At 55.6% G+C, this 56,746-nt stretch carries 53 protein-coding genes and 3 tRNA genes (2 of these 56 only partly in view); 34 read left to right on the top strand and 22 right to left on the bottom strand.

Translation table 11 applies throughout. From position 1 onward, the window contains the following. The 3 genes from mscM to rsgA form a co-directional block, all read right to left on the bottom strand. Positions 1–190 carry the 5' portion of a miniconductance mechanosensitive channel MscM gene (gene mscM, locus DFO52_RS20530; RefSeq protein ID WP_133551100.1) on the bottom strand. 3,134 nt of this gene lie to the left of the window's left edge, so 190 of the gene's 3,324 nt are visible here — the first part of the coding sequence; its start codon is at positions 188–190; its stop codon lies off the left edge, out of view. 19 nt (positions 191–209) lie between these two features. Beyond that, a complete protein-coding gene (asd, locus tag DFO52_RS20525) occupies positions 210–1,178 on the bottom strand; it encodes an archaetidylserine decarboxylase (protein WP_029739893.1) in 969 nt (322 codons plus the stop codon). Between the two features lie 97 nt (positions 1,179–1,275). Beyond that, positions 1,276–2,328, bottom strand: a complete 1,053-nt coding sequence (gene rsgA / locus DFO52_RS20520) for a small ribosomal subunit biogenesis GTPase RsgA (RefSeq protein WP_023334242.1) — start codon at positions 2,326–2,328, stop codon at positions 1,276–1,278. A gap of 107 nt (positions 2,329–2,435) precedes the next feature. On the opposite strand from rsgA, the gene orn reads away from it, so the two are divergent. The 4 genes from orn (at position 2,436) to DFO52_RS20500 (ending at position 3,478) form a co-directional block, all read left to right on the top strand. Next, positions 2,436–2,981 (top strand): oligoribonuclease, encoded by a 546-nt coding sequence (orn, locus tag DFO52_RS20515; protein WP_023310130.1) that lies wholly within the window; start codon positions 2,436–2,438, stop codon positions 2,979–2,981. A gap of 196 nt (positions 2,982–3,177) precedes the next feature. Then, positions 3,178–3,253: transfer RNA gene (locus DFO52_RS20510), tRNA-Gly, on the top strand. Between the two features lie 37 nt (positions 3,254–3,290). Then, positions 3,291–3,366, top strand: a tRNA-Gly gene (locus DFO52_RS20505). Between the two features lie 36 nt (positions 3,367–3,402). Beyond that, positions 3,403–3,478, top strand: a tRNA-Gly gene (locus tag DFO52_RS20500). A gap of 270 nt (positions 3,479–3,748) precedes the next feature. Here DFO52_RS20500 and queG read toward each other — a convergent pair. Then, a complete protein-coding gene (gene queG / locus DFO52_RS20495) occupies positions 3,749–4,888 on the bottom strand; it encodes a tRNA epoxyqueuosine(34) reductase QueG (RefSeq protein WP_133551099.1) in 1,140 nt (379 codons plus the stop codon). Between queG and nnr the strand changes: the two genes are divergently transcribed. From nnr to rlmB, 14 genes are all read left to right on the top strand, one after another. Next, positions 4,887–6,410, top strand: a complete 1,524-nt coding sequence (gene nnr, locus DFO52_RS20490) for a bifunctional ADP-dependent NAD(P)H-hydrate dehydratase/NAD(P)H-hydrate epimerase (RefSeq protein ID WP_133551098.1) — start codon at positions 4,887–4,889, stop codon at positions 6,408–6,410. The two genes, queG and nnr, sit on opposite strands and share 2 nt — an antisense overlap. Beyond that, on the top strand, positions 6,403–6,864 hold the full coding sequence (gene tsaE / locus DFO52_RS20485; RefSeq protein WP_013095283.1) for a tRNA (adenosine(37)-N6)-threonylcarbamoyltransferase complex ATPase subunit type 1 TsaE: 462 nt from the start codon (positions 6,403–6,405) through the stop codon (positions 6,862–6,864). Before nnr ends, tsaE begins: the two co-directional genes overlap by 8 nt. 16 nt (positions 6,865–6,880) lie before the next feature. Then, positions 6,881–8,221: an N-acetylmuramoyl-L-alanine amidase AmiB gene (amiB, locus tag DFO52_RS20480; RefSeq protein WP_047646477.1), complete on the top strand. Its 1,341-nt coding sequence runs from the start codon at positions 6,881–6,883 to the stop codon at positions 8,219–8,221. A gap of 9 nt (positions 8,222–8,230) precedes the next feature. Further along, on the top strand, positions 8,231–10,075 hold the full coding sequence (gene mutL, locus DFO52_RS20475) for a DNA mismatch repair endonuclease MutL (RefSeq protein ID WP_133551097.1): 1,845 nt from the start codon (positions 8,231–8,233) through the stop codon (positions 10,073–10,075). Continuing rightward, complete coding sequence (gene miaA / locus DFO52_RS20470; protein WP_023310135.1) at positions 10,068–11,018, top strand: tRNA (adenosine(37)-N6)-dimethylallyltransferase MiaA; 951 nt, start codon at positions 10,068–10,070, stop codon at positions 11,016–11,018. Before mutL ends, miaA begins: the two co-directional genes overlap by 8 nt. 85 nt (positions 11,019–11,103) lie before the next feature. Then, positions 11,104–11,415 carry an RNA chaperone Hfq gene (gene hfq / locus DFO52_RS20465; RefSeq protein WP_023334248.1) on the top strand — a complete coding sequence of 104 codons (312 nt, stop codon included), beginning with the start codon at positions 11,104–11,106 and terminating at the stop codon, positions 11,413–11,415. 74 nt (positions 11,416–11,489) lie between these two features. Continuing rightward, positions 11,490–12,770, top strand: a complete 1,281-nt coding sequence (gene hflX, locus DFO52_RS20460; RefSeq protein ID WP_023310136.1) for a ribosome rescue GTPase HflX — start codon at positions 11,490–11,492, stop codon at positions 12,768–12,770. A gap of 56 nt (positions 12,771–12,826) precedes the next feature. Next, entirely contained in the window at positions 12,827–14,086 is a 1,260-nt protein-coding gene (hflK, locus tag DFO52_RS20455; RefSeq protein ID WP_047646479.1) for an FtsH protease activity modulator HflK, read from the top strand. Positions 14,087–14,088: 2 nt separating this feature from the next. Further along, positions 14,089–15,093, top strand: coding sequence for a protease modulator HflC (gene hflC, locus DFO52_RS20450; RefSeq protein WP_133551096.1), 1,005 nt, complete (start codon positions 14,089–14,091; stop codon positions 15,091–15,093). Positions 15,094–15,164: 71 nt separating this feature from the next. Beyond that, the gene (locus DFO52_RS20445) at positions 15,165–15,362 is read left to right on the top strand and encodes a DUF2065 domain-containing protein (RefSeq protein ID WP_003855996.1); all 198 of its coding nucleotides are present in this window, start codon (positions 15,165–15,167) and stop codon (positions 15,360–15,362) included. A 104-nt stretch (positions 15,363–15,466) separates the two neighbouring features. Further along, positions 15,467–16,765, top strand: coding sequence for an adenylosuccinate synthase (locus tag DFO52_RS20440; RefSeq protein WP_024907332.1), 1,299 nt, complete (start codon positions 15,467–15,469; stop codon positions 16,763–16,765). Between the two features lie 192 nt (positions 16,766–16,957). Continuing rightward, positions 16,958–17,383: a nitric oxide-sensing transcriptional repressor NsrR gene (gene nsrR / locus DFO52_RS20435; RefSeq protein WP_023334253.1), complete on the top strand. Its 426-nt coding sequence runs from the start codon at positions 16,958–16,960 to the stop codon at positions 17,381–17,383. Positions 17,384–17,421: 38 nt separating this feature from the next. Next, a complete protein-coding gene (rnr, locus tag DFO52_RS20430) occupies positions 17,422–19,866 on the top strand; it encodes a ribonuclease R (protein ID WP_039261027.1) in 2,445 nt (814 codons plus the stop codon). 66 nt (positions 19,867–19,932) lie between these two features. Next, positions 19,933–20,667, top strand: a complete 735-nt coding sequence (gene rlmB, locus DFO52_RS20425; protein WP_028015258.1) for a 23S rRNA (guanosine(2251)-2'-O)-methyltransferase RlmB — start codon at positions 19,933–19,935, stop codon at positions 20,665–20,667. A 91-nt stretch (positions 20,668–20,758) separates the two neighbouring features. Here the strand turns inward: rlmB and DFO52_RS20420 are convergent, their stop codons facing one another. Continuing rightward, complete coding sequence (locus DFO52_RS20420) at positions 20,759–22,033, bottom strand: MFS transporter (protein ID WP_133551095.1); 1,275 nt, start codon at positions 22,031–22,033, stop codon at positions 20,759–20,761. Positions 22,034–22,226: 193 nt separating this feature from the next. Here DFO52_RS20420 and DFO52_RS20415 point away from each other — a divergent pair, with 193 nt between their 5' ends. Then, the gene (locus tag DFO52_RS20415) at positions 22,227–23,849 is read left to right on the top strand and encodes an isovaleryl-CoA dehydrogenase (RefSeq protein ID WP_133551094.1); all 1,623 of its coding nucleotides are present in this window, start codon (positions 22,227–22,229) and stop codon (positions 23,847–23,849) included. On the opposite strand, the gene DFO52_RS20410 is transcribed toward DFO52_RS20415, so the two are convergent. From DFO52_RS20410 to bsmA, 3 genes are all read right to left on the bottom strand, one after another. Then, positions 23,846–25,777 carry a methyl-accepting chemotaxis protein gene (locus tag DFO52_RS20410; protein WP_133551093.1) on the bottom strand — a complete coding sequence of 644 codons (1,932 nt, stop codon included), beginning with the start codon at positions 25,775–25,777 and terminating at the stop codon, positions 23,846–23,848. The genes DFO52_RS20415 and DFO52_RS20410 overlap by 4 nt on opposite strands. A gap of 172 nt (positions 25,778–25,949) precedes the next feature. After that, positions 25,950–26,225, bottom strand: coding sequence for a DUF1471 family protease activator YjfN (yjfN, locus tag DFO52_RS20405; protein ID WP_029740375.1), 276 nt, complete (start codon positions 26,223–26,225; stop codon positions 25,950–25,952). A gap of 148 nt (positions 26,226–26,373) precedes the next feature. After that, complete coding sequence (gene bsmA, locus DFO52_RS20400) at positions 26,374–26,703, bottom strand: biofilm peroxide resistance protein BsmA (RefSeq protein ID WP_029740376.1); 330 nt, start codon at positions 26,701–26,703, stop codon at positions 26,374–26,376. A 137-nt stretch (positions 26,704–26,840) separates the two neighbouring features. Here bsmA and yjfP point away from each other — a divergent pair, with 137 nt between their 5' ends. Then, positions 26,841–27,563, top strand: coding sequence for an esterase (gene yjfP / locus DFO52_RS20395; protein WP_133551092.1), 723 nt, complete (start codon positions 26,841–26,843; stop codon positions 27,561–27,563). 169 nt (positions 27,564–27,732) lie between these two features. Here yjfP and yjfY read toward each other — a convergent pair whose 3' ends face one another. After that, positions 27,733–28,008: a DUF1471 family protein YjfY gene (yjfY, locus tag DFO52_RS20390; RefSeq protein ID WP_133551091.1), complete on the bottom strand. Its 276-nt coding sequence runs from the start codon at positions 28,006–28,008 to the stop codon at positions 27,733–27,735. Positions 28,009–28,349: 341 nt separating this feature from the next. Between yjfY and rpsF the strand changes: the two genes are divergently transcribed. Genes rpsF through rplI form a run of 4 tightly spaced genes read left to right on the top strand, consistent with a single transcriptional unit; the run spans position 28,350 to position 29,789 of the window. Then, positions 28,350–28,745: a 30S ribosomal protein S6 gene (gene rpsF, locus DFO52_RS20385; protein WP_014068637.1), complete on the top strand. Its 396-nt coding sequence runs from the start codon at positions 28,350–28,352 to the stop codon at positions 28,743–28,745. 6 nt (positions 28,746–28,751) lie between these two features. Beyond that, the gene (gene priB, locus DFO52_RS20380) at positions 28,752–29,066 is read left to right on the top strand and encodes a primosomal replication protein N (RefSeq protein WP_008502895.1); all 315 of its coding nucleotides are present in this window, start codon (positions 28,752–28,754) and stop codon (positions 29,064–29,066) included. A 4-nt stretch (positions 29,067–29,070) separates the two neighbouring features. Beyond that, positions 29,071–29,298: a 30S ribosomal protein S18 gene (gene rpsR / locus DFO52_RS20375; protein WP_000135199.1), complete on the top strand. Its 228-nt coding sequence runs from the start codon at positions 29,071–29,073 to the stop codon at positions 29,296–29,298. Positions 29,299–29,339: 41 nt separating this feature from the next. Continuing rightward, complete coding sequence (gene rplI / locus DFO52_RS20370) at positions 29,340–29,789, top strand: 50S ribosomal protein L9 (protein ID WP_023310148.1); 450 nt, start codon at positions 29,340–29,342, stop codon at positions 29,787–29,789. Between the two features lie 67 nt (positions 29,790–29,856). Here rplI and DFO52_RS20365 read toward each other — a convergent pair whose 3' ends face one another. Then, positions 29,857–30,501, bottom strand: a complete 645-nt coding sequence (locus tag DFO52_RS20365) for an OapA family protein (RefSeq protein WP_133551090.1) — start codon at positions 30,499–30,501, stop codon at positions 29,857–29,859. Positions 30,502–30,734: 233 nt separating this feature from the next. Between DFO52_RS20365 and fklB the strand changes: the two genes are divergently transcribed. Further along, a complete protein-coding gene (gene fklB, locus DFO52_RS20360; protein WP_208110479.1) occupies positions 30,735–31,355 on the top strand; it encodes an FKBP-type peptidyl-prolyl cis-trans isomerase in 621 nt (206 codons plus the stop codon). Positions 31,356–31,665: 310 nt separating this feature from the next. Next, positions 31,666–33,075 (top strand): D-serine/D-alanine/glycine transporter, encoded by a 1,410-nt coding sequence (gene cycA, locus DFO52_RS20355; RefSeq protein ID WP_029740380.1) that lies wholly within the window; start codon positions 31,666–31,668, stop codon positions 33,073–33,075. Between the two features lie 96 nt (positions 33,076–33,171). On the opposite strand, the gene ytfE is transcribed toward cycA, so the two are convergent. After that, complete coding sequence (gene ytfE, locus DFO52_RS20350; RefSeq protein ID WP_054829815.1) at positions 33,172–33,834, bottom strand: iron-sulfur cluster repair protein YtfE; 663 nt, start codon at positions 33,832–33,834, stop codon at positions 33,172–33,174. 244 nt (positions 33,835–34,078) lie between these two features. Between ytfE and DFO52_RS20345 the strand changes: the two genes are divergently transcribed. Next, a complete protein-coding gene (locus DFO52_RS20345) occupies positions 34,079–35,728 on the top strand; it encodes a methyl-accepting chemotaxis protein (protein ID WP_133551089.1) in 1,650 nt (549 codons plus the stop codon). A gap of 79 nt (positions 35,729–35,807) precedes the next feature. Here the strand turns inward: DFO52_RS20345 and DFO52_RS20340 are convergent, their stop codons facing one another. From DFO52_RS20340 to DFO52_RS20330, 3 genes are all read right to left on the bottom strand, one after another. After that, entirely contained in the window at positions 35,808–36,773 is a 966-nt protein-coding gene (locus tag DFO52_RS20340; RefSeq protein WP_029741946.1) for a DMT family transporter, read from the bottom strand. 75 nt (positions 36,774–36,848) lie between these two features. Continuing rightward, positions 36,849–37,673 (bottom strand): AraC family transcriptional regulator, encoded by an 825-nt coding sequence (locus DFO52_RS20335; protein ID WP_023310154.1) that lies wholly within the window; start codon positions 37,671–37,673, stop codon positions 36,849–36,851. A gap of 48 nt (positions 37,674–37,721) precedes the next feature. Beyond that, complete coding sequence (locus DFO52_RS20330; RefSeq protein WP_230863526.1) at positions 37,722–38,765, bottom strand: helix-turn-helix domain-containing protein; 1,044 nt, start codon at positions 38,763–38,765, stop codon at positions 37,722–37,724. Between the two features lie 176 nt (positions 38,766–38,941). Here DFO52_RS20330 and DFO52_RS20325 point away from each other — a divergent pair, with 176 nt between their 5' ends. Next, on the top strand, positions 38,942–40,840 hold the full coding sequence (locus DFO52_RS20325) for a beta-ketoacyl synthase (protein ID WP_133551088.1): 1,899 nt from the start codon (positions 38,942–38,944) through the stop codon (positions 40,838–40,840). A gap of 85 nt (positions 40,841–40,925) precedes the next feature. On the opposite strand, the gene DFO52_RS20320 is transcribed toward DFO52_RS20325, so the two are convergent. Then, on the bottom strand, positions 40,926–41,774 hold the full coding sequence (locus tag DFO52_RS20320) for an SDR family oxidoreductase (protein WP_133551087.1): 849 nt from the start codon (positions 41,772–41,774) through the stop codon (positions 40,926–40,928). Between the two features lie 84 nt (positions 41,775–41,858). On the opposite strand from DFO52_RS20320, the gene DFO52_RS20315 reads away from it, so the two are divergent. Then, positions 41,859–42,245: a helix-turn-helix domain-containing protein gene (locus DFO52_RS20315; protein ID WP_029741950.1), complete on the top strand. Its 387-nt coding sequence runs from the start codon at positions 41,859–41,861 to the stop codon at positions 42,243–42,245. 97 nt (positions 42,246–42,342) lie between these two features. Here DFO52_RS20315 and DFO52_RS20310 read toward each other — a convergent pair whose 3' ends face one another. Then, the gene (locus DFO52_RS20310; protein WP_133551086.1) at positions 42,343–44,286 is read right to left on the bottom strand and encodes a bifunctional 2',3'-cyclic-nucleotide 2'-phosphodiesterase/3'-nucleotidase; all 1,944 of its coding nucleotides are present in this window, start codon (positions 44,284–44,286) and stop codon (positions 42,343–42,345) included. A gap of 190 nt (positions 44,287–44,476) precedes the next feature. Between DFO52_RS20310 and cysQ the strand changes: the two genes are divergently transcribed. After that, positions 44,477–45,217 carry a 3'(2'),5'-bisphosphate nucleotidase CysQ gene (cysQ, locus tag DFO52_RS20305; RefSeq protein ID WP_023310160.1) on the top strand — a complete coding sequence of 247 codons (741 nt, stop codon included), beginning with the start codon at positions 44,477–44,479 and terminating at the stop codon, positions 45,215–45,217. On the opposite strand, the gene DFO52_RS20300 is transcribed toward cysQ, so the two are convergent. Further along, complete coding sequence (locus DFO52_RS20300) at positions 45,211–45,768, bottom strand: YtfJ family protein (RefSeq protein ID WP_133551085.1); 558 nt, start codon at positions 45,766–45,768, stop codon at positions 45,211–45,213. The two genes, cysQ and DFO52_RS20300, sit on opposite strands and share 7 nt — an antisense overlap. A 324-nt stretch (positions 45,769–46,092) precedes the next feature. Between DFO52_RS20300 and DFO52_RS20295 the strand changes: the two genes are divergently transcribed. Continuing rightward, positions 46,093–46,299 carry a DUF1107 domain-containing protein gene (locus DFO52_RS20295; RefSeq protein ID WP_008501430.1) on the top strand — a complete coding sequence of 69 codons (207 nt, stop codon included), beginning with the start codon at positions 46,093–46,095 and terminating at the stop codon, positions 46,297–46,299. A gap of 71 nt (positions 46,300–46,370) precedes the next feature. Here the strand turns inward: DFO52_RS20295 and DFO52_RS20290 are convergent, their stop codons facing one another. Continuing rightward, positions 46,371–47,708 (bottom strand): hemolysin family protein, encoded by a 1,338-nt coding sequence (locus DFO52_RS20290; RefSeq protein WP_029741953.1) that lies wholly within the window; start codon positions 47,706–47,708, stop codon positions 46,371–46,373. 253 nt (positions 47,709–47,961) lie between these two features. Beyond that, positions 47,962–48,603 (bottom strand): peptide-methionine (S)-S-oxide reductase MsrA, encoded by a 642-nt coding sequence (gene msrA / locus DFO52_RS20285; protein ID WP_133551084.1) that lies wholly within the window; start codon positions 48,601–48,603, stop codon positions 47,962–47,964. Between the two features lie 224 nt (positions 48,604–48,827). On the opposite strand from msrA, the gene tamA reads away from it, so the two are divergent. From tamA to DFO52_RS20270, 3 genes are read left to right on the top strand one after another with little or no spacing between them, the layout of a single operon-like run. Next, the gene (tamA, locus tag DFO52_RS20280) at positions 48,828–50,561 is read left to right on the top strand and encodes an autotransporter assembly complex protein TamA (protein WP_029741955.1); all 1,734 of its coding nucleotides are present in this window, start codon (positions 48,828–48,830) and stop codon (positions 50,559–50,561) included. Continuing rightward, positions 50,558–54,334: an autotransporter assembly complex protein TamB gene (gene tamB, locus DFO52_RS20275; RefSeq protein ID WP_133551083.1), complete on the top strand. Its 3,777-nt coding sequence runs from the start codon at positions 50,558–50,560 to the stop codon at positions 54,332–54,334. The genes tamA and tamB overlap by 4 nt, the downstream gene beginning before the upstream one ends. A gap of 2 nt (positions 54,335–54,336) precedes the next feature. Continuing rightward, positions 54,337–54,681: a gamma-glutamylcyclotransferase gene (locus DFO52_RS20270; RefSeq protein WP_014830431.1), complete on the top strand. Its 345-nt coding sequence runs from the start codon at positions 54,337–54,339 to the stop codon at positions 54,679–54,681. Positions 54,682–54,996: 315 nt separating this feature from the next. On the opposite strand, the gene DFO52_RS20260 is transcribed toward DFO52_RS20270, so the two are convergent. From DFO52_RS20260 to ppa, 3 genes are all read right to left on the bottom strand, one after another. Further along, entirely contained in the window at positions 54,997–55,467 is a 471-nt protein-coding gene (locus DFO52_RS20260; RefSeq protein ID WP_133551082.1) for a hypothetical protein, read from the bottom strand. Further along, positions 55,464–56,048, bottom strand: coding sequence for a hypothetical protein (locus tag DFO52_RS20255; RefSeq protein ID WP_023334293.1), 585 nt, complete (start codon positions 56,046–56,048; stop codon positions 55,464–55,466). The genes DFO52_RS20260 and DFO52_RS20255 overlap by 4 nt, the downstream gene beginning before the upstream one ends. 224 nt (positions 56,049–56,272) lie before the next feature. Then, on the bottom strand, positions 56,273–56,746 hold the 3' portion of the coding sequence (gene ppa, locus DFO52_RS20250) for an inorganic diphosphatase (RefSeq protein WP_010427397.1). Its footprint extends 57 nt past the window's final position; the window shows 474 of its 531 coding nt (coding positions 58–531); its start codon lies beyond the right edge, outside the window; the stop codon is at positions 56,273–56,275.

Raw genomic sequence — 56,746 nt, 5'->3', positions numbered from 1 at the left:
CAAGAGAGCCTTTCCGCTCCTCAAGCGCGTTCAGGGCAGACTGGAGCGACTCGACGGTCTCTGGCTGAGCGGGTTTGGCCGCTTTTGCCTGCTCCAGTTCCTGGGCTATCTGTTTGGCGTCGGGGGCTGTCGCTGCGTACGCCCCCATGCTGAGGCACCAGGCCATCAGTAGAACGATAATCGGGCGCACGTCAGCGATCCTTCTGTTGTTAGCCTTCGTCTTTTTTGTCGTCAACCAGCGGGCTGGCGTCGTGCTCGGCGTTGATCTCTTCCTGTGACAGCGGAGCAGGTTCTGCATCCGGCGTCACGAAGGTTTCGGTAGAGACCGCCAGCGGCTGGCCCAGTTTGGTGACCGACAGGCTTTCGAGCTGTTCAGCCAGCTTCACTTTGCCCGGCGCAAACAGGTTGATTACGGTAGAGCCCAGCTTGAAGCGACCCATCTCCTGACCTTTCAGCAGGGCCACCGAGCCTTCCGCTTCACCGGCAGGCCAGGTCCAGCGTTTGATCACGCCTTCGCGCGGTGGAGTGATAGTGCCCGCCCAGACGGTTTCAATGCTGCCTACGATGGTTGCACCCACCAGAATCTGTGCCATAGGGCCAAATTCAGTATCGAACAGACAGATGACGCGCTCGTTACGGGCAAACAGGTTCGGCACGTTCTGCGCGGTCAGGTGGTTAACGGAGAACAGGTCGCCCGGGACGTAAATCATTTCACGCAGGATACCGTTACACGGCATGTGCACGCGGTGATAGTCGCGCGGTGACAGATAGGTAGTGGCAAACGTACCGTTGCGGAACAGATCCGCCATCAGGTAGTTACCTGCCAGCAGCGCTTCCAGACTGTAGTTATGGCCCTTCGCCTGCAGGATTTTGTCGTCTTCGATGTTACCCAACTGGCTAATCACGCCGTCTGCCGGCATCACCAGGACGTTAGGATCGGTGTTCAGCGGGCGCACTTCGTCACGCAGCGGGCGCACGAAGAACTCGTTGAAGGTGCGGTAGCTAGCGGTATCCGGCTTTTGCGCCTCTTTCATGTCGACCTTGTAATATTTTACGAAAAGGTCGATGACCAGTTTGGTCAGCCAGCCCGCGCGTTTGCTTGCGCCCCAGCCCGCCAGGCGAGTGAGCCACAGTTTTGGCAGAATGTATTGAAGCGAAAGTTTAAATGCGTTTAACAAGGTAGCCTCCAGGCCATTGTTTTGTCGTTCCTGATCCGGCGTTAAGCCGCCGGAACCTGAAAAAAGGGGACGATTTTAGCGATGCTTAGCTTAGTTGTCAGTTATCAGAATCAGAAAAGTTTTTACGCGTTTTTACGTCTTCCATGCTCTCAAGAATACGGTGGTAATTCTCGAAGCGGGTTTCCGCGATCTCGCCTTTCTCAACTGCTTCACGGATAGCGCAGCCAGGGTCGTTATCGTGTTTACAGTCGCGGTATTTACAAGCGCCTAAATAATCATGGAATTCGACAAATCCGTTAAAGATTTGTTCCGGCTCAAGGTGCCACAAACCGAACTCACGCACGCCCGGGGAGTCGATCACGTCGCCGCCGTGCGGGAAATGATACAGACGCGAGGCGGTAGTGGTGTGCTGGCCCAGGCCAGAGACGTTGGACACATCGTTGGTCAGGATCTCTTGCTGGAGGCCAAGCAGGTTGTTCAGCAGGCTCGATTTACCCACGCCGGACTGGCCCGCAAAGATGCTGATGCGGTCGGTCAGTGCCTCTTCCAGCGGTTTAAGACCATCTTTGGTGTGGCTGGAGACCATCAGCACGCGGTAACCAATCTTGCGGTAGATATCCATTTGCTCATTCACGAAGGCCATGCCGTCGTCATCCAGCAGATCGATTTTGTTCAACACGATAATCGGTTCAACCTGCAGCGTTTCGCAGGCGACGAGGTATCGGTCGATAATATTGAGCGAAAGCTCAGGTAAAATCGCCGAAACAATGACGATCTGGTTAATGTTGGCGGCAATAGGTTTGACCCCGTCGTAGAAATCGGGACGGGTTAACACGGACGTGCGCTCATGAACCGCTTCAACGATACCTTTTACCGTAACGCCTTCCGCCGCCTCTTTACCCGGACGCCAGACCACGCGATCGCCGGTAACCAGTGAACGGATGGTGCGACGGATATTGCAACGGTGAATATCCCCGTCGGCGGATTCGACATCGGCATGCATACCGAAACGGCTGATGACTACGCCTTCTGTCGCTTCACCAAACAGGTTGTCGTCATAATCCGGCTTCTCCGAAGTGGTTTTAAGACGGCGCTGGTGGTTGGCGTTTACGCGGCGCTGCTGCCCTTTGGAGAGTTTATTTTTACTCAATCGCGCTGGCTCCTGGTCGCCCGTAAGGGGCAAAACCTCTATGATACACTCTAATTAATACTAGTTAACCTGCTACTGCCGGTTATGCGAGAAGGGTGGAAAATAACATGAGCGCGGATGAAAACAACCTGATTTGGATCGATCTCGAAATGACCGGGCTGGATCCCGAGCGCGATCGCATCATTGAAATTGCAACGCTGGTGACGGACGCCAACCTGAATATCTTGGCTGAAGGGCCAACGATAGCGGTGCATCAGTCCGACGATCAGCTGGCTTTGATGGATGAATGGAACGTGCGCACCCACACCGGCAGTGGTCTGGTGGAGCGCGTGAAGGCGAGCACGTTTGGCGACCGTGAGGCGGAGCTGGCAACGCTTGAGTTCCTGAAACAGTGGGTTCCGGCAGGCAAATCGCCAATCTGTGGGAATAGCATCGGTCAGGATCGCCGTTTCCTGTTTAAGTACATGCCGGAGCTGGAGTCTTACTTCCACTACCGTTATCTGGATGTCAGCACCCTGAAAGAGCTGGCGCGTCGCTGGAAGCCTGAAATCCTCGACGGTTTTAAAAAGCAGGGGACCCACCAGGCGATGGACGATATCCGTGAGTCCGTGGCGGAGCTTTCCTACTACCGCGAAAACTTTATTAAGCTGTGATTTTGCGATCCGGCGCCTTGCGTGGCCGGGTTTTTGTCGTTAAATTGTTCAGCTTGCCGATTTAATAAGCATTTGAACTTAATTTCGAAAAAATCGCTTTAAGGGGGGTTGCAGCTAAAAGGATTTCTCGTATAATGCGCCTCCCGTAACGACAGAGAATTACACGTTACGACAGCAACAAAAGCAGTGCAGATTTGCGGGAATAGCTCAGTTGGTAGAGCACGACCTTGCCAAGGTCGGGGTCGCGAGTTCGAGTCTCGTTTCCCGCTCCAAAATTTGAAAAGTGCTTCCAAAGCACGGACCACCCAAGCGGGAATAGCTCAGTTGGTAGAGCACGACCTTGCCAAGGTCGGGGTCGCGAGTTCGAGTCTCGTTTCCCGCTCCAAAATTTGAAAGTGCTTTCAAAGCACGGACCACCCAAGCGGGAATAGCTCAGTTGGTAGAGCACGACCTTGCCAAGGTCGGGGTCGCGAGTTCGAGTCTCGTTTCCCGCTCCAAATTCTTCTTAATCTCTAAAATATCCACAGCGAAAAGAGTCGTTGGGGACGTTTTCTATTGTCTCTGAAATACTCTTGTGAACAGAGTTATCCACAGAAACTACGCTTAACCGTAACAGGGTTAAAACTTAGCAGGGTGAATAATATCTTTGCAATGCGCTGTATTTATTAAATAAATTTTCATTTCAAAATGTTATTGAGATCACTTGACCTCTTCTCCAGCCCAGATGGCGCTTGAGTTTGTAATTTTATTCACAGGCTGTGAATAGTTCAGGCATCCCGCGGAAGCCCTTTTTCAATCACCCTCACCAGACGCTGTTTCTTCGGTAGCTGTACCTCGATCGTGCAGGCATTACGCTTCTCTATTTGCTGCGCAATCGCCCATTCTATGTGCTCATCAAGAAGTGGGTGCTCACCTCTTCGGCTTTCAAGCGCCCGAATAATGGCTTCATCCCACGGGGCATTACCCAGCGCGACGGCAACATTACGCAGCCAGCGCAGATGACCGATACGGCGAATGGCCGAACCTTCCGTCACTTTCAGGAACCAGGCTTCGGTCCAGGCGAACAGCTCAACGAGCTGAGGCGCATGCAGCGCCTTACGCGGGCTGAAATCCTCTTCGTCCGTGAGCTGCGAATAGCGGTTCCACGGGCAGATCAGCTGGCAGTCGTCACAGCCGTAGATACGGTTGCCAATAAGCGGTCGAAACTCTTCGGGAATGGCCCCTTCCAGTTCGATAGTGAGGTAGGAGATGCAGCGGCGCGCATCAACGGTGTAAGGCTCGACGATGGCACCCGTCGGGCAGATGGTCATGCAGGCCACGCAGCGGCCGCAGCCTTCCTCTACCGGGCCGTCAACCGGCAGCGGTAAATCAATCAGCAGTTCACCGAGGAAGAAGAACGAACCGGCGTCGCGGCTGAGGATAAGTGAGTGCTTACCTGTCCAGCCAAGCCCGGCTTTTTCGGCGATCGGGCGCTCAAGAATAGGCGCAGAATCGACAAAGGGTCTAAAATTCAGCGAAACACAGTGCTGCTGAATAGTTTCCCCGAGTTTTTTTAAACGGTTACGCAAGAGCTTATGGTAATCACGTCCCAGGGCGTACCGGCTGACGTAACCCAAAGAGGGATTTTTTAGCGTGCGCGCAAAGGCCGCGTTGGCGGGCAGATAGTTCATGCGCACGCTGATGACGCGTAATGTGCCCGGCAAAAGCTCGTGAGGGCGGGCGCGCATCATGCCATGACGCGCCATCCACTCCATTTCGCCGTGGTATTGTTTGTCCAGCCAGGCCTGCAGTTTTGGCTCGCTGGTGGAAAGGTCGGTATCGGTAATGCCCACCTTCTGGAAGCCAAGCTCAGCACCCCACTGTTTTATTTTTTGCGCTAATTCATTGAGATCGAGGGGCTGTGACATGACGGACCATACGGTGAAGAAAAACCCCGCAAGTATACCACATTCCATCTGGCATGCGGATGACCTCCGGCGCGCCGAAAAAGAGGCTGCAGACAGCCTCGGGATTACCCTTTATGAACTGATGCTGCGCGCGGGGGAGGCGGCGTTTACCGTTGCCCGCAGCGCGTACCCTCAGGCCGCCCACTGGCTGATTCTGTGCGGTCACGGCAATAACGGCGGCGACGGCTACGTTGTCGCTCGTTTGGCGGTTGCGGCAGGTATCCGCGTGACGTTGCTGGCCCTGGAGAGTGATAAACCGCTGCCGGAAGAGGCCAGCGCGGCCCGGGAGGCGTGGCTTAACGCAGGCGGTGTGATTCATGCGCCTGATATCGTCTGGCCGGAAGAGGTGGATCTGATTGTTGATGGTCTGCTGGGTACCGGGCTACGCAGTGCGCCTCGTGAAAACATTGCCGCGCTGATTGAACACGCTAACAGACATTCCGCGCCGGTAGTCGCCCTGGATATTCCCTCTGGCCTGATTGCACAAACCGGCGCGACGCCGGGAGCTGTCATTGAGGCTGCCCATACGGTGACCTTCATCGCCCTCAAGCCGGGGTTACTGACCGGTAAAGCACGAGACGTCGTTGGCGTGCTGCACCACAATGCGCTGGGGCTGGAGAGCTGGCTGGCCGGGCAGGAAATGCGCATCGCGCGTTTTGATGCGTCGCAGCTTGCGGCGTGGCTCCCGCCGCGCCGGCCGACGTCTCATAAGGGCGATCACGGCAGGCTGGTGATTATTGGCGGCGACCATGGTACGGCAGGTGCGATTCGCATGACCGGCGAAGCGGCATTACGCAGCGGTGCCGGATTAGTGCGAGTACTCACTCGCATCGAGAATATTGCGCCGATCGTTACGGCCCGACCGGAGCTGATGGTGCACGAGCTTACGCCCCAGGCGCTTGAAGAAAGTCTGGAATGGGCGGACGTGGTAGTGATTGGCCCCGGGCTTGGGCAGCAGGCATGGGGTAAACAGGCCCTGCAAAAGGTCGAGAATTTTCGTAAACCGATGCTGTGGGATGCCGACGCGCTTAACCTTCTGGCAATAAACCCCGATAAGCGTCACAATCGCATTCTGACGCCACACCCCGGCGAAGCCGCGCGACTGCTTAACTGCAGCGTGGCAGAAATTGAAAGCGATCGCTTACTTTCTGCTCAGCGTCTGGTAAAACGTTACGGAGGTGTTGCTGTTTTGAAAGGGGCAGGAACCGTTGTCGCCAGTGACGAGACGCAGGGCATTATTGATGCTGGAAATGCGGGCATGGCAAGCGGCGGCATGGGCGATGTGCTTTCCGGCATCATTGGCGCATTGCTTGGACAGAAACTTCCCCTTTATGATGCAGCCTGCGCGGGCTGCGTGGCCCACGGTGTCGCGGCGGATAAACTCGCCGCGCGTTACGGTACACGCGGTATGCTGGCCACCGATCTTTTTTGCACGCTGCGGCGTGTTGTTAACCCGGATGTGATTGACGTAGAAAATGACTAATCGAGCGATTCCTTTACCTGATGAACAAGCCACTTTAGAACTCGGCAAGCGCGTGGCGCAGGCCTGTCAGGGGGCAACCGTCATTTATCTGTATGGTGATTTAGGTGCGGGTAAAACCACCTTCAGCCGGGGTTTTTTGCAGGCGTTAGGGCATAACGGGAATGTGAAAAGCCCAACCTACACGCTGGTCGAACCGTACACCCTTGAAAATCTCATGGTGTACCACTTTGATTTATACCGCCTTGCGGATCCTGAGGAGCTGGAATTTATGGGGATTCGTGATTATTTTGCCAACGACGCCATTTGCCTGGTGGAGTGGCCGCAACAAGGTGCGGGTGTGCTGCCTGACCCGGATGTCGAAATTCACTTAGATTACCAGGCACAAGGGCGTGAGGCACGCATCAGTGCTGTTTCCTCATCAGGCAGTTCCTTACTGGCGCGACTGGCCGGTTAAGCGTAGGGATGACGGGATGATAAATCGCGTTAAAGGTTGGTTGTTGGCTGCCACCGTGCTGCTGTGCGCGCAGGCCGGGGCGGCAAACCTCTCAGATATTCAGGTATCAAACGGCGAAAGCCAGGCCCGGATCACGTTCAGCTTTATGGGCGATCCTGAATATGCGTTCTCACAGCCAGACAGCCACAGCGTGGCGCTGGATATCAAACAAACAGGCGTGATCCAGGGGCTACCGCTGCGGTTCAGCGGTAATAATCTGGTGAAAAGTATCCGTTCGGGAACGCCTCAGGATAGCCAGTCGTTACGCCTGGTGGTCGATCTGACCGAAAAGGGCAAAACGAAGGCGGTGAAGCAGCAAAACGGGGCGAACTATACGGTGGTCTTTACCATCAATGCCGATGCACCGCCACCGCCTCCACCGCCGCCGGTCGTAGCGAAGCGCGTGGAAGAACCGGTATATACGCCGCGTCCTTCTGAACCTGCGCGTAATCCGTTTAAATCGCAGAACGACCGCATTACTGCGGCAACCAGCAGCAATACGGTGACGCGTCCGGCGGCCAGCGCGCGACGCGCGACGGTCAGCGGTGACAAAGTGATTATTGCCATTGATGCGGGCCACGGCGGGGAAGACCCGGGGGCGATTGGCCCTGGCGGCACGCGAGAAAAAAACGTGACCATCGCTATCGCGCGTAAGCTGCGTTCGTTACTCAATGACGACCCTATGTTTAAAGGCGTGTTGACCCGCGACGGGGACTACTTTATCTCCGTCATGGGACGCTCGGATGTGGCGCGTAAGCAAAACGCGAACTTCCTGGTCTCCATTCATGCGGACGCCGCACCGAATCGTAGCGCCACCGGCGCCTCGGTTTGGGTGCTGTCGAACCGTCGCGCTAACAGCGAAATGGCCAACTGGCTGGAAGAGCATGAGAAGCAGTCTGAACTGTTAGGCGGCGCGGGCGACGTGCTGGCGAACAGCCAGTCCGATCCGTACCTCAGCCAGGCGGTGCTGGATTTACAGTTCGGTCATTCTCAGCGCGTCGGGTATGATGTCGCCACTAACGTATTGAACCAGCTGCAAAGCGTTGGCGTGCTGCATAAACGCCGTCCGGAACATGCCAGCCTCGGCGTTCTCCGCTCGCCGGATATCCCGTCCATCCTTGTGGAGACGGGCTTTATCAGTAACAACGGTGAAGAGCGTCTGTTGGGAAGCGACAGCTACCAGCAGCAAATTGCCGAAGCAATTTATAACGGTTTACGCAAATATTTTGAGGCGCATCCTCTGCAGTCTGCGCCACAGAGCGGCGCTGCCCAGACGGCCAGCGCAGCGCTGCCGGGTGAGATGACCGCGACCAACTAAGGAGAATTCATGCCGATTCAGGTTCTACCGCCGCAGCTCGCGAACCAAATCGCCGCCGGTGAGGTGGTGGAACGCCCTGCGTCGGTGGTGAAGGAGCTGGTGGAAAACAGCCTCGATGCGGGCGCCACCCGCATCGATATTGATATCGAACGCGGTGGCGCGAAGCTTATCCGTATTCGCGACAACGGCTGTGGCATTAAAAAAGAGGAGCTGGCGCTGGCGCTGGCCCGTCACGCCACCAGTAAAATCGCCTCTCTGGACGATCTGGAAGCGATTATTAGCCTCGGTTTTCGCGGCGAAGCGCTGGCCAGTATCAGCTCCGTTTCGCGCTTAACGCTGACCTCCCGTACCGCTGAACAGCAGGAAGCCTGGCAGGCTTACGCCGAAGGGCGCGATATGGATGTGACGGTGAAACCCGCGGCGCACCCTGTCGGCACGACGCTGGAAGTCCTGGATCTGTTCTACAACACCCCCGCCCGACGCAAGTTTATGCGTACCGAGAAGACCGAGTTCGGCCATATCGACGAGATCATTCGCCGTATCGCGCTGGCCCGCTTCGATGTCACCATTAATCTCAGCCATAACGGCAAGGTGATGCGCCAGTATCGCGCGGTGACAGAAGGTGGACAGAAAGAGCGTCGTTTGGGGGCCATCTGCGGTACGCCGTTTCTGGAACAGGCGCTGGCCATTGAGTGGCAGCACGGCGATCTGGCGTTACGCGGCTGGGTTGCCGATCCAAACGCGAGCAGTGCTGTGTTCTCTGAAATTCAGTATTGCTACGTGAACGGCCGCATGATGCGCGACCGTCTCATCAATCACGCGATTCGCCAGGCCTGCGAAGACAAACTCGGGGCCGATCAGCAGCCAGCTTTCGTCCTTTATCTGGAAATCGACCCCCATCAGGTAGATGTAAACGTTCATCCTGCCAAGCATGAGGTGCGGTTCCACCAGTCGCGTCTGGTTCACGACTTCATTTATCAGGGCGTGGCCGCTGTGTTGCAGCAGCAGGCAGAACCAACGCTGCCGCTGGAGAATGACGCCCCTGCACCGCGTCCGCTGCCGGAAAACCGTGTCGCGGCAGGGCGCAACCATTTTGCGGAGCCTGCCGTCGCGCGTGAACCGGAGGCCCAGCGTTTCTCCCCGGCAGGGAGCGCACCGCGTCCAACGGGCGCGAACTACCCGAATGCCCAGCCCGGCTATCAGAAGCAGCAGGGCGCGTTATACCGCAAGCTGCTGGAAACGCCAGCCGTGGAGCGTAAAGAGCACATTCCGCCCGCTCAGCCTTCTCTGGACGGTCATAGCCAGAGTTTTGGCCGGGTGCTGACGATTATCGCGCCGGATATGGCACTGCTTGAGCGTGACGGCAAATTGATGCTTCTGGCACTGCCGGTCGCCGAACGCTGGCTCAAGCAGGTGCAGCTCACGCCAGGCGAAAATGCAGCCTGCGCGCAGCCGCTCTTAATTCCGGTTCGCCTGAAAATATCCCCTGAAGAAACAAGGGTATTGCAGCGCGCAGAGCCGCAGCTGGCGCAAATGGGTATTGAAATTGTGCTCGAACCACAACATGTGACAATTCGTGCAGTGCCTTTACCCTTACGCCAACAAAATTTACAAAACTTGATTCCTGAACTGATAGGCTACCTGGCGCAGCAAACATCGTTTGATGCCGCCAACACCGCGCAGTGGATCGCCCGCCATCTGGCAAGCGAACACGCGCCGTGGAGTATGGCGCAGGCCATTAGCGTGCTGGCGGAGGTGGAACGCCTCTGTCCGCATCTGGTGAAGACGCCGCCGGGTGGGTTATTACAACCTGTTGATTTACAAACGGCGATGAATGCCCTGAAACATGATTGACGCAAGTAAGGCGAGCCTGCCTAAGGCAATTTTTTTAATGGGCCCAACGGCCTCCGGCAAAACGGCGCTAGCCATTGAGTTGCGTAAAGTTTTGCCTGTAGAGTTGATTAGCGTCGACTCCGCCCTCATCTACCGAGGGATGGACATCGGCACGGCGAAGCCTGACGCAGAAGAGTTGCGTGCGGCACCGCACCGTTTGCTGGATATTCTCGACCCGGCTCAGGCCTATTCCGCAGCGGATTTCCGCCGGGATGCCTTAGCCGAAATGGCCGAGATAACGGCGGCGGGACGTATACCGCTGTTGGTTGGCGGAACCATGCTCTATTTCAAGGCGTTGCTGGAGGGGTTGTCACCTCTGCCATCCGCGGATCCGGAAATAAGAGCGAAAATTGAGCAGCAGGCGGCAGAGCAGGGTTGGGACGTTCTGCATCAGCAACTGGCGGAGATTGACCCGGTTGCAGCAGCACGGATCCATCCAAATGATCCGCAAAGGCTTTCCCGGGCACTGGAAGTTTTTTTCATTTCGGGTAAAACTTTAACGGAACTGACGCAAACGTCAGGAGACGCTCTGCCGTATCAGGTGCATCAGTTCGCCATCGCCCCGGCGAGCCGTGAACTGCTCCATCAGCGAATTGAGCAGCGTTTTCATCAGATGTTAGCTTCAGATTTTGAAGCAGAAGTGCGGGCGCTATTTGCCCGTGGAGATTTGCATACGGACATGCCTTCCATTCGTTGTGTGGGATACCGCCAGATGTGGTCGTATCTTGAAGGTGAGATTTCATACGATGAAATGGTTTATAGAGGTGTTTGCGCCACGAGACAGTTAGCGAAGCGCCAGATCACCTGGTTGCGCGGTTGGGAGGGGGTTCACTGGTTAGACAGTGAAAAACCGCAACAGGCGTTAAACGAAGTGATTGAGGTTGTTGGTGATATCGCTCACTGAATGTGTACAATTGAGACGTATCGTGCGCAATTTTTCAGAATCGCAAGGTTCTAAGTACAAAACAAGCATATAAGGAAAAGATAGAATGGCTAAGGGGCAATCTTTACAAGATCCGTTCCTGAACGCATTGCGTCGGGAACGTGTTCCAGTTTCTATTTATTTGGTGAATGGTATTAAGCTGCAAGGTCAGATTGAGTCTTTCGATCAGTTTGTGATTCTGTTGAAAAACACGGTCAGTCAGATGGTCTACAAGCACGCTATTTCTACTGTTGTTCCGTCCCGTCCGGTATCTCATCACAGCAATAACGCTGGCGGCGGCACTGGTAGTAACTACCATCATGGCAGCAGCGCGCAGGGTTCTTCAACGCCGGCGCAGGACAGCGACGAAACCGAATAAGGTTTCGCACTGTTATCCACACGGGGAGCCAGGGATCCTGCGTTCCCCGCTGATCTTTTTAGAGAGGTTTACGCTTGTTTGACCGTTATGATGCCGGTGAGCAGGCGGTGCTGGTACACATCTATTTTTCGCAAGACAAAGATATGGAAGACCTCCAGGAGTTTGAATCTCTGGTCTCTTCCGCCGGTGTCGAAGCAATGCAGGTGATTACCGGTAGCCGTAAAGCGCCGCACCCAAAGTATTTTGTTGGTGAAGGTAAAGCAGTCGAAATTGCGGATGCCGTAAAAGCAACCGGCGCGTCAGTCGTGTTGTTTGATCATGCGCTGTCTCCAGCCCAGGAGCGCAACCTGGAAGCCCTTTGCGAATGCCGTGTTATCGATCGCACGGGTTTGATTTTAGATATTTTTGCTCAGCGTGCACGTACCCACGAAGGGAAACTGCAGGTTGAGCTGGCGCAGCTGCGCCATCTGGCAACGCGTCTGGTGCGTGGCTGGACACACCTTGAAAGACAAAAAGGCGGGATTGGTTTGCGCGGCCCGGGTGAAACCCAGCTCGAAACCGACCGTCGTTTGCTGCGTGGCCGAATTACCCAGATCCTCTCACGTCTGGAACGTGTAGAGAAACAGCGCGAACAGGGGCGTCGGGCGCGAACCAAAGCCGATATCCCGACGGTGTCGCTGGTGGGCTATACCAACGCCGGTAAATCCACCCTGTTTAACCAGATAACCGAGGCCCAGGTTTATGCCGCAGACCAGCTGTTTGCGACCCTGGACCCTACGCTGCGCCGTATTGACGTTGCAGACGTCGGTGAAACGGTGCTGGCGGATACCGTAGGGTTTATTCGCCATCTGCCGCATGACCTGGTGGCGGCGTTTAAAGCCACCCTGCAGGAGACGCGACAGGCGACTCTGCTGCTGCACGTGATTGATGCAGCAGACGTGCGCGTGCAGGAGAATATCGACGCGGTGAACGTGGTGCTCGAAGAGATCGACGCCCATGAGATCCCAACGCTGTTGGTCATGAACAAGATCGATATGCTGGACGATTTCGAACCGCGTATCGACAGAGATGAAGAAAACAAACCGATTCGGGTCTGGCTTTCTGCCCAGACCGGTATTGGTGTGCCACTGCTTTTCCAGGCTTTGACAGAACGTCTTTCCGGTGAGGTAGCTCAGCACACGCTGCGACTGCCGCCACAGGAAGGCAGGCTGCGCAGCCGGTTTTATCAGCTTCAGGCGATAGAAAAAGAGTGGATGGAGGATGACGGCAGCGTGGGGATGCAGGTGCGTATGCCGATCGTTGACTGGCGTCGCCTCTGTAAACAAGAACCTGCGCTGGTCGACTATATCGTCTGATCAGAAAGGGGATGCCTGAATAATTCGCCCTTGCATAACAAATATGGAGCATATACATGGCGTGGAATCAGCCCGGTAATAACGGACAAGACCGCGACCCGTGGGGAAGCAGCAAACCTGGCGGCAACTCTGAGGGAAATGGCAACAAAGGTGGTCGCGAGCAGGGGCCGCCGGATCTGGATGATATCTTCCGCAAACTGAGCAAGAAGCTTGGCGGCCTTGGCGGAGGAAAAGGTTCTGGCTCGGGTGGCAATTCCACTCAGAGTTCGCGCCCGCCAATGGGTGGCCGCGTAGTCGGCATCGTGGCCGCTGCGGTAGTCATCATCTGGGCAGCCAGCGGGTTCTACACCATTAAAGAAGCAGAACGCGGCGTGGTCACCCGTTTCGGTAAGTTCAGCCATCTGGTTGAGCCGGGTCTGAACTGGAAGCCGACCTTCATTGACGATGTGACCGCGGTAAACGTGGAATCCGTCCGTGAACTGGCCGCCTCTGGCGTGATGCTGACCTCTGACGAAAACGTGGTGCGCGTTGAGATGAACGTGCAGTACCGCGTGACCGATCCTGAGCGTTATCTGTTTAGCGTGACCAGCGCCGATGACAGCCTGCGCCAGGCGACCGACAGCGCCCTGCGCGGTGTGATCGGTAAATACACCATGGACCGTATTCTGACCGAAGGTCGTACCGTTATTCGTAGCGATACCCAGCGCGAGCTGGAAGAGACCATTCGTCCGTACAACATGGGTATTACCCTGCTGGACGTCAACTTCCAGGCTGCGCGTCCGCCGGAAGAGGTGAAAGCCGCATTTGACGATGCGATTGCTGCCCGTGAAAACGAACAGCAGTACATCCGTGAAGCAGAAGCGTACACCAACGAAGTTCAGCCACGCGCTAACGGTCAGGCGCAGCGTATTCTGGAAGAAGCGCGCGCGTATAAGACGCAGACCATCCTGGAAGCTCAGGGTGAAGTGGCCCGCTTCGCGAAGATCCTGCCGGAATATAAAGCGGCACCGGAAATTACCCGTGAGCGTCTCTATATCGAGACCATGGAAAAAGTGCTGAGCCACACCCGCAAAGTGTTGGTTAACGACAGTAAAGGCGGAAACCTGATGGTTCTGCCGCTGGATCAGATGCTGAAAGGCGGTTCTGCACCAGCAGCGAAAGGCGACACCAGCGGCGCGAACAACCTGCTGCGTCTGCCGCCAGCCTCATCAGGCAGCGCCAGCACGAACACAACGCCTTCTTCGAACGATGGTGACATTATGGACCAACGCCGTGCTAACGCGCAGCGTAACGACTACCAGCGTCAGGGGGAATAAGGATGCGTAAGTCAGTTATTGCGATCATCATCATCGTACTGGTCGCGCTTTATACCTCGATTTTTGTGGTGAAAGAAGGCGAGCGTGGGATTAAGTTCCAGTTCAGCAGCGTCGTGCGTGATGGCGACAAACGCCCGGTGATTTACGAGCCGGGTCTGCACTTCAAGGTGCCGTTCATTCAGTCAGTGAAAACGCTTGATGCGCGTATCCAGACCATGGATAACCAGGCCGACCGTTTCGTGACCAAAGAGAAGAAAGACCTGATCGTTGATTCCTATATCAAATGGCGCATCAGCGACTTCAGCCGTTACTTCCTGGCAACGGGCGGCGGTGACGTTTCTCAGGCAGAAGTGCTGCTGAAACGTAAGTTCTCTGACCGTCTGCGTTCCGAGATTGGTCGTCTGGATGTGAAAGACATCGTGACCGACTCCCGCGGTCGTCTGACCCTGGAAGTTCGCGATGCGCTGAACTCCGGTACAGCGGGCACTGAAGATGAAGTTTCAACGCCGGCAGCAGATGATGCGATTGCCAAAGCGGCTGAACGCGTTCAGGCGGAGACCAACGGTAAAGTGCCGGTGATCAACCCGAACAGTATGGCTGCGCTGGGTATCGAAGTGGTTGACGTGCGTATCAAGCAGATCAACCTGCCAGCGGAAGTGTCCGAGGCGATTTACAACCGTATGCGCGCCGAGCGTGAGGCGGTAGCCCGTCGTCACCGTTCACAGGGCCAGGAAGAGGCTGAGAAGCTGCGTGCAGCAGCGGACTATGAAGTCACCAAGACGCTGGCGGAATCTGAGCGTCAGGGCCGTATCCTGCGCGGTGAAGGCGATGCCGAAGCGGCGAAGCTGTTTGCTGATGCTTTCAGCCAGGATCCTGACTTCTACGCCTTTATCCGTAGCCTGCGCGCTTACGAGAATAGCTTCCAGAGCAACCAGGATGTGATGGTGCTCAGCCCGGACAGCGATTTCTTCCGTTATATGAAGACGCCGACTAACGCAACGCGATAAACTCAGGCTCGTTTGAGTATTCAAACCACCGCTCTCAACGGAGCGGTGGTTTTCTTTTATAAGGAATAAAAATGAATTCAACGATCTGGCTCGCACTGGCTTTGGTCCTGGTGCTGGAAGGTCTTGGACCGATGCTTTATCCGCGCGCCTGGCGCCGAATGATCGCCACGATGAGCCAGCTGCCGGATAATATTTTGCGTCGTTTTGGCGGCGGTCTTGTGGTTGCGGGCATCGTGATCTACTACATGTTGAGGAAAACGATTGGCTGATCAAAAAGTAGGCGCAATCGGCGTATTTTGAGGTCAAAAAGTGCTGTATATCTGAAAAAGCGATGGTAGAATCCATTTTTAAGCAAACGGTGATTTTGAAAAAAATGGGTAACAACGTCGTCGTACTGGGCACCCAATGGGGTGACGAAGGTAAAGGGAAGATTGTTGATCTTCTGACTGAACGGGCTAAATATGTTGTACGCTACCAGGGCGGTCACAACGCAGGCCATACTCTCGTAATCAACGGTGAAAAAACCGTCCTCCATCTTATTCCATCAGGCATTCTTCGTGATAACGTCACCAGCATCATCGGTAACGGCGTTGTGCTGTCTCCTGCTGCGCTGATGAAAGAGATGAAAGGTCTGGAAGACCGTGGTATCCCTGTTCGTGAGCGTCTGCTGCTCTCCGAAGCCTGCCCGCTGATCCTGGATTATCACGTGGCGCTGGACGTAGCGCGTGAGAAAGCGCGCGGCGCGAAAGCGATCGGCACCACCGGTCGTGGTATCGGTCCGGCTTACGAAGATAAAGTTGCACGTCGCGGTCTGCGCGTGGGCGACCTCTTCGACAAAGCAACCTTCGCTGAAAAACTGAAAGAAGTGATGGAATATCACAACTTCCAGCTGGTGAACTTCTACAAAGCTGACGCTGTTGACTACCAGAAAGTGCTGGATGACGTCATGGCGATCGCTGACATTCTGACCGGTATGGTTGTTGATGTGTCCGATCTGCTGGACCAGGCGCGCAAGCGTGGCGATTTCGTCATGTTCGAAGGTGCGCAGGGTACGCTGCTGGACATCGACCACGGTACCTATCCGTACGTTACCTCCTCTAACACCACTGCAGGTGGCGTGGCGACCGGCTCTGGCCTGGGTCCACGTTATGTGGATTACGTGCTGGGCATCATCAAAGCGTACTCCACTCGCGTGGGTGCGGGTCCATTCCCGACCGAGCTGTTTGATGAAACCGGCGAGTTCCTCTGCAAGCAGGGTAACGAGTTTGGCGCGACCACCGGTCGTCGTCGTCGTACCGGCTGGCTGGATGCGGTTGCAGTGCGTCGCGCAGTGCAGATCAACTCCCTGTCTGGCTTCTGCCTGACCAAGCTGGACGTACTGGACGGCCTGAAAGAAGTGAAAATCTGCGTAGGCTACCGTATGCCAGATGGCCGCGAAGTGACCACCACTCCGCTGGCTGCTGACGACTGGGAAGGCATTGAGCCAATCTACGAAACCATGCCGGGCTGGTCTGAGACCACTTTCGGTGTGAAAGAGCGTAGCGGCCTGCCGCAGGCGGCGCTGGATTACATCAAGCGTATTGAAGAACTGACCGAAGTGCCGATCGATATTATTTCTACCGGCCCGGATCGTACTGAAACGATGATCCTGCGCGACCCGTTCGACGCATAATCTTCGTGAATGCTGGCCTGCGGGGTGACCCGTAGGCCGGATAAGCGTAGCGCCATCCGGCGACCGCTCCTGGATCTCTGCTTTTTCGCCCCGTCTGTCAAATAAATTAGCCGCTCACTATCTGGCTGGTTTATCATCATTAATGAATATCTCTGCGGTTTGACCGCGTTTTCCCTTTTTCCTGAGGTTGATGTGCAGTTAACAAGTTTCACCGATTACGGCTTACGTGCGCTGATTTACATGGCGTCGTTACCCGAGGGGAAGATGACCAGTATCTCTGAAGTCACAGAGGTTTACGGCGTATCCCGTAATCATATGGTCAAAATAATCAATCAACTTAGTCGTGCCGGATACGTTGCTGCCGTCCGCGGGAAGAATGGTGGGATCCGTCTCGGTAAACCGGCACAGAGTATTCGTGTGGGCGATGTGGTACGTGAACTGGAGCCGCTGTCTCTGGTGAACTGTAGCAGCGAGTTCTGCCACATCACGCCCGCTTGCCGCCTGAAAAAGGCGCTTTCAAAGGCCGTGCAAAGTTTTCTTATGGAACTGGATAACTACACGCTGGCCGATTTGGTTGAAGAGAATCAACCGCTTTATAAATTATTGCTGGTGGAATGAAGAAAATTTCCACCGGAGCTGACAACGGAGGAACCGACATGTCACATGATCCTTTCCAGGAACGCGAAGCCGAAAAATACGCGAATCCTATTCCCAGCCGCGAGTTCATCATTGAACACTTAACAAAACGCGAAAAACCCGCCAATCGTGAAGAACTTGCCGTTGAATTAAACATTGAAGGTGAAGAGCAAATTGAAGCCCTTCGCCGCCGTCTGCGCGCAATGGAGCGTGACGGGCAGCTGGTCTTTACCCGCCGCCAGTGCTACGCGCTGCCAGAACGCCTCGATCTGCTGAAAGGGACCGTCATTGGTCACCGCGATGGCTTCGGCTTCCTGCGCGTGGAAGGCCGTAAAGACGATCTGTACCTCTCATCTGAACAGATGAAGATGTGTATCCACGGCGACCAGATCCTGGCGCAGCCGCTGGGCGCTGACCGTAAAGGCCGCCGCGAAGCGCGCGTCGTGCGCGTTCTGGTGCCAAAAACCAGCCAGATCGTCGGCCGCTACTTTACCGACGCTGGCGTGGGCTTCGTGGTGCCGGACGACAGCCGCCTGAGCTTCGACATTCTGATCCCACCTGAAGAGGTGATGGGCGCCCGCATGGGCTTTGTGGTGGTGGTCGAACTCACCCAGCGCCCAACCCGTCGCACCAAAGCGGTAGGTAAAATCGTCGAAGTGCTTGGCGACAACATGGGCACAACCATGGCCGTTGATATGGCGCTGCGTACCCATGAAATTCCGTACATCTGGCCGAAAGCGGTTGAAGAGCAGATCGAAAGCCTGCGCGAAGAAGTGCCGGAAGAGTCCAAAGTGGGCCGCGTGGATCTGCGCTCCCTGCCGCTGGTCACTATCGACGGTGAAGACGCCCGCGACTTCGATGACGCCGTCTACTGCGAGAAAAAACGCGGCGGCGGCTGGCGTCTGTGGGTTGCTATCGCTGACGTAAGCTATTACGTCCGTCCGCACACCCCGCTGGATAACGAAGCCCGCAGCCGCGGTACGTCGGTCTACTTCCCGTCCCAGGTCGTGCCGATGCTGCCGGAAGTGCTGTCTAACGGCCTGTGTTCCCTGAACCCGCAGGTTGACCGCCTCTGTATGGTTTGCGAGATGACCATCTCCACCAAAGGGCGCTTAACCGGCTACAAGTTCTACGAAGCGGTGATGAGCTCGCACGCGCGTCTGACCTATACCAAGGTCTGGCATATGCTGCAGGGCGACCAGGATCTGCGCGAACAGTACGCGCCGCTGGTCAAACATATCGAAGAGCTGCATAACCTCTACAAAACGCTGGATCAGGCGCGTGAAGAGCGCGGCGGGATCTCGTTTGAGAGTGAAGAGGCGAAATTCATTTTCAACGCCGAACGCCGTATTGAGCGTATCGAGCAGACCCAGCGTAACGACGCGCACAAGCTGATCGAAGAGTGTATGATTCTGGCGAACATCTCGGCGGCACGTTTCGTCGAGAAAGCCAAAGAGCCTGCGCTGTTCCGTATTCACGATAAGCCGACCACGGAAGCCATTACGTCGTTCCGCTCCGTGCTGGCTGAACTGGGTCTGGAACTGCCTGGAGGCAACAAGCCAGAGCCGCGCGATTACGCCGAGCTGCTGGAGTCTATTGGTGACCGTCCTGACGCAGAAATGCTGCAGACGATGCTGCTGCGCTCTATGAAGCAGGCGATTTACGATCCGGAAAACCGCGGGCACTTCGGCCTGGCGCTGCAGTCTTACGCCCACTTTACCTCGCCGATCCGTCGTTATCCTGACCTCTCTCTGCACCGTGCGATCAAGTATCTGCTGGCGCAGGAGCAGGGCCATAAAGGGAACACCACCGAAACCGGTGGCTACCATTATTCGATGGAAGAGATGCTGCAGCTGGGTCAGCACTGCTCCATGGCCGAACGTCGTGCCGATGAAGCAACCCGCGACGTGGCGGACTGGCTGAAGTGTGACTTTATGCTCGATCAGGTAGGTAACGTCTTTAAAGGCGTGATTGCCAGCGTGACCGGCTTTGGTTTCTTCGTTCGTCTGGACGAGCTGTTCATCGACGGTCTGGTGCATGTCTCCAGCCTGGATAACGACTACTACCGCTTCGACCAGGTCGGCCAGCGCCTGATTGGCGAATCTGGCGGCCAGACCTACCGTCTGGGCGACCGTGTGGAAGTGAAGGTCGAAGCCGTGAATATGGACGACCGTAAGATCGACTTCAGCCTGATTTCCAGCGAGCGCGCGCCGCGTAACGTCGGTAAAACCGAGCGTGAAAGGGCGAAAAAAACCGGTAACGGTAAACCGGGCGGCGGTAAACGTCGTCAGGCGGGCAAGAAGGTAAACTTCGAACCGGACAGCGCGTTCCGCGGCGAGAAGAAACAGAAGCCGAAGGCTGCGAAGAAAGAAGCTCGTTCAGCGAAAAAACCTTCCGCGAAAACGCAGAAAATCGCTGCCGCCACCAAAGCGAAGCGCGCGGCCAAGAAAAAGCAGGCGGAGTAAATTCTCCCCTCACCCTGACCCTCTCCCCAACGGGGGGAGGGGAAATACTTATTACGAGAACCATCAATGAGTGAAATGATTTACGGCATCCACGCGGTGCAGGCCCTTCTCGAGCGCGCACCGGAGCGTTTTCAGGAAGTGTTTATTCTGAAAGGGCGTGAAGATAAGCGTCTGATGCCGCTGATCCACGCGCTGGAAGCGCAGGGCGTGGTGATTCAGCTGGCGAACCGCCAGTTCCTGGATGAGAAAAGCGAAGGCGCGGTGCACCAGGGGATCATTGCCCGAGTGAAGCCGGGTCGACAGTATCAGGAAAACGATCTGCCGGATCTGATTGCCGAGCTCGAGAATCCGTTCTTCCTGATCCTCGATGGCGTAACCGATCCGCACAACCTCGGCGCGTGCCTGCGTAGCGCCGATGCGGCGGGCGTGCACGCGGTGATCGTGCCGAAAGATCGCTCCGCGCAGCTGAACGCGACGGCGAAGAAGGTGGCCTGCGGCGCGGCGGAAAACGTTCCGCTGATCCGTGTGACCAACCTCGCGCGCACCATGCGTCTGCTGCAGGAAGAGAATATCTGGATCGTCGGTACCGCCGGTGAAGCGGATCATACTCTGTACCAGAGCAAAATGACCGGCCGTCTGGCGCTGGTGATGGGTGCGGAAGGCGAAGGCATGCGTCGTCTCACCCGCGAGCACTGCGACGAGCTGATCAGCATCCCGATGGCGGGCAGCGTGTCGTCCCTGAACGTTTCCGTTGCGACGGGCATCTGCCTGTTTGAAGCGGTGCGTCAGCGCGGAGAATAAACAGCAAGGCCGTCCACAGGACGGCCTTTTGTGTTTTTTCCCTCTCCCTTGTGGGAAATGGGCGGGGTGAGGGCACCAGACGGTGAAAAACTCACTCCTCCAGCGACCGCAAATGGTCATCCTTCCTCAGCGTCATCAGCGCGAAAATACTTACTACCGCCGTCGCCATCACGTAATACGCCGGAATATCCAGGTTGCCCGTCTGCTTAATCAGCCCGGTAATGATTAGCCCTGCGCATCCCGAGAAAATCGCGTTCGACAACGAGTAGGCCAGCCCCAGCCCCGTATAGCGCACGCGCGTCGGGAACATCTCAGACAGCATCGCCGGGCCCGGCCCCGCCAGCATTCCTACCAGACCGCCCGCAATCAGTACCACACCAGCCTTCACCGCCAGCGTGCTCGACTCCGCCTGCAGGATTTTCAGCAGCGGCAGGGCGAGGATCAGCAGCAGCGCGGTGGCGATAATCATTACCGTGCGGCGCCCGATCCGGTCGCTCAGGATCCCCGACGGAATGATGGTGAGTGCAAAACCAATATTCGAAATCACCGCTATCAGCAGCGCCTGGTTAAACCCGGTGTGCAGCGCCGACTGCAGATAGGTCGGCATAATCACCAGGTAGGTGTACCCCGCCGCAGACCAGACCATGACGCGCCCAATCCCCATCACGATGGCCCGGAGCGTGGCGGCAGTATCCGCCTCAGCGACAGCCGGTTTATCCTGCTGCTGCACGAAGCTGGGCGTTTCCTCCATGCTGACCCGAAGCCACAGCGCAACGATGCCCATGGGCAGCGCCAGGAAGAAAGGAATGCGCCAGCCCCAGTCGTGCAGGGCTTCAGGCGTGAGAAGGGCGGAGAGCAGCGCCACGATGCCTGCGCCTGCTAAAAGCCCCAGCGCCACGGTAAAGGACTGCCACGCGCCATAGAGCCCACGCTTGCCGCGCGGGGCGAACTCCGTCATCAGCGAGACCGCACCGCCGTACTCGCCGCCCGCGAACAGCCCCTGCAGGATGCGCAGCAGCGTAATAATGAGCGGCGCGGCAATCCCGATGCTGGCATAGACCGGCACAACGCCGATGGCGGCGGTAGCGAGCGTCATCAATACCAGCACAATGATTAGCGTCGGCTTACGGCCAATCCGGTCGCCGATGCGGCCAAACACCACCGCACCCAGCGGGCGGAAGAAGAAGGCGATGGCAAACGAGGCGTAGGTGAGGATCAGGCTGGTCAGCCCCGCTTCTCCTTCAAGCTGGAAGAAGTTTTTCGCAATGACGGTCGCCAGAAAACCGTAGACCGCAAACTCATACCACTCGATAAAGTTACCAATGGAGCCTGCAATTAATGCTCGCTTGTGCGCATCCGGTTGCATAACGATCCTCACTGAAAAGGGTAAGAATAAATTATTCAACAAAAGCGAAGTCATGAAATAGTTTATTCTTATGTTCTGTGAGCTATTTCACGAATGATATCAGCGGGATCGTGAACGTGTGACTCCCCTCCCATGCAGCGTGCGCGCGGTCTGTCCATACTTATCGTCATTGCCACTGAAGGAGGGAGACAGCATGCACTGGCAGACCCATACCGTTTTCAATCAACCTGCACCGCTTTCCAACAGCAACCTTTTCCTCTCGGACTGCGCCCTGCGCGATGCGGTCGCGCGTGAAGGGGCCGAGTGGGATATTGAGCTGCTCGCCAGCATCGGACAGCAGTTAGGCACCGCGGAGTCGCTGGAGCTGGGCCGGTTGGCAAACGTCAACCCGCCCGAGCTGTTACGCTATGACGCCACCGGAGAGCGGCTGGACGACGTGCGTTTTCATCCGGCATGGCATCTGCTGATGCAGGGGCTTTGCGCCAACCGCGTGCATAACCTGGCGTGGGAAGAGGAGGCGCGTAAAGGGTCGTTTGTCGCTCGGGCCGCACGCTTTGTGCTTCATGCTCAGGTGGAGGCGGGCACGCTTTGCCCGGTCACCATGACGTTCGCCGCCACGCCGCTGCTGCAGCAGGCGCTCCCCAAAGCATTTCACGACTGGCTGACGCCGCTGCTCAGCGATCGCTACGATCCGCATCTGGCCCCCGGTGCGCAAAAGCGCGGCCTGCTGATTGGCATGGGGATGACGGAAAAGCAGGGCGGCTCGGACGTGCTCAGCAACACCACCAAAGCGGAAAAATGCAGCGACGGCAGCTACAGGCTGGTGGGGCATAAATGGTTTTTCTCCGTCCCGCAAAGCGATGCGCATCTGGTGCTGGCCCAGGCGAAGGGCGGGCTATCCTGCTTTTTTGTGCCGCGCTTTTTGCCTGACGGACAGCGCAACGCCGTGCGTCTTGAGCGCCTCAAGGACAAGCTCGGGAACCGCTCCAACGCCAGCAGCGAGGCGGAGTTTCTTGATGCCTCTGGCTGGCTGCTGGGGGAAGAGGGCGAAGGGGTACGGCAGATCCTCAAAATGGGCGGTCTGACGCGCTTTGACTGCGCGCTGGGCAGCCACGGACTGATGCGTCGGGCGCTTTCGGTGGCGCTGTACCATGCCCATCAGCGTCAAACCTTCGGCAAAAATCTCATCGATCAGCCGTTAATGCGCGAAGTGCTAAGCCGGATGGCGCTGGTGCTGGAGGGGCACACGGCGCTGCTGTTCCGCCTGGCCCGCGCGTGGGACAAGCGTGCCGATCCGCAGGAGGCCGCCTGGGCGCGGCTGTTTACCCCGGCGGCGAAATTTAGCGTCTGTAAAGCGGGCATCCCGTTTGTCGCGGAGGCGATGGAGGTGCTGGGCGGGATCGGATATTGCGAAGAGAGCGAACTTCCCCGCCTGTACCGCGAGATGCCGGTGAACAGTATTTGGGAAGGATCGGGAAATATCATGTGCCTGGACGTGCTGCGCGTGCTGGCGAAGCAGCCGGGTATTCACGATCTGCTTGCCGACGAGTTTGCGCAGGTGAAAGGGCAGGACAGACACTTCGACCGCAGCTGGCGACAGCTTCAGCAAAAACTGCGTAAACCTCAGGAGGCGCAGGGCCGGGAGATCGCGCAGCAGCTTTTCTTGCTGGGTACCGGAAGCCAGATGCTGCGGCACGCATCGCCCCCGGTGGCGCAGGCGTGGTGCCGCATGATGCTGGACACCCGTGGCGGTACGCTGATGAGCGAGCAGGTGCAAAGCGACCTGCTGCTGCGTGCGACGGGCAGAGTTGGCTAGCCTTTTAACTGGAACAGACTCACCAGCTGAGTCAGGTGTGAACCCTTCTCGCGCAGCGTTTGAGCGGTTTGTTCGCTGCGTGAGATGCGATCGGCATTGATATGCGACGCTTCGCCAATATGGGTCATGGCGAGGTTCACCTGGCCGATCCCGGCGGACTGCTCGCGTGAGGCATGGTTAATCTCGGTGACCAGCTGGCTGATGTTATCGATATGAATGATGATGTCATCCATCGCCAGGCGCGTCTGTTCAGACAGCGCATGACCCTCACTCACTTTTCTGAGCGTATCGCCAATTAGCTGTTCAATCTCCTTCACCGCGTTAGCGCTGCGTCCCGCCAGCGCGCGAACTTCCTGCGCGACAACCGCAAACCCTTTTCCGTGCTCGCCTGCGCGGGCCGCTTCCACTGCCGCATTCAGCGCCAGAATATTGGTCTGGAAGGCAATGGACTCGATCACGCGCGTGATGTCTTCGATGCGTTTTGACGCTTCGCGAATGTCGTCCATGGTCGACACCGCGTGGGTGACCGTTTCACCGCCCTGATGGACCGCGAGCGAGGTTTCACCCACCAGCTGCTGCGTTTGCTCCATATTGGCGGCATTTTGCTGAACGGTGGCGGCCAGCTGCTCCATGCTGGCAGACGTCTCTTCCACGCTGCTGGCCTGCTTGTTGATCTGCTCTGAAATCTCGCCAGTGTCGGCTGCCAGCGCGTTGGTGCCCAAATGGATCTCGCCTGCTGCCTCACGAACCTGCAGGACAATTTTTTGCAGGCCGCCGCCGATGCCGTTGATAGCATCGATCAGCTGGCCGACTTCGTCCTGGCGGGTCACGGGCAGGCTGGAACGGAGATCCCCTGCGGCATATTGTCGGGCAAGATGGATAACGTTGCGCAGTGGACGGGTCAGCACGCGGCGAATAATGACCACGAACAGGCCAGCAAAAAGGATGGATAAGACCACGCCGGCCAGCAGGAAGCGATCGCGCATGGCGGTAACGCTTGAGAGCAGCACCGATTTATCCACTTCGCCCACGATCGTCCAGTTCCAGCCCGGCAGCGGGGTATACGCCATTTTCAGCGTCCGGCCGTCGTCGCTTGTACGCTCCAGCGTGCCGGGTTTGTCACCCAGAAGCTGCTGCTGCGTCGCGCCGTCCCACTTCGGCAGTTTTCCCTCTTCGCTGGCATGGAACAGGTATTGCCCGCGCGTTTTGCCGTTGCTGCGATCCAGAACGAAGAAGTGACCGCTCTCGCCCAGGCGGCGGTTGAGGATTTTCTCGCGCATGACGTCCCAGGAGTGGGTGATGTCCACCCCGACAAAGACAATCGCAATGACCTGCCCTTCGGCATTTTTAACGGGCTGGTACTGGGTGATGTAGCGTTTGCCGAACAGCAGCGCCAGGCCGCGGTAGACTTCACCTTTGTTGACGGCAGCAAAGGCCGGGCTGGCGTTATCCAGAACGGTGCCCATTGCCCGATCGCCGTTCTCTTTGCGCAGGGAAGTGGCTACGCGAACAAAGTCGTTACCGCTGCGTACAAACAGCGTCGAAATGGCTCCCGTACGGTTCAGGAACTCGTCCGAAAGGGTGTTATTTTCATGCAGCCCGGTGTCTCCGCCTTTCAGAAGCGGAACGCTGAGCCCGTTAATCGTCTGGGTTTGGGAAGTATCAATGTTCAGGGGCTGCGGTAAAAAGGTGGTAAACAGACGGGTATAGCTCTCAACCTCTTCACTCAGGCTGGTATTAAACATCTGCACCATGTCGACCATGCCGGTGGACTGATTATGCAGATCTTCGACCGCAAGGGCTTCAAGCTGCTGGCTGGCTTTTTGGCTGAGCAGAAAAGTGAATAGCAGAAACAGCGTGGCGACACTGACGCCAGTTAGCAGCGAGAGTTTCGACCCCAGGCCCGCACGGCGGAAAAAGTTGATCATAAATTGCTCATCATTGAAAAGTTATGGTTCTTCAACGGCAGAGCGGGGATTACGTTTACTGTTTTAATGTAACAAAATGTTATTTAATTGTTCTTTATTGGTTTTATATAAGATAAAAAATTTGCAAAAACGAAAAGCCACTAAAAGTAAGTGGCTTTTATCAGAAGGGAGATTACACGTAGAGAATGGCCTGTACCCGCCAGCGATCGATATGGTTATCTTCCTGCATCTGGATGATGCGATACCATGAAGCACCCTGCTCATCGGCCTTTAATGCCACGACACGTTCAACGTCTTGCGGGCTCCCCGAGATATTATTCACGGAGATCTGGCCAATTTCATTCAGGCCAGTCACGCAATCAGCACTGGCGAATTCTGCTGACTGCGCGGTGGTGCTCAGCAGGCCTGCTGAGAGCAACAGTGAGGTCAAAGCAAGAGTTCGTTTCATCGTCAGCTCCATTTCACATATATCCGGTATCCGCCGGGCAATCCTTCGCTAATAAACTCCCTTCCATTGATGCGGGCGTGGAGTTTATTGTGGACAGGAAAATGTCTATGGACGCAAAGCAGTGTAAATCTCGTTCAAAGGAAAACCATTATTTACGGTACAAAATGGCCTGTGAATACCACTGTCCCGTTATGATGGTTTCGTCGATCATAATGATGACGTAATAATCTGCTTTGGCGGCGACGGCCTGTGCTTTTATTGCCGATTCTGCGTCATCCGGAGAGCCGCGAACCAGCGCGGAGATGGTGCCCATTCGTTGTAATCCTTCCGTCTGATTACGACGAATCTCCTGTGGATGATCGGCGACCGGTGGAGCGGGTTGCGGCGTTCCCTGCAGCGCGCTACAGCCACTCAGCAGAAACACCAGCAATAAAGCAGCAAACCTGCGCATAACCATATCTCGTTTCCTGATAGCCATAGTGTAGTTGTCTGTGAATTTAGTTTTGGGGGAATGTTCCCGAAGTGTTATCTGGTACGTATATTTCGAATGAAAATGACGCGAAAGCGTAATCCAGTTCTCAACATTATGAATCATAGATTCGCACAGGGTCGACAATGATTGAAATTGAAATACGCCACCTCGGCGACCATGAAATTTTACACGCGATGCCAGCGGGTAAACGTGATAAACCGCTGCCTGTTGTGGTTTTTTATCATGGGTTTACCTCATCGAAGCTGGTTTACAGTTATTTTGCGGTAGCGCTGGCGCAGGCGGGTTTTCGCGTGGTGATGCCAGATGCACCCGACCACGGCGCACGCTTTACGGGTAATGAACAGGCGCGGCTGGGGCAGTTCTGGCAGATTCTGCACGGGAGCCTGACCGAGTTTGCCGGGCTGCGCGATGCGCTTTATGAGGCTGGGCTGGTGGCCGACAATCGTCTGGCGGTAGCCGGGGCATCGATGGGCGGTATGACGGCGCTGGGGATTATGACGCATCATCCTGAAGTGAAGTCTGTCGCCTGTCTGATGGGCTCGGGTTACTTTACTTCGCTGGCGAAGACCCTTTTCCCCCCTCAGGATTTAACGAAAATGACCGCGACGCTGGCAGAGTGGGAAGTGACCCGGGCATTGCCGCGCGTGGCCGAGCGCCCGCTGCTGCTGTGGCACGGTGACGCGGATGATGTGGTCCCGCCCGAGGGAACCTTCCGTCTGCAGCAGGCGTTAATGAATGAAGGGCTGGACGGTAATCTGACCTGCCTGTGGGAACCGGGCGTCCGCCACCGCATTACGCCAACGGCGCTGGACGCCACGGTGGCGTTTTTCCGCCAGCACCTGTAAACGCGCAGGACTTTGATGTCCTTATCTTCCCGCTTGTGGAGGATCTTTGAGGGGCTATTTGACCGGTAGTATTCCGGAGCCATTCACAAAAAAAAGCCCCCGGGCAGGGGGCAACGTCATCTATGGCTATGTTCTCGTTGTTGGCTTTCCTGGTGCTAGCGTTAAAGCGTTATCGGTAAATATCTGCACGGGCGTGCATGTTGCCGTTGCTGCCGGGCTCACGGGTTAACATCACGTGGTAATAGGTTGCGCCCTGCGCATCGGTTTCTGCGTTTAATGCCTGATCTGCTTCACTTTCCGTGGCGAAATTATGATTGATGTAAATTACGCCCAAGCTTTGCACATCATCCATGTTTCTGGCCTGTCGGCTGTCTATCTTGATGGCTGCCATCGCGTTTGCACTGAGCAAAAGCGCCGCCATTATGGCTAATGCGATTTTTTTCATGATATGCGCTCCACGACTACGTGCTGCGAGAGGGGGGATGCTCCTTCTTTAATTCAGGCGATCTCTGATTAAAGTGTAATCACTCATCCGGCGGGGATGCGTGACCATTTCTGATGCACTTGTTCAAAAAAACATCGTTTCCGGGTGTGACTAATTTTAAATCACCCACTTAGACCCGCTTCGCGCTTTGTGCGAATTATTTGTGCAATCAGCTTGAGTTTCCAGGGGCGCGCAAGTATTATGACGCGTCAATTTTTCAGCCGACCTTTAACACGTTCCTTGCCTCCCCGGGCCTCGGCTGACCCAGACAGGAGGCTGAATAATCCGTAAGGAGCAATTCGATGCGTCATTACGAAATCGTTTTTATGGTCCATCCTGACCAGAGCGAACAGGTTCCGGGTATGATCGAGCGTTACTCTGCTGCCATCACTGGTGCAGAAGGTACGATCCACCGTCTGGAAGACTGGGGCCGCCGTCAGCTGGCTTACCCGATCAACAAACTGCACAAAGCACACTACGTTCTGATGAACGTTGAAGCGCCGCAGGAAGTGATCGATGAGCTGGAAACTACCTTCCGCTTCAACGATGCCGTTATCCGCAGCATGGTTATGCGTACCAAAAACGCAGTTACCGAAGCATCTCCGATGGTTAAAGCGAAAGACGAGCGCCGTGAGCGTCGCGATGATTTCGCAAACGAAACCGCAGATGATTCTGATGCTGGGGATTCTGAAGAGTAATTTCTGATGACCAACCGTCTGGCGTTGTCCGGCATCGTATGCAGGGCTCCCCTTCGAAAGGTCAGTCCATCAGGAATTCCGCATTGCCAGTTCGTGCTTGAGCATCGTTCTGTGCAAGAGGAAGCCGGGTTTCACCGGCAGGCGTGGTGCCAAATGCCCGTTATTATTAGCGGACACGAAAACCAGGCCATTACTCACAGTTTAACGGTCGGTAGCGCAGTAATCGTTCAGGGGTTCATCTCTTGCCACAAGGCAAAGAACGGCCTGAGCAAAATGGTTCTGCATGCCGAGCAGATTGATTTGATAGATTCTGGAGACTAGCCATATGGCACGTTATTTCCGTCGTCGCAAGTTCTGCCGTTTCACCGCGGAAGGCGTTCAAGAGATCGACTATAAAGATATCGCAACGCTGAAAAACTACATCACCGAAAGCGGTAAGATTGTCCCAAGCCGTATCACCGGTACTCGTGCAAAATACCAGCGTCAGCTGGCTCGCGCTATCAAACGCGCTCGCTACCTGTCCCTGCTGCCGTACACTGATCGTCATCAGTAATCGGGCACGGTCCATTAATACGACTTTAAGAGGATAAGGTAATGCAAGTTATTCTGCTTGATAAAGTAGCAAACCTGGGCAGCCTGGGTGATCAGGTTAACGTTAAAGCGGGTTACGCACGTAACTTCCTGGTTCCACAGGGTAAAGCTGTTCCAGCTACCAAGAAAAACGTAGAGTTTTTCGAAGCACGTCGCGCTGAACTGGAAGCCAAACTGGCTGACGTTCTGGCGGCTGCTAACGCTCGCGCTGAAGCAATCAACGCACTGGGCACCGTTACCATCGCGTCTAAATCAGGCGACGAAGGTAAACTGTTCGGTTCCATCGGTACCCGCGATATCGCTGATGCAGTTTCTGCAGCAGGCGTTAAAGTGGCTAAGAGCGAAGTTCGTCTGCCGAACGGCGTTCTGCGTACCACTGGTGAGCACGAAGTTGACTTCCAGGTTCACAGCGAAGTGTTCGCTAAACTGGTTGTTAACGTTGTAGCTGAGTAATTTTTTACTCTGCTCACGTTGAAACGCCGGCCTTGTGCCGGCGTTTTGCTTTTTAGAGAACCGGGCTTTAGCGCGCCCTGATAAAACTGCCGTCTGGCTGGCGGGTAAACAGTACCTGTTGTCCACTTCCCGTATCAATCGTTAACCCTGTCACCACCCCGCTGGCATTCTGGCGAATCTGTACCATCTGACCATTCTGCAGGTTACTGAGCGGTTTACCCGCACCTTCCACCTTCGCCATGGCATACACGTCGGTTGGCGGCAGGTTGTGGTCGCGGAACAGCTGTGCCAGAGTTTTACCCGGCTCTACGCGATAAGAACGCCACTGTTGCTCAATGCCGGTGGGCTGTTGCGCCTGAGGCTGAGACGGGGCGGCGGCTTGATCCTGCGGCTGTTCATCCTGAATAGGTTCTGGCTCAACCGGCGCGACCTGACCCGGATCGTTAGACGGGGTAACGAGCTGCGTCTGCATCGGCTGTGCGTCAGGCTGAGGCCGCGTCTGCGACTGAATGTCCAGTTGGGCATTGCGGGTGACGGGTGCGGTATCAATATCATCGCCCCCGGAAGGAAGCAGGAAGCCCACGATCACCATCAGCGCGCCAATGATGATCCCTCTGCGATGCAGAGGAGGCAGCGGGTCCATGATGCGAAAATTGTCCGGCGCCTGCCAGATTTTCGCCAGGGTAGGTTTCAGTTCAAATCGCCCGGGCATGGCACTCCTCCTGCTCCGCGTATTTTTTATCCTGTGCCCCGAAGTATAGTTTGCTAACTGCCTGAACGGCGTAGTAAACCCGACATCCGTGACATCAGTTCGGGATTAATCCTGGTTATCTCTATTGTTTCTGTTTCGTCGCGGTTTGTCACCTTAACTTCAGACAAAGTTTTACCCATAAGGGCATGGCTGATATGCTGCCCGCTACTTTAAATGTGATGGAAGGAAAACCCATGACCACCCCGACTTTTGACACTATCGAAGCGCAGGCAAGTTACGGTATCGGCTTGCAGGTAGGACAGCAGCTGAGCGAATCCGGCCTGGAAGGTCTGTTACCAGAAGCGCTGGTGGCGGGTATCGCTGACGCGCTGGAAGGCAAACAGCCTGCCGTTCCGGTAGACGTTGTGCACCGTGCGCTGCGTGAAATCCACGAACGTGCTGACGCCGTGCGTCGCGCGCGCTTCGAAGAGATGGCGGCCGAAGGTGTGAAATATATGGAAGAGAACCGTGAGCGTGAAGGCGTGAACAGCACCGAATCCGGTCTGCAGTTCCGCGTGATCAATCAGGGCGACGGCGCAATCCCGGCGCGTACCGATCACGTTCGCGTGCATTACACCGGTAAACTGATCGATGGTACCGTGTTCGACAGCTCCGTGGCGCGCGGTGAACCGGCTGAGTTCCCGGTCAACGGCGTGATCGCAGGCTGGATCGAAGCTCTGACCCTGATGCCAGTGGGTTCCAAATGGGAACTGACTATCCCGCATAACCTGGCCTACGGCGAGCGCGGCGCTGGCGCGTCCATTCCGCCATTCAGCACCCTGGTCTTTGAAGTCGAGCTGCTGGAAATTCTGTAATCGACTTTTCTTATTTCCTCTCCCCGGTTGGGGAGAGGAAAATAGTGTTAAAACCTATAGTTACGACGTAATCAATATTTTATCTTGCAAATGAAACTGTTGCGTGTATTTTTGTGAGCTGTTTCGCGCTGTATGAGTGATATGACACTCACTTTCAACATATTATTAACATAATATCTAAATCATAGTATTCATCCCGCCGATTCTTACCTAATATCGATAAACCCTTACAAAGGGACCGTCATTTTTTGACGTTTTTAAAGGCCAGAAGAGCCTTAACAACACAGACAGGCATAAACAGGAAAATTACATGGTAGATCAGGTCAAAGTCGCCGCTACAGAAGAGGCGACGTCTGAACAGTCGCTACGGCGCAATCTCACAAACCGTCATATTCAGCTCATTGCGATTGGGGGTGCCATCGGTACCGGGCTGTTTATGGGGTCAGGCAAAACCATCAGTCTCGCCGGGCCGTCGATCATCTTCGTTTATATGATCATCGGTTTTATGCTCTTCTTCGTGATGCGTGCAATGGGTGAATTGCTGCTCTCGAACCTCGAATACAAATCCTTTAGCGACTTCGCTTCTGACCTGCTCGGGCCGTGGGCGGGCTATTTCACCGGCTGGACCTACTGGTTCTGCTGGGTCGTCACCGGTATGGCGGACGTCGTGGCGATTACCGCCTACGCGCAGTTCTGGTTCCCGGGGCTGTCGGACTGGGTTGCCTCGCTGGCGGTTATCGTCCTGCTGCTGAGCCTTAACCTCGCCACCGTTAAAATGTTCGGTGAGATGGAGTTCTGGTTCGCGATGATCAAAATCGTGGCGATTGTCGGGCTTATCGTCGTGGGTCTGGTGATGGTGCTCACCCACTTCCAGTCGCCAACGGGCGTGCAGGCGTCGTTTACCCATCTGTGGAATGACGGCGGCTGGTTCCCGAAAGGTATTAGCGGCTTCTTTGCCGGCTTCCAGATCGCGGTATTTGCTTTTGTGGGCATCGAGCTGGTGGGCACGACGGCAGCGGAGACCAAAGATCCCGAGAAGTCTCTCCCGCGCGCGATTAACTCTATTCCGCTGCGTATCATCATGTTCTACGTCTTTGCGCTGATCATCATTATGTCCGTGACGCCGTGGAGCTCCGTGGTGCCAACCAAGAGCCCGTTCGTTGAGCTGTTCGTGCTGGTAGGCCTGCCTGCCGCCGCGAGCCTGATTAACTTCGTGGTGCTGACCTCTGCGGCGTCTTCCGCGAACAGCGGCGTGTTCTCCACCAGCCGTATGCTGTTTGGCCTGGCACAGGAAGGCGTGGCGCCGAGCGCGTTCGCCAAGCTGTCGAAGCGCGCGGTACCGGCAAAAGGGTTGACCTTCTCCTGCATGTGCCTGCTGGGCGGCGTGGTGATGCTCTACGTGAACCCAAGCGTGATTGGCGCGTTCACCATGATCACCACGGTCTCTGCGATCCTGTTTATGTTCGTCTGGACCATCATCCTCTGTTCATACCTGGTGTACCGCAAGCAGCGCCCGCACCTGCATGAAAAATCGATCTACAAGATGCCGCTGGGCAAGCTGATGTGCTGGGTGTGCATGGCGTTCTTCGTCTTCGTGCTGGTTCTGCTCACGCTGGAAGATGATACCCGTCAGGCACTCATCGTCACGCCGCTGTGGTTTATCGCGCTGGGGCTGGGCTGGGTGTTTATCGGTAAGAAACGTATGGCAGGCATAAGGTAAAAGCAAAACGGCAACTTCGGTTGCCGTTTTTAGTTTTTGCACCCTCTCCCCGTGGGAGAGGGCCGGGGTGAGGGCATCAGGCCGCAGCGGCCTTTTTTATTCCCCAGCTAATGCCCGCGGGAACAGAACGTTGTTCTCAAGACTGATGTGTTCCATCAGGTCGTCGATCATTTCGTTAATGCCGTTGTACATCGCTTTCCACGTTGTGCACGCTTCTGGCGGCGGCGTGACGTTGTGGGTGGTGTGTTTGATCACTTCCAGCAGTTCACCCGCATCATCGTGCTCGCTTTCCATCACGCTGATAGGCCCCATCGCCTGGCCTCCCATTCCCTGCTTAATCATCGGGAAGAGGATCTGCTCTTCTTTCATCATATGGCTGGAAAGCTCTTCGTGCAGCAGGGTCAGGTACTTCGCCAGGCCGCGCGGTACGGAAGGTTTGTCGGCATGGACGCGCTCGACTTTGGTTGCCTGCAGGATCAGCTCCGGCAGCTGTTCACGGTGACGGTCATGGTATCGCACGATGATATGGTCGATGATTTCAGCGAGCGGGGCGGTTCGCCAGTCTTTGTCGACGGGCTGCTCGGCCAGCAGCGCCAGCTCTGCTTCAATCACCTCAACGTCCAGCTCTTTGCGCGAGGCCGCACGTGCCAGGGTTTGCTTACCGCCGCAGCAGTAATCCATATCGTATTTCCGAAACAGCGCAGAAGCGCGAGGAATGGAGAGCGCCAGCTCGCCAAGGGGTTGGTCGCGAAAGGCCATAGCAGTTACCTCGTCATCAATAATATAAGATGCATATTAAATGCATCTTTAAGCCAGCGCTATAACCCTTTAGAGGCAAGGGGGAAAGTGAGAAGCAGATCACAAAAAAATACCCCATTTAACTCTCTGAATGGACATAGGAAAGTGGTTTAGAAACTTTTTAAAGGTGTAGAAACAGTAAACAACCCGCCGCGCCTGCCGATATATCCACGTCAGACAAACCTGCATATAACAAAGGCAACGCATGTTTAAACGTATAAAAGTCATTACCCTTCTGATTTCGGTGCTGCTTGTGCTCGGTATCATGCAAGTGATTTCCGCCGGTATCTTTATCAACGCGCTGAATAACGATAAAGACAACTTCACCGTGTCGCAGCTTTCCAGCAAGAACGTGGCGGAGTTTACCGATGCGTGGATCAGTCTGAACCAGGCGCGCGTAACGCTGAACCGCGGGATGCTGCGTCTGCAAAGCAGCATGGCCTCTCAGATTAACGGTGGGCAGCTTAATGAGCTGGTCAACACGGCGAAAAATCTGCTCGCCGATGCACAGGTCCATTACGATAAATACTATGCCCTGCCAAATACGCCGGGCCTGGACGAGAACCTGGCCAATCGTCTGGAAGAGCAGTACCGCATTTACTCTGCAACGCTGACGCAAATGAACGTTCTGCTGAGCCAGGGCAATCTGGAAGATATGTTCAAGCAGAATGCAGAGCAAAAGCAAAACGCGATGCAGACGGTTTACCGTGAATGGCGCGAAGCGCAGGCAACGCTTACCGATAAAGGTATCCAGGACAATGAAAGCGACTACAGGCGCATTCTGTGGATCCTCTCTGCGGTTATGCTGCTGGTGATTGTGGTGATTATTTCCAGCTGGGTAGCCATGCGCCGCGTGCTGCTGCTGCCTCTGGAAGAGGTGATTAACCATATTCGCGCCATTGCGGCAGGGGATTTAACCCAGCCGATTCAGGCTGAAGGTAAGAACGAAATGGCTATCCTGGCGCGCAACGTTCAGGAGATGCAGACCTCGCTGGCGAACACCGTGGGCGTGGTGCGTGAAGGCGCAGATACGATTTACACCGGTGCAGGCGAAATCTCTGCGGGCAGTAATGACCTCTCTTCCCGTACCGAGCAGCAGGCCGCGTCTCTGGAAGAGACGGCAGCCAGCATGGAACAGCTGACGGCAACCGTGAAGCAGAACGCCGATAACGCGCGTCAGGCTTCCCGTCTGGCGCTGGACGCCTCCTCAACGGCGAAGAAGGGCGGTAACGTGGTGGAAGGCGTGGTGCGTACAATGGACGAAATCGCCACTAGTTCCAGTAAAATCGCGCAAATTACTAACGTGATCGACGGTATTGCCTTCCAGACTAACATCCTGGCGCTAAACGCGGCGGTTGAAGCGGCGCGCGCGGGCGAGCAGGGCCGTGGTTTTGCGGTGGTGGCAGGGGAAGTGCGTACTCTCGCTCAGCGCAGCGCCCAGGCGGCGAAAGAGATCAAAGCGCTGATCGATGATTCCGGCGAGCGCGTGAACGCGGGCTCCCAGCTGGTTAACGAAGCCGGGGAGACGATGGCAGAGATCGTTAATGCAGTCACCCGCGTCACCGACATCATGGGCGAAATTGCCTCGGCCTCTGACGAGCAGAGCCGCGGTATTGACCAGGTAGGCCAGGCGGTAGCCGAGATGGACCGCGTGACCCAGCAGAACGCCTCGCTGGTAGAGGAGTCCGCGGCCGCGGCGGCGGCGTTGGAAGATCAGGCTGCACGCCTGAACGAAGCGGTGGCGGTGTTCAAAATCACCCGCAACCAGGCGGTAAAAGCGGCGCCGGTGAAAACCTATGTGCCAAAAGCGCAGCCCGCAGCGGCGGCGTCTGAAGGGAACTGGGAAACGTTTTAAGGACTTGCCCGGTGGCGGTTACGCCTTACCGGGCCTACGGTTTTGTAGGCCCTGCAAGCGCAGCGCCGCTGGGCAATGCTCACACCTCCGACGCCGGAACGACCCTCGGTTTTTCCGGCTTCGCTCTTACCGCCATCACCACTCCCACCACCAGCAGCGCGATCCCGCAGGCCGTAAATAGCGGCGGCACGCTCTGACGCATCAGGAAGGTATAAAGCAGTCCGGCCAGGGTTTCGAAGACAATCAGCGGCCCTAAAATCACCGTTGGCAGCTTCTGGCTGGCAATGTTCCAGCACAGCGCGCCCACCCATGAGCACAGCACCGCAATCGCAACCATCAGGCCGATAAACACCCAGGGTCTTGGCCCGAAGGGCTGGGCGAAGTCTGGCTGTTGATGGCCTAACCAGATGCACGCCCCGGCATATCCCACCAGCGAGACGGGCAGCGTGACAAGCGCCTGCGCCGTCGCCCACATCATCGGGTGCTTGTCCGGGTTCTCCCGCAGCCAGCGCGCGTTGCGCAGGGCATACCATGCCCAGCACGCTACGGAAATGAACGCCAGCACAATACCAGAACCGTAACGCCACAGGTCCACATCCGCCTGCCCATGACGCAGCTCGGCAATATTGACGCATACCAGCCCCACGGCGGTGCATACCAGCGCCGGTATCATTTTTGACCACGCCAGTTTGCCATCGCGGTGGCTGTAGAGCAGGTTAGCAAAGACGGGGATAACGACCGGCAGCGTGCCGATAATCATGGTAGATACCGGCGCACCGGTACGCTGAATGGCACTCGCGAGGCAAACGTAGTAGATAAGATTGCCCATCATGGTCAGCGCCAGCGCGGTGCCCCAGTCCTGACGGCTGAGCTGACGCAGGCGTGCGCGTCCCAGCCACGCCAGAGGCAGGGCAATCAGCCCCAGCGCCAGATAACGTCCGGTCGACTGCAGTATTGCCGGATACTCGGGCACGATCAGCGGGCCGACAAAAATCAGCCCCCACATCATCCCGGCCAGCAGGGCATATAACACTCCACTAATCATTTTTCCATCCACAGGTATTTACGCTGTAGGCAGTGTAGGAGGGCAAAATGCGCGCGTATTGTATGAGGTTGCGCATTAGCGCCGGGTGACCTGCTTCTGGTAGCGCACGGGCGTAATGCCGTAGCGGTGGGTAAACGCGCGGGTTAAATGGGACTGGTCGGTCAGCCCGGTCGCGGCTGCCACTTCGGCGGCGGGCATGCCGTGGGTGAGGAACGCTTTGGCGCGCCAGAGGCGAATGGCCATCAGCATCTGGTGCGGCGTAACGTGAAAATGGGCTTTGAACTGGCGCTGGAAATGGTACGGGCTGAGCGATACGACGCTGGCCAGCTCGTCCAGCGTCAGGGCGCGCATATAGTTGTCGTGCAGATACTCGCGTACGCGTTCGAAGCGGTGCGCGCCTTCCTGAATCACCGGCGCGTGATGGGCCAGCGGCCGGAAGGTCTCAATCAGATCCAGCAGTAATCCTTTTTGCGCAAGCGGATCGTCCGTGTGCCACAGGCCGTAAATCAGCCTGCCGATTTGCTGCGAGCGCAGCGGGTCATGACGCGTGACATCGCTAAACCACCAGTGCCGGAGGCCGGTCACCTCTTCCAGCAGGTCGGGTTCGATATAGACCATCCGGTAGCGCCAGCCGCCTTCGGTGGCGGATTCGCCGGTATGGATCTCGTCCGGGTTCATGGTGACGACGGATTTTTCCGCCGCGAGATGCTGGGTGCCGCGATAGCGAAAGCGTTCGGCACCGGTTTCAATCGTGCCGATCCCGAAGGCTTCATGGGTGTGAGGCTCAAAGGCGTAGTCAGAAATATGCGCGTGATAAAGCTCCAGGCCCGGCAGCTGTGCCAGATGGCGAAAGCGCGCGCTGTCTCTTTCATCATTAAACTGTTCCGGTACGCCTTGCACGTTGAGCCTCCTCGTGGTCATCTTTTCATTATCAGAGATGACCGGCGTTTATGCACTAAACATCTTTGCCCGGACGGTCTTACGGTAATCCCCCGGTGAAACTGTTGTTTTATGCTTAAACTGGCGATTAAAGTGCGCAATATCCTGATATCCAACCGCATTCGCGATCTCCTGAATGGAAAGATTGGTGGATTGCAGCATTGTCATGGCGGATTCAATTCTGGTGGTTAATAAATACTGCAGAGGAGACATGTCGGTGGCATTTTTAAAGCGGCGATTAAAGTTGCGCAAACTCATGCCGGCCATATCTGCAAGACTTTGCATGGATATATCCGAAGCGCAGTTAGCTTTTATCCAGATTTGAATTTGAATAACATCTTCATCCGGATGGGGCTTGTTTTCTTCACTGTAACATTGGCGTTCAAACTGGCTACGAATTTCATGGAAAAATGTCCGTTGAGTATGTGTGGCTACACGTTTCCCGTATATCGTTTCTATAAAATGGATCGTCAGGTCTGACAGGGCCTTAACGCTTGCGGCGCAGTAAATATTATCGGCCTGAGTGAGAAAATGTTTTGTTTGTAATTTTACGGCGGGGTAGTCGCGCGAGAATTGTTTGAAGTAGTGCCAGTGGGTAGTGGCGGGTTTCCCGTCGAGCAGTCCCGACTCCGCCAGAAAACAGCAGCCCGTTCCGACGGCGGCGATGCGGGTTCCTCGCGCGGCCTGCTCGGTCAGCCATTCCAGAAGTTCAGGCTGTTGTCTGACCACGCCGCGAGGATTGCGCCAAAGGGCCGGAAGATAGATAACGTCATAGTGTCTGTCTGCGGCAAGTGTAGTATCGGCGGTAATGCTAAAGCCACTGTGCGTCAGGATGGGCTCGCTGTTTATGCCAATGGTATTCACCTTCAGAATACTCTCCGGGCGACAGAGCCTGAAGGGCGACTTCTCCGGTTTGTGCGTGTCTGCGTGGGATGTTGTTTTTTGCTCAGCTAAATAACTACTGGCTGCGGCTTTCCACATTTCAATCGGAAGACTGAGACCGGAACTTAGCATGCGTTCGCATAACACAAATCCTATTTGTGTATTTGTCATTTTTGATTAATACCTGTTTTGACTATTGTTTTTGGTAGCTCATCGTTGTCCTGGCCAAAAAAGTCAGCATTTTGGCTGGATTTGCATATTAGCTTTTGGTGGTGGTTTGTAAACTAATATCTGGAATTATCGCACTTACTTACCGAAATAAATTCACGACCACTACAGGATAAATTATGGTGAAGTTACCCGTAATAACGGCATTTGGCGGCTATGGTCCAGCTGGTCGTAGTTCTTCACATCATGCATTTCGCCGAATGATTATCGAGTCATTATCTGAAGAGGAAAGGCAGGAGACGTTATTATCGTTAGCCATTCTGATGGGCGTCCTTAAATATGATGAAAGTGGGTATCGCGATATTTCCGGTAAAATATTTACACCTGCTCAGGCTGCCGCGAGGATAAAAGACGAGGCGCTTGAGGGGACCCTTATCAGAAAAATCACGCGCGACTATTTTGATGTCGATGCTATCGCCAGCCATGCAAAATTGAATATGGTTTCAGGCGAAGAGGGGCTTAGTTTTAATATCTCTGCCAGACAATTACCTCAACCCTTACCGGCGGGATGGCACGTTGAAGAATTAGCGGATCGACGTGTCCGTATTACCGTTCAGGGAGAGATGGACTGCAAAATTGAGGCGTTGCTGCGCACGGAGGTTCAGGCTGCAGGGCTGTTGCCGCAGGGATTCCGCCCGGGCGACCATTACAATTCGCAGTTCCATCCGCGGGCGTTACAAATGGCGATTGTCGGAGCGTCAGACGCCATCAACGCGCTGGGGATCCCGTGGCGAGAGGTACAGACCAAAATCACGCCGGATCAGCTCGGCGTCTATTCGGGCAATATCATGGGGCAGCTCGACGATTATGGCTTTGGCGGAATGCTGCAGTCGCGCCTGAAAGGCCATCGCGTCAGCGCCAAACAGTGCCCGCTAGGCCTGAACAGCATGTGCGCCGATTTCCTCAATGCCTATGTGCTGGGTAGCGTCGGTCATACCAGCGCCACGCTGGGGGCGTGCGCCACGTTGCTGTATAACCTGAATGCGGCAGTCGAAGATATCAAAGCGGGGCGCATTCGCGTGGCCGTCGTTGGCAGCGCCGAAGCGCCGGTCACCTCAGAAGTGATTGAAGGCTTCGATGCCATGGGCGCCCTGGCAACGGAGAGCAAGCTTAAGCACATTGATGAAACGGAAACGGCCGACTGGCGCAACAGCAGCCGCCCGTTTGGCAACAGCTGCGGTTTTGTTATCGCAGAATCCAGCCAGTATGTCGTGCTAATGGACGACGAGCTGGCGCTGCAGCTTGGCGCAGAGATCCACGGTTCGGTGGGGAACGTCTTCATCAACGCTGACGGCTTTAAACGTTCTATTGCGTCGCCGGGTCCGGGGAATTACATCACCATGGCGAAAGCCGTAGCCTCTGCGGTATCGATGGCCGGGATAGCGACGGTGCAGAAGGGATCGTTTATTCAGGCGCATGGCTCAAGCACGCCGAAGAATTGCGTCTCCGAGGCGGATATTTTTGACCGCGTTGCGCAAGCATTTTCGATTCGCGACTGGCCGGTGACGGCGGTGAAATCGTATCTCGGCCACTCCCTGGGCCCCGCCAGCGGCGACCAGCTAATCAGCTGCCTCGGCGTCTTCCGCTATGGTATTTTGCCGGGAATTAAAAGCGTGTCCCACATCGCGCCGCAGGTGAATAACGCGCGCTTAACCATTCCTCTTCAGGACTGCAAATTAGAGGAAGACCAGGGACAAATCGCCTTTATTAATTCAAAAGGCTTTGGCGGTAATAATGCCACGGGGGTGGTTTACTCGCCAAAGCTTACCTATCAATGGTTGCGTAAACGCTATGGGGAAGCGGTGTTTGCGGATTATCAGCAGCGTAATCGCCAGGTGCGACGTCAGGCTAACGCCTACGACCAGGCGGCGTCGCAGGGTGAACTGAATGTCATTTATCTGTTCGGACAGCAGGGAATAAATGAGGAAGATATTAAGATTGATATGAATGGCATCACTATTCCCGGATTTGAAAAACCGATAACGTACGCGACGGATAAAGAATACCCGGACTTTTAATCGTTATATCTGTTTTTATTATTAATAAATATGAGCGGGCCGGGTAAGGGAAATCACCCGGCCGCAGGAAAGAACGGTGACACCGTTAAAGAATGGCTTTAATGCTCTGCGCCAGCGGCGTAGTCGCACGCCCGATCAGTTTGCTCAGCGTATGGCTATCGTCAAAGAGTCCCCCTTTGGACGCACCGACATCGGAGTCCGCCAGCATATCTGCCAGCCCGGCAGGCAGGCCGACGCTTTTCAGCGCGGCGGCAAAATCCGCTTCACTGAGGTTCTGATAGGTTACCGGCTTCCCGCTCTGTTTGCTGAGTTCAGCCGCCAGTTCGCTCAGCGTCCAGCCATGGTCGCCCGCCAGTTCATATACCTTGCCCGCATGGCCTTCTTCAGCGATCACTTTCGCTGCCGCCGCGGCATAGTCAGCACGGGTGGCAGAGGCAATTTTGCCGTCGCCTGCCGCACCAATAAACACGCCGTGTTCCAGCGCAGGCGGCGCGCTCGCCAGATAGTTTTCGGTATACCAGCCGTTGCGCAGCAGGGCATAAGGAATGCCGGATGCCGCCAGCGCTTTTTCAGTGGCAACGTGTTCAACGTGCAGGCCCAGCGGTGATTTATCCGCATGCAGCAGGCTGGTGTAGGCGATAAATTTCACGCCAGCCGTTTTGGCGGCGTTAATCACGTTCTGGTGCTGGGTCGCGCGCTGGCCGACTTCGCTGGAAGAGATCAGCAGCAGCTTATCCACGCCGCTCAGCGCGGCGGTGAATGCGGCTTCATCCGTGTAGTCCGCCTGACGAACCACAATTCCCTGCTGGCTTAAGGCCTGCGCTTTCGCCGGGTTACGTACGATGGCCACAATCTGGCTGGCCGGTACGGTTTTCAGAAGCTGTTCAATAACGAGATGGCCAAGCTGGCCGGTAGCGCCGGTAATCGCGATCATGATGAATCTCCTTCGTGTTTGTCTGGTGTTGTGGCACACTAGCACCATAGCTAACTTTTAGTAAGTACGTACAAAAAGGTAAGTATGAAAACAACGATACCGACGCTCAGCGAACAAATGCGCGATGGCAATCTTTTCGCGGAACAGTGTCCTTCACGCGAGGTGCTCAAACACGTGACCAGCCGCTGGGGTGTCCTGATTCTGCTGGCCCTGCGCCAGGGAACGCATCGCTTTAGCGATCTGCGCCGTAAAATGGGCGGGGTGAGCGAAAAGATGCTGTCCCAGTCACTCCAGGCGCTGGAGCTGGATGGGTTTGTCGATCGCGTGTCGTATCCGGTGGTGCCGCCGCACGTAGAGTATAGCCTGACGCCGATGGGGACTGAGGTGAGCGAGAAGGTCGCCGCGCTGGCGGACTGGATTGAGGTGAACACGCCGAAGGTGATGGCGAACAGGGACGATCGTGCGGCCTGATCTCTTCACCCTGACCTAATGCCTGCGTGGCGACCCCCTCTCCCATAGGGAGAGGGAACAAACACGAAAAACGGCAACGCATGTTGCCGTTTTGTTTTTACTTACTCAAATCCACCTGATAAATCGCGAACCCGATATCATCCGTCGCGACCTTCTTCATCGGATACTGGGCTTTATCCTTGATAAACGCGGCTGCCTTATCGGACGGCGACGTTTCGAAGCGGATATCCAGTTTGGTATCGCTGTTGATCGGCGCGAGACGCCAGTTGTTATCCACCGCCGGATGAATTTCGCCCGCCTTCTTCGACTCCGCGCTGATCCACGCCGCCAGCACCGAGCGGTTCTCATCCGGCGAGGCAAAGGCGATGTGGCTATCGCCCGTACCGGCAAACTTACCGCCGTAGGCACGGTAGTTATTGGTCACGACCAGGAAGGTGGCATTCGGGTCGATCGCCTTGCCGTTGTAGGTCAGGTTTTTGATGCGCTCCGCCTGCGGGTTGATCGCCTGACACTCGCCGTCATATTTCGCCGGCTGGGTGACGTCAATCTGGTAGTTCACGCCGTCGATCACGTCGAAGTTATAGGTGCGGAAGCCGTCCCAGTTAATCAGCGACTGCGGCTTACTGCTGTGCGGGTCAATCTGGTTAAACTGTCCGGCAGAGCACTCCAGCCACTCTTTCACCTCCTGGCCCGTCGCTTTTACCACCACCAGCGTGTTCGGGTAGAGGTAGAGATCGGCGGCGTTCCGGAAGGTCAGCTGGCCCTTTTCGACTTCAACATAGCTTGCCGGGTCATTCTTACGCCCGCCCACCTTGAATGGCGCAGCGGCTGACAGAACCGGCAGCTTTGCCAGATCCGGATCGCCCTGCACAAAGTGTTCGGCATAGGCTTTCTGCGCCATGTTGACGACCTGAACGGTCGGGTCGTCCTGAACCAGCGCCAGGAAGCTGTACATGTTGTCGGCGGATTTGCCGATCGGCTTGCTGACGAATTCGCGCGTAGCGTCGTGATCGTGCTTCAGCACGTCAACCAGTTTTTTATCTTCCGCCGCCAGAGATTTTTTAGCCGCAGCGTCGTAAATCGGGCGCGCTTCGGCTTTTGACTGCGTCACCTTCCAGCTGCCGCCGTCGTTATTCAGCACCAGGTCCACCACGCCAAGGTGGTCGCCCCACATGCCCGGCATCACCGCCGGCACGCCGTTGAGCGTCCCTTTCTCAATGTCCGCCCCTTTGATGCTGGCGAAATCTTTGCCCGGGAAGACCGCGTGGGCGTGGCCGAACAGGATCGCGTCGACGCCCGGAACTTCACTCAGATAGTAAACGGAGTTTTCTGCCATGGCCTGGTACGGATCGGCGGAGAGGCCCGAGTGGGCGACAACGACGACCAGATCGGCGCCTTTTTCGCGCATTTCCGGCACGTATTTGCGCGCGGTTTCGGTGATGTCGTTAACGGTCACTTTACCGTCAAGGTTGGCCTTATCCCACGTCATGATCTGCGGCGGCACAAAGCCGATATAGCCGATTTTCAGCGTCTGTTTTTTACCGTCCTGGTCGACGACGTTGGTCTCTTTAATGAGGTAAGGGGTAAAGAGTGGCTTTTGCGTTTTAACGTCGATGATATTGGCGTTAACGTACGGGAATTTCGCACCGGCGAGCGCATCGTGCAGGTATGTCAGACCGTAGTTGAATTCGTGGTTACCGAGGTTGCCGACGGTATAGTCCAGGGTGTTCATCGCTTTATAAACAGGATGAATCTCGCCTTTTTTCAGCCCCCTGGTCGCCATGTAATCCCCGAGCGGACTGCCCTGAATGAGGTCGCCATTGTCGACCAGCACGCTGTTTTTCACTTCGCCACGCGCCGCATCGATCAGGCTTGCCGTGCGTACCAGGCCGAATTTTTCCGTCGGGGTATCTTTGTAGTAATCGAAGTCCATCATGTTGCTGTGCAGATCGGTCGTTTCCAGAATACGCAGATCTACCGTCGCCGCCTGTACGCTTGCTGCAATCAGCGTCGCCAGAAGCGTTGCACTAAACTTAATCATCAGAGGAGTCCTTTTTTCGATGCAGACCACAAAAGAGTATGTATCTATAGCGTGTTGCTTACAGAAATGTGAATCCTGACAGAAAAAAGTAACCTGAAACCGGAATTGCTTCACAGATAGCGGAATTGTTCACATTACGATATAACTAAAACAAAGAGTTAACCTCACTGCGTTAACAAAGAGGTGGAAAATGCTAGATAAAATTTGTCAGCTCGCACGGGATGCGGGAGATGCCATCATGCAGGTGTATGACGGCAGTAAACCTATGGAGGTTGTCAGCAAGGCCGACGACTCTCCGGTCACGGCGGCGGATATTGCGGCTCATAAGGTGATCCTGAAAGGGTTACAGGCCTTAACGCCGGACATCCCCGTTCTGTCAGAAGAAGCGCCGCAAAGCTGGGACGAGCGCCAGCACTGGCAGCGCTACTGGCTGGTCGATCCGCTGGACGGGACAAAAGAGTTCATCAAGCGCAACGGTGAATTCACCGTCAATATCGCCCTGATTGAGAAGGGCAAAGCGGTGCTGGGCGTGGTCTACGCGCCGGTAATGAAGGTGATGTACAGCGCCGCAGAAGGGAAGGCGTGGAAGGAAGAGTGCGGCGTGCGCAAGCAGATCCAGGTGCGCGATGCGCGTCCACCGCTGGTGGTGATTAGCCGCTCGCACAGCGACAGCGAACTGCAGGAGTACCTGCAGCAGCTGGGGGAACACCAGACCACCTCGATTGGCTCATCGCTGAAATTCTGCCTGGTGGCGGAAGGCCATGCGCAGCTCTACCCTCGCTTTGGGCCAACCAACGTCTGGGATACTGCGGCAGGTCATGCCGTTGCTGCGGCCGCCGGGGCGCATGTTCATGACTGGCAGGGCAAGCCGCTGGACTATACCCCGCGCGAATCCTTCCTCAATCCCGGCTTCCGCGTCTCTATTTACTGAGCCAGCAGCTTATGCAGCAGGTCGACAACCTGCTGCACCTCTTCCTGGGTTAACGCGCCGTCTTTCGCCCACTGTACGCGACCTTCCTTATCCAGCACGATAATCGCGGAGCTCTCTTCCTCCAGCTGCCAGGCCTTACGGGTTACGCCGTTGCTGTCGACGATAAACTGCGACCACGGATAGAGTTTTTTATTGCTCTCAAGGCTGGATCGCACAAACATCCCGGAGCCCGGAATAGCGTCATCGGTGTTAACAATGGTGGTCGTCTGGTAGCGGTCGTGAGAGAATTTTGCGGCCTTGATCGCTTCCACCAGATTGGCATTTTTCTCTTTTGCGGATGTACGACCGGCAATATGTTGTACAACTCTCACTTTGCCCGCGAGCTGCGCGCTATTCCAGGGTTTGTAGCTAAACTTATCATTGTCGAGAATCAATTCTCCCCGGTCAGCAATGCCGACTGGCGGTACACGTTGTCCTTTTTCAATGTTGTGAGCGGAAGCCCACAGGGGCAGCAGCAGGGAGGCTGCTGCAAGGATATTACGTAGGGTCATGGCGTTTCCTTATTGTTTGCAGGTGATCCGACCACTTGGTCTTGCGCTTTTAATCATAAGTGCGATCAATGGGGTTTTCCCGCAATCCCGATGCCAGTTTGCGGGCGAACGCACATATCCATGAAAAAACGACGGCTTATACTGCTCTCAGTCACGCTTTGCAAAGATTATTCTGAATAATTGTAATCAAACGGTAAATAAACTTATGCACACTGGGTAACACCTTAGTTCTGGTCTATAGTCATTGGGCATTAAAATTTGCGCTCAGGACAGTCGGGCCGATTGTGGCACCGCAAGAGCGTATGATTCGCAGGAGATACAAGAATGAAAATTTTCCAACGCTACAACCCGCTTCAGGTGGCGAAGTACGTGAAGATCCTGTTCCGTGGACGGTTGTACATCAAGGATGTTGGCGCTTTTGAGTTTGATAAGGGCAAGATCCTTGTCCCAAAAGTGAAGGACAAACAGCACCTGTCTGTGATGTCCGAAGTCAACCGTCAGGTTATGCGTCTGCAGACTGAGATGGCTTAACCAACGTGCTATGCAGTAGTTAAAAAAACGGCTCCCAATGGGAGCCGTTGATGTTTGTGGGGGCAGGGAGTTTACGCCGACACCTTCTCTTCCGCGTCCGGCAGCTTTGGTACCAGTACGGTCGGTTTGTTGTCGATGCGCGTCACCAGCAGCTGGTCGATGCGGTAGTTATCAATATCCACCACTTCAAACTTGTAGCCGGAGAACTTCACCGAGTCGGTACGTTTCGGGATCTTACGCAGCATAAACATCATAAAGCCGCCGATGGTCTCGTAGTTACCGGACTGCGGGAACTCGTCGATATCCAGCACGCGCATTACGTCTTCAATCGGCGTGCCGCCATCAATCAGCCATGAATTATCGTCACGCTGAACAATCTGCTCTTCCAGCCCCTGGCCAACCAGGTCGCCCATCAGCGTGGTCATCACGTCGTTCAGGGTGATAATACCCACCACCAGCGCGTATTCGTTCATGATAACCGCGAAGTCTTCCCCGGCGGTTTTGAAACTTTCCAGCGCTTCTGAGAGCGTCAGGGTGTCCGGCACAATCAGGGTATTGCGGATCTGCACGCCGCTGTTGAGCGCGAGGCTCTGGTTTGCCAGCACGCGGTTCAGCAGGTCTTTGGAGTCGACGTAACCGATGATGTGGTCGATATCTTCATTACAGACCAGGAACTTAGAGTGCGGATGCTGCGCCACTTTGTTCTTCAGGCTCTGCTCATCTTCATGTAAATCGAACCAGATAATGTTCTCACGGCCCGTCATGGAAGACGGCACGGTACGGGATTCCAGTTCGAATACGTTCTCAATCAGCTCGTGCTCCTGCTTGCGCAGCACCCCGGCCAGCGCGCCGGCTTCCACCACCGCATAAATGTCGTCAGAGGTGATGTCATCTTTACGCACCATTGGCAGCTTAAAGATGCGGAAAATCACGTTCGCCAGGCCGTTGAAGAACCACACCAGCGGACGAAACACGTACAGACAGAAGCGCATCGGGTTGATGATACGCAAAGCCACAGCTTCTGGCGCAATCATACCGATGCGTTTCGGGGTCAGGTCTGCAAAGAGGATGAACAGGCCGGTTACCAGCGAGAAGGAGAGGATAAAGCTCAGCTGTTCGGCCAGTTCAACGGACACGTACTTAACAAACAGACTATAAAACGCCGGGGAAAACGCCGCATCACCCACGATACCGCCGAGAATGGCGACCGCGTTGAGGCCAATCTGCACCACGGTGAAGAACATCCCGGGGTTTTCCTGCATTTTCAGGATGCGGGTGGCATTGATGTTGCCTTCATCGGCAAGCAGCTTCAGTTTGATTTTACGGGACGCGGCCAGCGAGATCTCAGATATCGAGAAAAACGCGCTGACGGCAATCAGACAAAGTATTACTAAAATACTGTTTAACATAGTTTATCCGGCTTCTCGCCAGATCCTCAGAAGGGGAGTTGATACCATTTGTGTGAAAACACATTGAAAATCAGCTCGTAGCGTTGAGCCGATTATTTCAGCGGGTAGTATAGCGTAAAGAGATGTAAATCTGCCAGAGGTCACAATTTGGCGAAGATGGCCGGCGGGGGCGGCTAACGGGTGGTTGTTATATTATGAGACAACGCAGTCGCTTTCTTGAGCGCCACGCGGCTCGCGTGGCGCTGGGTAAGTATCAGGCCAGCTGTGGCGGCAGGCAGACGCCGATGCCCCCGATACCGCAGTAGCCGTACGGGTTTTTATGCAGATACTGCTGGTGGTCGTCCTCGGCATAGTAGAACGGTTTCGCGGTGGTGATTTCCGTCGTCACCTCGCGCGTATCGCCCGCTTCACGCATGGCCTGCTGGAAACGCTCAAGGCTGGCGCGCGCGGCGGCATCCTGCTCGGGCGTGAGCGGATAAATGGCCGAACGGTACTGTGTGCCGTGGTCGTTGCCCTGACGCATGCCCTGCGCCGGGTCGTGGTTTTCCCAGAAGACCTGCAGGAGCTGCTCGTAGCTAATGACTGCAGGGTCATAGACCACGCGTACCGCTTCCGCATGCCCGGTTTCGCCGGAGCAGACTTCGCGATAGGTCGGATTCGGCGTGTAGCCGCCCGTGTAGCCAGCCGCCGTGCTGTAAACGCCGGGCAGCTGCCAGAAGAGACGCTCAACGCCCCAGAAGCAGCCCATGGCGAACAGGGCGATTTCCATTCCCTCCGGCACGTTGGTCATGGAATGGCTATTGACGGCGTGTAAGGTCGCCACAGGCATAGGGGTGTTGCGTCCCGGTAATGCATCAGTTTGTGAAACCAGATGCTTTTTGTCGAATAAACTCACGATGGGGCCTCCCGGGGTGCGATGTTTCGGTTAAGGTTGTCACGAAGCGTTTAATTGAACACAATAAATGCGCTGAATGAGTCTAGATTTAATCATAAGAAATATTTGGGTGTTACACCCGTTTTCAACCCGTGATTTGGGTTTTGGGCCAACAGGCCGTATTTTGCCGCGGAGCGGCACTTCATTTGCTTCCAGGGTGGAAACAGGGATATTCAGGAGAAAACGTGACAAAAATCCGCCAGTTATGTTTAGTCAGTGTGTTGCTGACAAGCGGGATTGCCAGCGCGGCGAATGTCCGTTTGCAGGTTGAGGGGTTATCCGGGGCGCTACAAAAAAACGTGCGTGCGCAGTTGTCGACCATCCAGAGTGATGAGGTGACGCCGGACCGGCGTTTTCGCGCGCGCGTCGATGACGCCATCCGTGAAGGGCTGAAAGCGCTGGGGTATTATGAACCCACCATTGATTTCGATCTCCGCCCGCCGCCAAAGAAGGGGCGCCAGGTCCTTATTGCCCGCGTTTCGCCGGGTGAGCCGGTACTGATTGGCGGTACGAACGTCATCCTGCGCGGCGGGGCGCGTACCGACCGGGATTACCTGGACCTGCTCAGCACGCGGCCGAAAATCGGTACCGTGCTTAACCACGGCGACTACGACCATTTCAAAAAAGAGCTGACGAACGTTTCCCTGCGTAAGGGTTACTTTGACAGCCAGTTCAATAAAAGCCAGCTGGGCATTGCGCTGGATCGGCGTCAGGCCTTCTGGGATATCGACTACGACAGCGGAGAACGCTACCGCTTTGGCGATGTGACGTTTGAAGGTTCGCAAATTCGTGAAGAGTACCTGCAAAACCTCGTGCCGTTCAAAAAAGGGGATTATTACCAGTCGAGGGACCTGGCGGAACTGAACCGTCGTCTTTCCGCTACCGGCTGGTTTAACTCCGTGGTTGTCGCGCCGGAATTTGAGAAGTCTCGCAAAACGAAGGTGTTGCCGCTGCATGGCGTTGTCTCGCCGCGCACCGAGAACACCATTGAGACCGGTGTTGGCTACTCGACGGATGTTGGACCACGCGTGAGAACCTCGTGGAAAAAACCGTGGATGAACTCGTACGGTCACAGCCTGACCACCAGCCTGAGCCTCTCTGCGCCCGAGCAGCAGCTGGATTTCAGCTACAAAATGCCGCTGCTGAAAAATCCGCTTGAGCAATATTATCTTGTGCAGGGCGGTTTTAAGCGCACCGACTTGAACGACACCAAGCAGGACTCTACGACCCTTGCGGTCTCCCGCTTCTGGGATCTCTCCAGCGGCTGGCAGCGCGCCATCAACCTGCGCTGGAGCCTGGACCACTTTACCCAGGCCAACGTCACCAACACCACCATGCTGCTTTATCCGGGCGTGATGATCAGCCGTACCCGCTCGCGCGGGGGCCTGATGCCGACCTGGGGCGACTCGCAGCGCTACTCCATTGATTATTCCAACTCCGCCTGGGGCTCCGACGTGGACTTCTCCGTCATGCAGGCGCAAAACGTCTGGATCCGCACGCTGTATGACAAACACCGCTTTGTGATGCGCGGCAATCTCGGCTGGATTGAAACGGGAGACTTCGAGCGCGTTCCGCCGGATCTGCGCTTCTTCGCCGGGGGCGACCGCAGCATTCGTGGGTATAAGTACAAATCGATCTCACCTGAGAACGAAAAGGGCCAGCTGACCGGTGCGTCAAAACTGGCGACCGGATCGCTGGAGTATCAGTACAACGTCAGCGGAAAGTGGTGGGGCGCCATGTTTGTTGACGGCGGTGAAGCGGTGAACGACATCCGTCGCAGCGACTTTAAAACCGGCGCGGGCGTGGGCGTACGCTGGCAGTCACCCGTCGGGCCCATCAAGCTCGACTTCGCCGTGCCTGTCGGCGACAAAGAAGAGCACGGATTACAGTTTTACATCGGTCTGGGGCCTGAATTATGAGTTTATGGAAGAAAATAAGCCTCGGGGTGCTGATTTTTATCGTGCTGCTGCTCGGTACGGTGGCGTTTCTGGTGGGAACGACGACCGGGCTGCATCTGCTGTTTAACGCTGCGAACCGCTGGGTGCCGGGGCTGGAAATTGGCCAGGTAACGGGCGGTTGGCGCGATCTGCGTCTGAAGAACATCCGCTATGAGCAGCCGGGCGTGGCGGTGAATGCCGGGGAGTTCCATCTCGCGGTGAAGCTGGGCTGCCTGCGCGACAGTAAGCTCTGCGTCAACGATCTGTCGCTAAAAGACGTCAACGTGGCGATAGATTCGAAAAAAATGCCGAAGTCAGCGCCGGTCGAGGAAGAGGACAGCGGCCCGCTGAATCTTTCCACGCCGTACCCGATCGCGCTCTATCGGGTAGCGCTCGATAACGTCAATATCAAAATCGACGACACCACCGTGTCCGTGATGGATTTCTCCTCCGGCCTGCGCTGGCAGGAGAAAAACCTCACCCTGACGCCGACGTCCCTGCAGGGCTTGCTGATCGCGCTGCCGAAAGTGGCAGACGTGGCGCAGGAGGAGATCGTCGAGCCGAAGATCCAGAACCCGCAGCCGGAAGAGAAGCCGCTGGGCGAAACGCTGAAAGATCTCTTCTCGAAGCCTGTCCTGCCGGAAATGACCGACGTTCACCTGCCGCTGAATCTCAACATCGAGGAGTTCAAAGGCGAGCAGCTGCGCCTGACCGGCGATACCGATCTGACGGTCTACACTATGCTGCTGAAGGTCAGCAGCATTGACGGCAACATGAAGCTCGACGCGCTGGATATCGACACCAACCAGGGCTCGGTGAATGCGTCAGGGAATGCCCTGCTGCGCGACAACTGGCCGGTGGACATTACGCTTAACAGTGCCCTCAACATCGATCCGCTGAAAGGCGAAAAGGTGAAGGTCAAAGTGGGCGGTGCGCTGCGCGACAAGCTGGACGTCGGGGTGAATCTCTCCGGCCCGGTGGACATGGTCCTGCGCGCGCAAACGCAGCTGGCGGAAGCCGGGCTGCCGCTCAATCTTGAGGTTGTCAGCAAGCAGCTTTCCTGGCCGTTCACCGGCGAAAAACAGTTCCAGGCCGATGACCTGAAGCTAAAGCTGAGCGGCAAGATGACCGACTACACGCTCTCGTTCCGCACCGCGGTGAAGGGGCAGGGCGTGCCGCCCGCGAACATCACGCTGGATGCGAAGGGCAACGAACAGCAGGTCAACCTCGACAAGCTGACCGTCGCGGCGCTGGAAGGCAAAACCGAGCTGACCGCGCTGCTCGACTGGCAGCAGGCGATCAGCTGGCGCGGCGAGCTGAAGCTGACGGGCATTAACACCGCCAAAGAGGTGCCGGACTGGCCGTCGAAACTGGATGGCCTGATTAAAACCCGCGGCAGCCTGTACGGCGGTACGTGGCAGATGGACGTGCCGGAAATTAAGCTCACCGGGAACGTGAAGCAGAACAAGGTTAACGTTGAAGGCTCGGTGAAAGGCAACAGCTATCTGCAGTGGGTTATCCCGGGGCTGCACGTGGCGCTGGGCCGCAACACGGCGGATATCAAAGGCGAGCTGGGGGTGAAGGATCTCAATCTGGACGCCACCATCGACGCGCCGAATCTCGACAACGCCCTGCCGGGTCTGGGCGGCACGGCGAAAGGTCTCGTGAAAGTGCGCGGTACGGTGGAGGCGCCGCAGCTGCTGGCGGACATTACCGCCAATAACCTGCGCTGGCAGGAGCTGAGCGTTGCCCGCGTCCGCGTGGAAGGGGATGTGAAATCCACCGATCAGATCGGCGGTAGCCTGAACCTGCGCGTGGAGCGCATTTCTCAGCCGGACGTGAACATTAACCTGGTCACCCTGGACGCCAAAGGGAACGAGAAGCAGCACGACCTCCAGCTGCGCGTGCAGGGCGAGCCGGTCTCCGGCCAGCTTCACCTCACCGGCAGCTTCGACCGCAAGGAAGAACGCTGGAAAGGGACGCTGGACAACACCCGCTTCACTACGCCGGTCGGGCCGCTGGCGCTCTCGCGATCCATTGCCCTCGACTACCGCAACGCCGAGCAGAAGATCAGCATTGGGCCACACTGCTGGACCAACCCGAATGCGGAGCTGTGCGTGCCGCAGACCATCGATGCGGGTGCGGAAGGGCGCGCGCAGATCAACCTCAACCGTTTCGATCTGGCGATGCTGAAGCCGTTTATGCCGGACACAACCCAGGCCAGCGGCGTCTTCAGCGGGAAAGCCGATGTGGCCTGGGACACCACCAAAGAGGGGCTGCCGCAGGGCAGCGTCACGCTGTCCGGGCGTAACGTGAAGGTGACGCAGGAGATCAACGACGCGCCGCTGCCGGTGGCGTTCGACACCCTGAACCTGAGTGCCGATCTGCATAACAATCGCGCACAGCTGGGGTGGACGATCCGCCTGACCAATAACGGTCAGCTGGACGGGCAGGTCCAGATTACCGATCCGCAGGGACGGCGTAATCTGGGCGGCAACGTCAACGTCCGTAACTTCAACCTGGCGATGGTGAACCCGATTTTCGCGCGCGGGGAAAAAGCGGAGGGTATGCTGAACGCTAACCTGCGCCTGGCCGGTAACGTGCAAAGCCCGCAGCTGTTCGGCCAGCTGCGCCTCAGCGGCGTGGATATCGACGGTAACTTCATGCCGTTTGACATGCAGCCCAGCCAGATCGCGATGAACTTCAACGGCATGAGCTCGACGCTGAGCGGCTCGGTATTGACGCAGCAAGGGCAAATCAACCTGAGCGGCGACGCGGACTGGAGCCAGATCGATAACTGGCGCGCCCGCATCGCGGCGAAGGGGAGCCGGGTACGCATCACCGTACCGCCAATGGTGCGCCTGGACGTTTCGCCTGATGTGGTCTTTGAAGCCACGCCAAGCCTCTTTACGCTTGACGGGCGCGTCGACGTGCCGTGGGCGCGCATCGTGGTTCACGACGTGCCGGAAAGCGCGGTCGGCGTCTCAAGTGATGAAGTTATGCTCAATGAAAATCTGAAACCTATCGAACAGAAGAGCGCTGGCATACCGATCAATAGTAACCTTATCGTGCACGTGGGGAATAACGTGCGGTTGAATGCGTTTGGGCTGAAGGCGAGGCTCACGGGCGATCTGAAAGTGGCGCAGGATAAACAAGGGCTTGGCCTGAACGGGCAGATCACTATTCCTGAAGGGCGTTTCCACGCCTATGGTCAGGATCTGATTGTGCGCAAAGGCGAGCTGCTGTTCTCCGGACCACCGGATCAGCCCCTGTTGAACATCGAAGCGATTCGTAACCCGGAAGCGACGGAAGACGACGTCATTGCTGGCGTTCGCGTCACCGGTTCCGCCGACGAACCGAAGGCGGAGATCTTCTCTGACCCGGCGATGTCGCAGCAGGAAGCTCTCTCTTATCTGCTGCGTGGACAAGGTCTGAACAGCGGACAAAGCGACAGTGCGGCGATGACCTCGATGTTAGTGGGTCTGGGGGTTGCACAAAGTGGGCAGGTTGTGGGTAAAATCGGCGAGACGTTCGGCGTAAGCAATCTGGCGCTGGACACCCAGGGCGTGGGTGACTCCTCGCAGGTGGTGGTCAGCGGCTATGTACTGCCGGGTCTGCAGGTAAAATATGGTGTGGGGATCTTTGACTCACTGGCAACTCTCACGTTACGCTATCGCCTGATGCCCAAGCTATATCTGGAAGCAGTGTCCGGCGTAGACCAGGCACTTGATCTGCTCTATCAGTTTGAGTTTTAGCAATGCGAATATTTGTCTACGGCAGTTTACGAACCAAGCAAGGCAACAGTCACTGGATGACCAATGCCCTGCTGCTGGGGAATTACAATATCGAGAACTACCAGTTGTACAGCCTGGGCCACTATCCAGGCGCGGTTCCGGGCGAAGGAACAGTACAGGGTGAAGTCTATCGTATTGATAACGCGACGCTTGCCGAACTTGATGCCTTGCGCACCAGGGGCGGTGAATACGCACGCCAGTTGATCCAGACGCCGTACGGAAGTGCGTGGATGTACGTCTACCAGCGTCCGGTCGAAGGGTTAACGCGGATTGTAAGCGGTAACTGGTTAGACAGAGACCAGTACTGAAAAAAAACAACGCCACCATGAGGTGGCGTTGTTTTTTTGCTCCTTCAACTCTCTTCTGTATCCCGGCGCCGGGTTAAAAACAGAGGAACGAACAGCATGATATAGGGGGCAATAAGCCATAACAAACACAGGGCGCGTGAACGGCCATAATAGTTTATGCACCGCGTATTGCTTGAAATGACGGGCAGGAAAAACAGTAAAAACAGCAGAATCGCATAATCGCTTCGATAAGGGATCCATAAGTAAAACAAAAACCAGGCAAGCTGGAATGTCATGATGCAGAGATACTGCCATTTGCTGTCTTTGCCGTAACAGTCAAACGCCTTTATGTAGCCCATCTTTATGCTTTGAAGAAAGAAACTTAGCATGTATAACGCTCACGATCGCGACGGTCAGGAGTGTGCTCGTCAGCAACGCCCCTAAAAAATAGCTGTGGGTAATATCAGTAGCACCCGAGCCTAAAGTATGTAATTTACTATATCCTCTATCTACTGCAAAAAAAAGCGTATATAGCCCGATGTTAATACAGAACTGAAGCAGACAAGAAGTGACAATATTTCCTGGGATTTTTTTTAACAGAGTAAGTGACGCATAAATAATACTTGCTGATAGAGCGAAGTAAAGCCCGTTAAATAAACTGGATAGTAAAGAACTATTTATTTCGCTGAATATTAAATTATCGCTTCCATAGTACCATGACAGATATTCAACATACGTACTTCTGCCAAAGATAAAGGAGGCAACAATAAGGATAAATAGGCTCACAATATGGCTTTTCTTACTCATAATTTTGCTCCCTTAGATAGCAGTTCCTTCATCGTTTTACTGGCTTCTAGCTGATCTTTGATTATGGCAAGGTCACGAGTATTGTGGTTATATTTTGCAATAGCGGTTGGCGTACCTTTACCACCATTGTCCATAAAGAAGACAATATCCTTACGACCATAAAGAAGAACTTGTGGGATGGGATCCCGCCCATAGCTCACCGCCTGTGGCAGGGAGTGGATAGACTCTGTCGTGAGGAACCGAGGAATATTTTCATGCTCAATATTACCTAAAGGCGTTGTGGCGACAAGAGAGCCAATAAAATCGGTCGTATACACTAACGCATCTGTATCTTTGGTCGTTACTTTTGAACCCGTAATATATTTTATCTGTTGCCAAAGAGTAATATCTTTAGGGGAAACCTTAACGCCATCCATAAACATATCTTGTTTGCGCTTTAGCTGAATGACAGTACGGTGCACCTGTGTTAAAGAGGGGCTGATTTCCCCAATAGAAGGCATAAGACCATCGCGAGAATAAAGCCGTTCAATGATAAAATAAATCCCAGTTGGGCGGGCAACGTCAATGTTAATGGATGACATATGAATCCTGTAAGGAAGGGGGATTAATGTTCATCATGACAGTATGTTGCGAACAGCCTGGCTATTCAACCACTCCCACCATAAATGATAGGGCGTCTTTTCTTTTTTTTAATACCCAAATCAAAAGGAATGGGATTTTTCTTAAATAATCCGTTTTTACTGCTTTTAACCAACGAAATAAAAAAGCCCCGACCAGCGGGGCTTTCATCGATCGGCAGTAAGAATTACTTCTTAGCAGCACGTTCGAAAGAGGCGATGATTTCTGCTTTCGCCGCTTCTGCGTTGTCCCAGCCGTCAACTTTAACCCACTTGCCTTTTTCGAGGTCTTTGTAGTGCTCGAAGAAGTGAGTGATCTGCGCTTTCAGCAGCTCTGGCAGGTCGTTCACATCTTTGATGTGATCGTATTCTTTGCTCAGCTTGGTGTGCGGTACCGCAACCAGCTTCGCATCTTCACCGGATTCGTCGGTCATTTTCAGCACGCCAACTGGACGGCAGCGAATGACGGAGCCTGGCTCCAGTGGGTATGGCGTTGGGACCAGCACGTCAACCGGGTCACCGTCCAGAGACAGGGTGTGGTTGATGTAACCGTAGTTGCACGGATAGAACATCGCGGTAGACATGAAACGGTCTACGAACAGGGCGCCGCTCTCTTTGTCCACTTCGTATTTGATCGGATCTGCGTTAGCCGGGATTTCGAT

This window comes from Enterobacter sp. AG326 (assembly GCF_004362415.1).
Lineage (GTDB): Bacteria > Pseudomonadota > Gammaproteobacteria > Enterobacterales > Enterobacteriaceae > Enterobacter > Enterobacter asburiae.
The sequence above is the reverse complement of the archived record's forward strand: the minus strand, read 5'-3'. Positions and strand labels throughout refer to the sequence as shown.

Bases quoted from the DNA above. Each gene is read 5' to 3' on its own strand.
- yjfY (WP_133551091.1), bottom strand. From the start codon at position 28,008: ATGAAAAAAATCGCATTAGCCATAATGGCGGCGCTTTTGCTCAGTGCA.
- DFO52_RS20345 (WP_133551089.1), top strand. From the start codon at position 34,079: ATGTTTAAACGTATAAAAGTCATTACCCTTCTGATTTCGGTGCTGCTT.
- DFO52_RS20260 (WP_133551082.1), bottom strand. From the start codon at position 55,467: ATGAGTAAGAAAAGCCATATTGTGAGCCTATTTATCCTTATTGTTGCC.
- DFO52_RS20440 (WP_024907332.1), top strand. From the start codon at position 15,467: ATGGGTAACAACGTCGTCGTACTGGGCACCCAATGGGGTGACGAAGGT.
- DFO52_RS20330 (WP_230863526.1), bottom strand. From the start codon at position 38,765: ATGACAAATACACAAATAGGATTTGTGTTATGCGAACGCATGCTAAGT.
- hflC (WP_133551096.1), top strand. From the start codon at position 14,089: ATGCGTAAGTCAGTTATTGCGATCATCATCATCGTACTGGTCGCGCTT.
- DFO52_RS20340 (WP_029741946.1), bottom strand. From the start codon at position 36,773: ATGATTAGTGGAGTGTTATATGCCCTGCTGGCCGGGATGATGTGGGGG.
- hflK (WP_047646479.1), top strand. From the start codon at position 12,827: ATGGCGTGGAATCAGCCCGGTAATAACGGACAAGACCGCGACCCGTGG.
- DFO52_RS20325 (WP_133551088.1), top strand. From the start codon at position 38,942: ATGGTGAAGTTACCCGTAATAACGGCATTTGGCGGCTATGGTCCAGCT.
- DFO52_RS20310 (WP_133551086.1), bottom strand. From the start codon at position 44,286: ATGATTAAGTTTAGTGCAACGCTTCTGGCGACGCTGATTGCAGCAAGC.
- DFO52_RS20255 (WP_023334293.1), bottom strand. From the start codon at position 56,048: ATGTCATCCATTAACATTGACGTTGCCCGCCCAACTGGGATTTATTTT.
- DFO52_RS20270 (WP_014830431.1), top strand. From the start codon at position 54,337: ATGCGAATATTTGTCTACGGCAGTTTACGAACCAAGCAAGGCAACAGT.
- DFO52_RS20420 (WP_133551095.1), bottom strand. From the start codon at position 22,033: ATGCAACCGGATGCGCACAAGCGAGCATTAATTGCAGGCTCCATTGGT.
- orn (WP_023310130.1), top strand. From the start codon at position 2,436: ATGAGCGCGGATGAAAACAACCTGATTTGGATCGATCTCGAAATGACC.
- rpsR (WP_000135199.1), top strand. From the start codon at position 29,071: ATGGCACGTTATTTCCGTCGTCGCAAGTTCTGCCGTTTCACCGCGGAA.
- DFO52_RS20415 (WP_133551094.1), top strand. From the start codon at position 22,227: ATGCACTGGCAGACCCATACCGTTTTCAATCAACCTGCACCGCTTTCC.
- rplI (WP_023310148.1), top strand. From the start codon at position 29,340: ATGCAAGTTATTCTGCTTGATAAAGTAGCAAACCTGGGCAGCCTGGGT.
- nnr (WP_133551098.1), top strand. From the start codon at position 4,887: ATGACGGACCATACGGTGAAGAAAAACCCCGCAAGTATACCACATTCC.
- tamB (WP_133551083.1), top strand. From the start codon at position 50,558: ATGAGTTTATGGAAGAAAATAAGCCTCGGGGTGCTGATTTTTATCGTG.
- tsaE (WP_013095283.1), top strand. From the start codon at position 6,403: ATGACTAATCGAGCGATTCCTTTACCTGATGAACAAGCCACTTTAGAA.
- mutL (WP_133551097.1), top strand. From the start codon at position 8,231: ATGCCGATTCAGGTTCTACCGCCGCAGCTCGCGAACCAAATCGCCGCC.
- fklB (WP_208110479.1), top strand. From the start codon at position 30,735: ATGACCACCCCGACTTTTGACACTATCGAAGCGCAGGCAAGTTACGGT.
- cycA (WP_029740380.1), top strand. From the start codon at position 31,666: ATGGTAGATCAGGTCAAAGTCGCCGCTACAGAAGAGGCGACGTCTGAA.
- DFO52_RS20300 (WP_133551085.1), bottom strand. From the start codon at position 45,768: ATGACCCTACGTAATATCCTTGCAGCAGCCTCCCTGCTGCTGCCCCTG.
- rnr (WP_039261027.1), top strand. From the start codon at position 17,422: ATGTCACATGATCCTTTCCAGGAACGCGAAGCCGAAAAATACGCGAAT.
- DFO52_RS20320 (WP_133551087.1), bottom strand. From the start codon at position 41,774: ATGATCGCGATTACCGGCGCTACCGGCCAGCTTGGCCATCTCGTTATT.
- DFO52_RS20290 (WP_029741953.1), bottom strand. From the start codon at position 47,708: ATGTTAAACAGTATTTTAGTAATACTTTGTCTGATTGCCGTCAGCGCG.
- bsmA (WP_029740376.1), bottom strand. From the start codon at position 26,703: ATGGCTATCAGGAAACGAGATATGGTTATGCGCAGGTTTGCTGCTTTA.
- DFO52_RS20315 (WP_029741950.1), top strand. From the start codon at position 41,859: ATGAAAACAACGATACCGACGCTCAGCGAACAAATGCGCGATGGCAAT.
- amiB (WP_047646477.1), top strand. From the start codon at position 6,881: ATGATAAATCGCGTTAAAGGTTGGTTGTTGGCTGCCACCGTGCTGCTG.
- ytfE (WP_054829815.1), bottom strand. From the start codon at position 33,834: ATGGCCTTTCGCGACCAACCCCTTGGCGAGCTGGCGCTCTCCATTCCT.
- DFO52_RS20295 (WP_008501430.1), top strand. From the start codon at position 46,093: ATGAAAATTTTCCAACGCTACAACCCGCTTCAGGTGGCGAAGTACGTG.
- priB (WP_008502895.1), top strand. From the start codon at position 28,752: ATGACCAACCGTCTGGCGTTGTCCGGCATCGTATGCAGGGCTCCCCTT.
- hfq (WP_023334248.1), top strand. From the start codon at position 11,104: ATGGCTAAGGGGCAATCTTTACAAGATCCGTTCCTGAACGCATTGCGT.
- cysQ (WP_023310160.1), top strand. From the start codon at position 44,477: ATGCTAGATAAAATTTGTCAGCTCGCACGGGATGCGGGAGATGCCATC.
- rlmB (WP_028015258.1), top strand. From the start codon at position 19,933: ATGAGTGAAATGATTTACGGCATCCACGCGGTGCAGGCCCTTCTCGAG.
- queG (WP_133551099.1), bottom strand. From the start codon at position 4,888: ATGTCACAGCCCCTCGATCTCAATGAATTAGCGCAAAAAATAAAACAG.
- DFO52_RS20410 (WP_133551093.1), bottom strand. From the start codon at position 25,777: ATGATCAACTTTTTCCGCCGTGCGGGCCTGGGGTCGAAACTCTCGCTG.
- DFO52_RS20365 (WP_133551090.1), bottom strand. From the start codon at position 30,501: ATGCCCGGGCGATTTGAACTGAAACCTACCCTGGCGAAAATCTGGCAG.
- yjfN (WP_029740375.1), bottom strand. From the start codon at position 26,225: ATGAAACGAACTCTTGCTTTGACCTCACTGTTGCTCTCAGCAGGCCTG.
- rpsF (WP_014068637.1), top strand. From the start codon at position 28,350: ATGCGTCATTACGAAATCGTTTTTATGGTCCATCCTGACCAGAGCGAA.
- DFO52_RS20445 (WP_003855996.1), top strand. From the start codon at position 15,165: ATGAATTCAACGATCTGGCTCGCACTGGCTTTGGTCCTGGTGCTGGAA.
- yjfP (WP_133551092.1), top strand. From the start codon at position 26,841: ATGATTGAAATTGAAATACGCCACCTCGGCGACCATGAAATTTTACAC.
- miaA (WP_023310135.1), top strand. From the start codon at position 10,068: ATGATTGACGCAAGTAAGGCGAGCCTGCCTAAGGCAATTTTTTTAATG.